This is a genomic window from Domibacillus robiginosus (assembly GCF_000966195.1).
GTDB classification, from domain to species: Bacteria; Bacillota; Bacilli; order Bacillales; family Domibacillaceae; genus Domibacillus; species Domibacillus robiginosus.
In genome coordinates this window covers 1-52,684 of record NZ_LAHL01000032.1, presented here as the reverse complement: position 1 = coordinate 52,684, position 52,684 = coordinate 1, and the positions used below count along the sequence as shown (strand labels likewise).

At 43.9% G+C, this 52,684-nt stretch carries 54 protein-coding genes; 38 read left to right on the top strand and 16 right to left on the bottom strand.

Going from position 1 to position 52,684, the window contains the following annotated elements:
* Window positions 1-12 precede the first annotated feature (12 nt).
* The 5 genes from VP97_RS15155 to VP97_RS15135 all read right to left on the bottom strand — a co-directional run bounded on the left by VP97_RS15155 (window position 13) and on the right by VP97_RS15135 (window position 3,011).
* Complete coding sequence (locus VP97_RS15155; protein WP_050182748.1) at window positions 13-960, bottom strand: peptidylprolyl isomerase; 948 nt, start codon at window positions 958-960, stop codon at window positions 13-15.
* A 107-nt stretch (window positions 961-1,067) separates the two neighbouring features.
* The gene (locus VP97_RS15150) at window positions 1,068-1,256 is read right to left on the bottom strand and encodes a hypothetical protein (RefSeq protein WP_050182747.1); all 189 of its coding nucleotides are present in this window, start codon (window positions 1,254-1,256) and stop codon (window positions 1,068-1,070) included.
* A 142-nt stretch (window positions 1,257-1,398) separates the two neighbouring features.
* Window positions 1,399-2,001 carry an HTH-type transcriptional regulator Hpr gene (locus VP97_RS15145; protein ID WP_281175106.1) on the bottom strand — a complete coding sequence of 201 codons (603 nt, stop codon included), beginning with the start codon at window positions 1,999-2,001 and terminating at the stop codon, window positions 1,399-1,401.
* 131 nt (window positions 2,002-2,132) lie between these two features.
* Window positions 2,133-2,504, bottom strand: a complete 372-nt coding sequence (locus VP97_RS15140; RefSeq protein WP_050182746.1) for a YtxH domain-containing protein — start codon at window positions 2,502-2,504, stop codon at window positions 2,133-2,135.
* A gap of 96 nt (window positions 2,505-2,600) precedes the next feature.
* Window positions 2,601-3,011: an HIT family protein gene (locus tag VP97_RS15135; RefSeq protein WP_050182745.1), complete on the bottom strand. Its 411-nt coding sequence runs from the start codon at window positions 3,009-3,011 to the stop codon at window positions 2,601-2,603.
* A 128-nt stretch (window positions 3,012-3,139) separates the two neighbouring features.
* Between VP97_RS15135 and VP97_RS15130 the strand changes: the two genes are divergently transcribed.
* The 3 genes from VP97_RS15130 to VP97_RS15120 all read left to right on the top strand — a co-directional run bounded on the left by VP97_RS15130 (window position 3,140) and on the right by VP97_RS15120 (window position 5,746).
* Entirely contained in the window at window positions 3,140-3,877 is a 738-nt protein-coding gene (locus VP97_RS15130) for an ABC transporter ATP-binding protein (RefSeq protein WP_050182753.1), read from the top strand.
* Window positions 3,874-5,082 (top strand): ABC transporter permease, encoded by a 1,209-nt coding sequence (locus VP97_RS15125; RefSeq protein WP_050182744.1) that lies wholly within the window; start codon window positions 3,874-3,876, stop codon window positions 5,080-5,082. Before VP97_RS15130 ends, VP97_RS15125 begins: the two co-directional genes overlap by 4 nt.
* Window positions 5,083-5,152: 70 nt before the next feature.
* Window positions 5,153-5,746, top strand: a complete 594-nt coding sequence (locus tag VP97_RS15120; protein ID WP_050182743.1) for a phosphatase PAP2 family protein — start codon at window positions 5,153-5,155, stop codon at window positions 5,744-5,746.
* 26 nt (window positions 5,747-5,772) lie between these two features.
* On the opposite strand, the gene VP97_RS15115 is transcribed toward VP97_RS15120, so the two are convergent.
* Window positions 5,773-6,282 (bottom strand): antibiotic biosynthesis monooxygenase family protein, encoded by a 510-nt coding sequence (locus VP97_RS15115; RefSeq protein ID WP_050182742.1) that lies wholly within the window; start codon window positions 6,280-6,282, stop codon window positions 5,773-5,775.
* Between the two features lie 177 nt (window positions 6,283-6,459).
* Here VP97_RS15115 and hemE point away from each other — a divergent pair, with 177 nt between their 5' ends.
* From hemE to VP97_RS15075, 8 genes are all read left to right on the top strand, one after another.
* On the top strand, window positions 6,460-7,491 hold the full coding sequence (hemE, locus tag VP97_RS15110; protein ID WP_050182741.1) for a uroporphyrinogen decarboxylase: 1,032 nt from the start codon (window positions 6,460-6,462) through the stop codon (window positions 7,489-7,491).
* 76 nt (window positions 7,492-7,567) lie between these two features.
* Window positions 7,568-8,509, top strand: coding sequence for a ferrochelatase (gene hemH, locus VP97_RS15105; protein WP_050182740.1), 942 nt, complete (start codon window positions 7,568-7,570; stop codon window positions 8,507-8,509).
* 121 nt (window positions 8,510-8,630) lie between these two features.
* On the top strand, window positions 8,631-9,203 hold the full coding sequence (locus tag VP97_RS15100) for a TetR/AcrR family transcriptional regulator (protein ID WP_050182739.1): 573 nt from the start codon (window positions 8,631-8,633) through the stop codon (window positions 9,201-9,203).
* A 62-nt stretch (window positions 9,204-9,265) separates the two neighbouring features.
* A complete protein-coding gene (locus tag VP97_RS15095) occupies window positions 9,266-11,548 on the top strand; it encodes a YhgE/Pip domain-containing protein (protein ID WP_050182738.1) in 2,283 nt (760 codons plus the stop codon).
* 92 nt (window positions 11,549-11,640) lie between these two features.
* Entirely contained in the window at window positions 11,641-12,585 is a 945-nt protein-coding gene (locus VP97_RS15090; RefSeq protein ID WP_050182737.1) for a YncE family protein, read from the top strand.
* A gap of 1 nt (window position 12,586) precedes the next feature.
* The gene (locus tag VP97_RS15085; protein ID WP_050182736.1) at window positions 12,587-13,264 is read left to right on the top strand and encodes a response regulator transcription factor; all 678 of its coding nucleotides are present in this window, start codon (window positions 12,587-12,589) and stop codon (window positions 13,262-13,264) included.
* Complete coding sequence (locus VP97_RS15080) at window positions 13,261-14,640, top strand: sensor histidine kinase (RefSeq protein WP_050182735.1); 1,380 nt, start codon at window positions 13,261-13,263, stop codon at window positions 14,638-14,640. The genes VP97_RS15085 and VP97_RS15080 overlap by 4 nt, the downstream gene beginning before the upstream one ends.
* Complete coding sequence (locus VP97_RS15075) at window positions 14,637-15,071, top strand: FixH family protein (protein WP_050182734.1); 435 nt, start codon at window positions 14,637-14,639, stop codon at window positions 15,069-15,071. Before VP97_RS15080 ends, VP97_RS15075 begins: the two co-directional genes overlap by 4 nt.
* Window positions 15,072-15,128: 57 nt before the next feature.
* Here the strand turns inward: VP97_RS15075 and yhfH are convergent, their stop codons facing one another.
* Complete coding sequence (gene yhfH / locus VP97_RS23365) at window positions 15,129-15,260, bottom strand: protein YhfH (RefSeq protein ID WP_082220381.1); 132 nt, start codon at window positions 15,258-15,260, stop codon at window positions 15,129-15,131.
* Window positions 15,261-15,405: 145 nt separating this feature from the next.
* On the opposite strand from yhfH, the gene VP97_RS15070 reads away from it, so the two are divergent.
* The 3 genes from VP97_RS15070 (at window position 15,406) to VP97_RS23920 (ending at window position 18,004) form a co-directional block, all read left to right on the top strand.
* Complete coding sequence (locus VP97_RS15070) at window positions 15,406-16,140, top strand: MBL fold metallo-hydrolase (RefSeq protein ID WP_050182733.1); 735 nt, start codon at window positions 15,406-15,408, stop codon at window positions 16,138-16,140.
* An 84-nt stretch (window positions 16,141-16,224) separates the two neighbouring features.
* Window positions 16,225-17,775, top strand: a complete 1,551-nt coding sequence (locus tag VP97_RS15065; RefSeq protein ID WP_050182732.1) for a fatty acid--CoA ligase family protein — start codon at window positions 16,225-16,227, stop codon at window positions 17,773-17,775.
* A gap of 88 nt (window positions 17,776-17,863) precedes the next feature.
* Entirely contained in the window at window positions 17,864-18,004 is a 141-nt protein-coding gene (locus tag VP97_RS23920) for a hypothetical protein (RefSeq protein ID WP_156153515.1), read from the top strand.
* A 346-nt stretch (window positions 18,005-18,350) separates the two neighbouring features.
* Here VP97_RS23920 and VP97_RS15055 read toward each other — a convergent pair whose 3' ends face one another.
* A complete protein-coding gene (locus VP97_RS15055) occupies window positions 18,351-18,584 on the bottom strand; it encodes an IDEAL domain-containing protein (protein WP_050182730.1) in 234 nt (77 codons plus the stop codon).
* A gap of 171 nt (window positions 18,585-18,755) precedes the next feature.
* Here VP97_RS15055 and VP97_RS15050 point away from each other — a divergent pair, with 171 nt between their 5' ends.
* The 8 genes from VP97_RS15050 (at window position 18,756) to VP97_RS15015 (ending at window position 31,619) form a co-directional block, all read left to right on the top strand.
* The gene (locus tag VP97_RS15050) at window positions 18,756-19,322 is read left to right on the top strand and encodes a competence protein ComK (protein ID WP_050182729.1); all 567 of its coding nucleotides are present in this window, start codon (window positions 18,756-18,758) and stop codon (window positions 19,320-19,322) included.
* A gap of 37 nt (window positions 19,323-19,359) precedes the next feature.
* Window positions 19,360-19,929, top strand: coding sequence for a TVP38/TMEM64 family protein (locus VP97_RS15045; protein WP_050182728.1), 570 nt, complete (start codon window positions 19,360-19,362; stop codon window positions 19,927-19,929).
* Between the two features lie 87 nt (window positions 19,930-20,016).
* Window positions 20,017-23,487 carry a helicase-exonuclease AddAB subunit AddB gene (gene addB / locus VP97_RS15040; protein ID WP_050182727.1) on the top strand — a complete coding sequence of 1,157 codons (3,471 nt, stop codon included), beginning with the start codon at window positions 20,017-20,019 and terminating at the stop codon, window positions 23,485-23,487.
* Window positions 23,474-27,145, top strand: coding sequence for a helicase-exonuclease AddAB subunit AddA (gene addA, locus VP97_RS15035; RefSeq protein WP_050182726.1), 3,672 nt, complete (start codon window positions 23,474-23,476; stop codon window positions 27,143-27,145). The genes addB and addA overlap by 14 nt, the downstream gene beginning before the upstream one ends.
* Window positions 27,146-27,202: 57 nt before the next feature.
* Entirely contained in the window at window positions 27,203-28,372 is a 1,170-nt protein-coding gene (locus tag VP97_RS15030; RefSeq protein WP_050182725.1) for a DUF418 domain-containing protein, read from the top strand.
* Between the two features lie 4 nt (window positions 28,373-28,376).
* Entirely contained in the window at window positions 28,377-29,234 is an 858-nt protein-coding gene (locus tag VP97_RS15025) for a fumarylacetoacetate hydrolase family protein (protein ID WP_050182752.1), read from the top strand.
* A gap of 38 nt (window positions 29,235-29,272) precedes the next feature.
* Window positions 29,273-29,620 (top strand): YisL family protein, encoded by a 348-nt coding sequence (locus VP97_RS15020; RefSeq protein ID WP_050182724.1) that lies wholly within the window; start codon window positions 29,273-29,275, stop codon window positions 29,618-29,620.
* Window positions 29,621-30,119: 499 nt separating this feature from the next.
* Window positions 30,120-31,619, top strand: a complete 1,500-nt coding sequence (locus VP97_RS15015) for an alpha-amylase family glycosyl hydrolase (protein WP_050182723.1) — start codon at window positions 30,120-30,122, stop codon at window positions 31,617-31,619.
* Between the two features lie 37 nt (window positions 31,620-31,656).
* On the opposite strand, the gene VP97_RS15010 is transcribed toward VP97_RS15015, so the two are convergent.
* Entirely contained in the window at window positions 31,657-32,475 is an 819-nt protein-coding gene (locus VP97_RS15010) for a Cof-type HAD-IIB family hydrolase (RefSeq protein ID WP_050182722.1), read from the bottom strand.
* 144 nt (window positions 32,476-32,619) lie between these two features.
* On the opposite strand from VP97_RS15010, the gene VP97_RS15005 reads away from it, so the two are divergent.
* Entirely contained in the window at window positions 32,620-32,928 is a 309-nt protein-coding gene (locus VP97_RS15005) for a metal-sulfur cluster assembly factor (protein ID WP_050182721.1), read from the top strand.
* Between the two features lie 31 nt (window positions 32,929-32,959).
* Here the strand turns inward: VP97_RS15005 and VP97_RS15000 are convergent, their stop codons facing one another.
* Window positions 32,960-33,652 carry a Crp/Fnr family transcriptional regulator gene (locus VP97_RS15000; protein ID WP_050182720.1) on the bottom strand — a complete coding sequence of 231 codons (693 nt, stop codon included), beginning with the start codon at window positions 33,650-33,652 and terminating at the stop codon, window positions 32,960-32,962.
* A gap of 235 nt (window positions 33,653-33,887) precedes the next feature.
* On the opposite strand from VP97_RS15000, the gene clpB reads away from it, so the two are divergent.
* Entirely contained in the window at window positions 33,888-36,470 is a 2,583-nt protein-coding gene (clpB, locus tag VP97_RS14995) for an ATP-dependent chaperone ClpB (protein ID WP_050182719.1), read from the top strand.
* A gap of 30 nt (window positions 36,471-36,500) precedes the next feature.
* Here the strand turns inward: clpB and VP97_RS14990 are convergent, their stop codons facing one another.
* Window positions 36,501-36,683, bottom strand: coding sequence for a ComZ family protein (locus VP97_RS14990; protein ID WP_050182718.1), 183 nt, complete (start codon window positions 36,681-36,683; stop codon window positions 36,501-36,503).
* A 157-nt stretch (window positions 36,684-36,840) separates the two neighbouring features.
* Between VP97_RS14990 and VP97_RS14985 the strand changes: the two genes are divergently transcribed.
* The 5 genes from VP97_RS14985 (at window position 36,841) to VP97_RS14965 (ending at window position 40,428) form a co-directional block, all read left to right on the top strand.
* Window positions 36,841-37,023: a YjzD family protein gene (locus VP97_RS14985; protein ID WP_050182717.1), complete on the top strand. Its 183-nt coding sequence runs from the start codon at window positions 36,841-36,843 to the stop codon at window positions 37,021-37,023.
* A gap of 135 nt (window positions 37,024-37,158) precedes the next feature.
* A complete protein-coding gene (locus tag VP97_RS14980; RefSeq protein ID WP_050182716.1) occupies window positions 37,159-38,091 on the top strand; it encodes a beta-ketoacyl-ACP synthase III in 933 nt (310 codons plus the stop codon).
* Between the two features lie 27 nt (window positions 38,092-38,118).
* The gene (fabF, locus tag VP97_RS14975; protein ID WP_050182715.1) at window positions 38,119-39,360 is read left to right on the top strand and encodes a beta-ketoacyl-ACP synthase II; all 1,242 of its coding nucleotides are present in this window, start codon (window positions 38,119-38,121) and stop codon (window positions 39,358-39,360) included.
* A 76-nt stretch (window positions 39,361-39,436) separates the two neighbouring features.
* Window positions 39,437-39,625 carry a YuzI family membrane protein gene (locus VP97_RS14970; RefSeq protein ID WP_050182714.1) on the top strand — a complete coding sequence of 63 codons (189 nt, stop codon included), beginning with the start codon at window positions 39,437-39,439 and terminating at the stop codon, window positions 39,623-39,625.
* A 56-nt stretch (window positions 39,626-39,681) separates the two neighbouring features.
* Entirely contained in the window at window positions 39,682-40,428 is a 747-nt protein-coding gene (locus tag VP97_RS14965; protein ID WP_050182713.1) for a DUF3603 family protein, read from the top strand.
* 32 nt (window positions 40,429-40,460) lie between these two features.
* Here VP97_RS14965 and trpS read toward each other — a convergent pair whose 3' ends face one another.
* On the bottom strand, window positions 40,461-41,453 hold the full coding sequence (gene trpS, locus VP97_RS14960; RefSeq protein WP_172656786.1) for a tryptophan--tRNA ligase: 993 nt from the start codon (window positions 41,451-41,453) through the stop codon (window positions 40,461-40,463).
* 391 nt (window positions 41,454-41,844) lie between these two features.
* Here trpS and VP97_RS14950 point away from each other — a divergent pair, with 391 nt between their 5' ends.
* The 5 genes from VP97_RS14950 (at window position 41,845) to pepF (ending at window position 47,031) form a co-directional block, all read left to right on the top strand.
* A complete protein-coding gene (locus tag VP97_RS14950; protein ID WP_050182711.1) occupies window positions 41,845-42,438 on the top strand; it encodes a GNAT family N-acetyltransferase in 594 nt (197 codons plus the stop codon).
* 230 nt (window positions 42,439-42,668) lie between these two features.
* Window positions 42,669-43,064 carry a transcriptional regulator SpxA gene (spxA, locus tag VP97_RS14945; protein ID WP_045850634.1) on the top strand — a complete coding sequence of 132 codons (396 nt, stop codon included), beginning with the start codon at window positions 42,669-42,671 and terminating at the stop codon, window positions 43,062-43,064.
* Window positions 43,065-43,279: 215 nt separating this feature from the next.
* Window positions 43,280-43,921: an adaptor protein MecA gene (gene mecA / locus VP97_RS14940; protein WP_050182710.1), complete on the top strand. Its 642-nt coding sequence runs from the start codon at window positions 43,280-43,282 to the stop codon at window positions 43,919-43,921.
* A 102-nt stretch (window positions 43,922-44,023) separates the two neighbouring features.
* Window positions 44,024-45,148 (top strand): competence protein CoiA, encoded by a 1,125-nt coding sequence (locus VP97_RS14935; RefSeq protein ID WP_050182709.1) that lies wholly within the window; start codon window positions 44,024-44,026, stop codon window positions 45,146-45,148.
* A 68-nt stretch (window positions 45,149-45,216) separates the two neighbouring features.
* On the top strand, window positions 45,217-47,031 hold the full coding sequence (gene pepF / locus VP97_RS14930) for an oligoendopeptidase F (protein WP_050182708.1): 1,815 nt from the start codon (window positions 45,217-45,219) through the stop codon (window positions 47,029-47,031).
* A gap of 246 nt (window positions 47,032-47,277) precedes the next feature.
* On the opposite strand, the gene VP97_RS14925 is transcribed toward pepF, so the two are convergent.
* The 4 genes from VP97_RS14925 to VP97_RS14910 form a co-directional block, all read right to left on the bottom strand.
* Complete coding sequence (locus tag VP97_RS14925; RefSeq protein WP_050182750.1) at window positions 47,278-48,102, bottom strand: ClpXP adapter SpxH family protein; 825 nt, start codon at window positions 48,100-48,102, stop codon at window positions 47,278-47,280.
* Window positions 48,103-48,107: 5 nt separating this feature from the next.
* Entirely contained in the window at window positions 48,108-48,506 is a 399-nt protein-coding gene (locus VP97_RS14920; RefSeq protein WP_050182707.1) for a globin domain-containing protein, read from the bottom strand.
* Window positions 48,507-48,626: 120 nt separating this feature from the next.
* Window positions 48,627-49,247: a lytic transglycosylase domain-containing protein gene (locus tag VP97_RS14915; protein ID WP_050182706.1), complete on the bottom strand. Its 621-nt coding sequence runs from the start codon at window positions 49,245-49,247 to the stop codon at window positions 48,627-48,629.
* A gap of 4 nt (window positions 49,248-49,251) precedes the next feature.
* Entirely contained in the window at window positions 49,252-49,824 is a 573-nt protein-coding gene (locus VP97_RS14910; RefSeq protein WP_050182749.1) for a CYTH domain-containing protein, read from the bottom strand.
* Between the two features lie 130 nt (window positions 49,825-49,954).
* On the opposite strand from VP97_RS14910, the gene VP97_RS14905 reads away from it, so the two are divergent.
* Genes VP97_RS14905 through VP97_RS14890 form a run of 4 tightly spaced genes read left to right on the top strand, consistent with a single transcriptional unit; the run spans window position 49,955 to window position 52,672 of the window.
* The gene (locus VP97_RS14905; protein WP_050182705.1) at window positions 49,955-50,335 is read left to right on the top strand and encodes a UPF0738 family protein; all 381 of its coding nucleotides are present in this window, start codon (window positions 49,955-49,957) and stop codon (window positions 50,333-50,335) included.
* A gap of 15 nt (window positions 50,336-50,350) precedes the next feature.
* Complete coding sequence (gene yjbM, locus VP97_RS14900; protein WP_050182704.1) at window positions 50,351-50,968, top strand: GTP diphosphokinase; 618 nt, start codon at window positions 50,351-50,353, stop codon at window positions 50,966-50,968.
* Window positions 50,969-50,994: 26 nt separating this feature from the next.
* Window positions 50,995-51,789, top strand: a complete 795-nt coding sequence (locus VP97_RS14895; protein WP_050182703.1) for an NAD kinase — start codon at window positions 50,995-50,997, stop codon at window positions 51,787-51,789.
* On the top strand, window positions 51,767-52,672 hold the full coding sequence (locus tag VP97_RS14890) for an RluA family pseudouridine synthase (RefSeq protein ID WP_050182702.1): 906 nt from the start codon (window positions 51,767-51,769) through the stop codon (window positions 52,670-52,672). The genes VP97_RS14895 and VP97_RS14890 overlap by 23 nt, the downstream gene beginning before the upstream one ends.
* The last annotated feature ends 12 nt before the right edge of the window (window positions 52,673-52,684 follow it).

The following is a 52,684-nucleotide window of genomic DNA, read 5'->3' as shown; positions in this document are numbered from 1 at the left end:
GGTGCTTTTTTATTATTTTGCTTCTTCTGTTGTGGCAGCATCGTCTTCTGTTGTTGTTTCTTCTTCAGTTGGAGTAGCTTCGTCTGTTGCTGGAGCAGTTTCTGTCTCAAATGCACCTTTAAAGTCTTCGTCTTTCACTTCTACATCCGCATCTTCCATAACCTTATCCAGTTTTTCTTGGAGTGCTGCAGAATCTACTTTAGACTTTTTCAGTTCTTCCGTCATTTGGCTCTTCATTTTTTCGAAAGAAGCTTTTTCTTTTTGATCGGTAATTTTAATGATATGGTAGCCGTAATCTGACTTGATCGGCTCGCTCACTTCATTTACTTTTAAGGTGCCCAGTGCTTTTGTAAACTCTGGTACAAATTGCGCGCGGCCGGCGTTGTCAATCCAGCCAAGGCTGCCGCCTTTTTCTTTAGAGCCAGGATCTGTTGAATATTCTTTCGCAAGCGCCGCAAAATCGCCGCCATCGGCTAATTTTTGTTTTACTTCTTTTGCTTTTGCTTCATCTTCTACAAGGATATGGCTGACGTTGATTTCCGGCTGCCATGAATCGTAATATTCTTTTACTTCTTCATCTGTTACTTTTACATCGGCAAGGGCCGCTTTTTCACGAAGAAGCTCAAGCTTCAAAAATTCTTTAAAACCGTCTTCATCTAAACCATATTGAGCCAAGAACATTTCATACTGGTCACCCAGCTGTTCTTTTGCTGTTTTCACTTCTTCATCAAGCTCTTCATCTGTTACTTCATATTTGTCAGAGAGAACTTTTTTCTGCATTAGCTCCTGCAGGGCCTGTTCCATTTGCGGGCCGTATTTGTCTTTCATTTCTGCGTAAAGTTCCATATCTGTTACGTCGCCTGCTTTTGATGTGGCGATAACGTTTCCTTCGCTGTTTCCACAGCCGGAAAGCGCCAGTACGCCTGCTGCAAGCGATAATGGCAATGCCCATTTCTTCATGCAAAAAACAACTCCCTAATGTTCATTTAATCTCTATTCCAAAAACAACTATAACACAGTTGATGGCTTGGGAAAAGAAAAGACCTGCCTTCTGAAAAAGAACAGGTCTATACGTACAATATTTCAATGTAAGAAGTAGAAAGCAAAATAACAATCAAAATATTTACAGTGCGGAATATTTTTTCATGCCGTTCTTCCGGAATTTCCTTTTGAATGCATAACAAGTTTGTCATTCGATTTATGTGATACAAAATAAAGACGGAGAAAAGAATAAAAGTAATAATTAATGCCGCCATATGATGCCCCCTCTGTTAGCTCTGTACCTTTAACTATATCAAAATGTCGAAAAAATTGAAAACAGAACCCACAGGAAATGGTTGCCCCCATCATACATAGCAGGGCGTCATATGTATAAAAAGCATCCGGCCAGCAGTCTGCTTACTCCGATGCCTGAGAACGTTCAGCCCGCTTTAATTCCCCGTTTTCTTCATCAAAGTCCCGTTCGATATTATGAATGGAGGTCTCAAAAATATTCATAAAATCATCCCCGTAAATGTTTCGGATAATAGCCATTAATTCAACCATATCTGGAAACTTTCCAAACAATTCACGCAGCGGCGCTGTACCGGAAAAAACAAGATTCGATTCAGGTTCATAGTGTTCCATTAAATTAAAAATTAACTGTTCACCAGCAGGTGTAATTTCGATGTACGTATTTCGTTTGTCATCTTCTTTTTTAGAAAATGTCAAAAGCCCGCGTTCTTCCAGTTTTTTCGAGAAGTTAAACGCTGTAGAAACGTGCATGACACCGAAATTAGCTACATCTGAAATGGAAGCTCCTTTTAAGTGATGGGCAATCCACAAAATATGGTGTTCATTAATGTTTAAATCATAGGGCTTGATCCACCGCTGCCAGTCTTTTTCAACTGCTTTCCATAAGGCTTTTGAAAGCTGTGCCATCCGCTGGCTGAATATAAATGCTTCTTTCATCGTATAATGATGGGTCGATGCGGAATCCGTTGTTTTATGAATGTTGTCCACCTCAAATCTATTATTTTATTGCTTTATATTATGCCAATAAAATAAAAAAATAGAAAGAGGGAATTTACAAAAATTTTCGAATAAGCTGAAAAATAGAAATACACGAAAAGGGAACCCCCTTTCGTGTACAATTATTTGCTTGATTCAGACGGCTGCGGCAAGGCTTCCTGCAAATCTTCAACAGTATGCTGAATGTTGGAAATTTCTTTTTGAAGTGTTTTTACATTTGGTTCAATGCTTTCTTTCCAAAGTGCCGCGTTTACTTTTAAGCTGTTTACTTTTTCCGGTACTTCCTGCTTTGCTGTTTCCACAAGTCGTTTAACAGATTCTTTAACCTGCCCGGCATTATCTTTAATTTCCATTGACGCCAGCTTAGCAGATACCTGCTTGTTTTTAAGGTTTTTCCGCGTTTCCTGTCCACTGGCCGGAGCATTTAATAGTGCAGCGGCCGCACCGCCAGCCAGACCAGCTGCGAACCCTATGAATAAAGCTTTTTTATTCATTTTTTCCACCTCTTTAGTCATGTTGTACACATTTACACATACATATATGAATTATCGTTCCCGGAAAAAGAATGGAACAAACATATGTATCGCTATTTATAGGTGAGCGTTGATCACAGAAGCAATTTCGGCTAATTCATGGCTGTCATTGTTTTCCTTGAACACAGGATGAAAGCCATCAGCCGTTCCGTAACGGGGAATAAGATGCATATGGTAATGAAAAACCGTCTGGCCAGCTGTTTCGCCGTTGTTGTTTAATAAATTTAATCCTTTAGGAGAGAAAGCAGCCTGGATCGCTTTGGCTACTTTTTGAACGGATTCGAAAAAAGGGCCGGCTGTTTCTGGACTAAGCTCGAAAAGGCTTTCCTCATGTTTTTTAGGGATGACCAGTGTATGGCCTTTTGTTACCTGGCTGATATCTAAAAAAGCATAGACATTTTCGTCTTCATACACTTTTGCAGATGGAATGTCTCCATTTATAATTTTACAAAATATGCAGTTATCCATGATTCAGCACTCCTTTTATGTATGGGTTAAAGAAAGTGTAGCATATATTCTAGATGCAGGGAACTATGTGCAAAAGGGATAATTTTGATATGATACGTGTAACAATGGAGGAGAAAGGGCGTTTTGTAATGTCATTATTATCTGTGGAAAACATTACCGGCGGCTATACACGAAAGCCGGTGCTGCACGATGTGTCATTTGAAGTCGGCAAAGGGGAGCTTGTCGGGCTGATCGGCTTAAACGGTGCTGGTAAAAGTACAGCTATTAAGCACATCATTGGATTGATGGAGGCAGCAAAAGGAAGCGTTACGATTAACGGACAGACGCTTGCAGAAAACCCATCCGAGTATCGGCGCCAGTTTTCATTTGTGCCGGAAACACCGGTATTATACGATGAGCTGACGCTTGAGGAGCATATGCGTTTAACAGCCACTGCTTATGGTTTGTCAGAAGCAGAGTATAAAAAACGCATCGGCCCGCTGTTAAAAGAATTTCGCCTTGATGCAAAGATGAAATGGTTTCCTGCTCACTTTTCAAAAGGGATGAAGCAAAAAGTTATGATTATGGGGGCATTTTTAACAGAACCTGCTCTTTACATTATTGATGAGCCGTTTGTAGGGCTTGATCCACTCGGTATCCGTTCACTGCTTGATTTAATGAATGAGATGAAAAGAAGCGGCGCCGGTATTTTAATGTCGACACACATTTTGGCGACAGCGGAACGGTACTGCGACAGATTTGTGATTTTGCATGAAGGGCGTGTACGGGCAAAAGGCACGATGGAAGAGCTCCGCCGTGATTTTGGCATGTCCAATGCTGCGCTTGATGATATTTATGTGGAACTGACGAAGGAAGCAGCGCTATGAAGTTTTCAGCCAACGATTTGTTTAGGGAGCGTGCGTCCGCTTATTATGCGGAACTTCGGAAGTACTCGCGTTACATGTTTAATGATCATTTGGCTTTTGTGCTCGTTTTCGCACTTGGTGCGCTTTTATACTATTATAGCGGCTGGATACGCACCATTGATGAAACGTTTCCGGCACCGCTGATTATGTCGCTTGTTCTCGGTGCCATTCTTGCCTGGAGCCCGGTTTATACGTATATAAGACAGCCTGATACCGTCTATCTGCTGCCACTTGAAAGTGAATTAAATACGTATTTTCAAAAAGCAGTGTGGACGAGCTTTGCCGCACAAAGTTATGTACTTGTGGCTCTTTTGGCTTTCGCTATGCCGATGTACGCAAAAGTAGAAGGGGCCGGTTATGGAAGCTTCTTCGCTTTTCTCGGTGCTATTTTAGCCGCAAAGCTCTGGAATTTATTTTGTCGTCTTCGTTCGTTAAACGTACCAGCAGGTGATGTGAGAATCGCGGATATAGCGATTCGCTTTTTGCTGAATATCGCTTTTTTATTTGCTGTTTTTTCAAATGAATATTTATGGGCCGGTGCTGCTGCTTTATTTGGACTGCTTTGGCTTTTTTATATGAGCCGCCTTGGAAACCGTCCTTTAAAGTGGGAGCTGCTGGCTGAGCTTGAAGAAAAAAGAATGGCTGCTTTTTATCGGCTTGCAAATATGTTTACCGATGTGCCGCATTTGCGCGGAAGCGCCAAGCGCCGCGCCTGGCTGGATGGCTTGCTGCCAGGGCCGGAAAAGGGCACATACACCTATCTGCTTTTTCGGACATTTGTACGCATGAATGAATACATTGGGCTGTTTGTTCGGCTGACCGTTATTGCTGCATTTATTATCAGCTTGAGCGGGCTGCTGCCTGTTCAATGTATTGCAGCACTTCTTTTTCTATACTTAACAGGTTTTCAGCTGCTGCCTATTGCAACGAGACACAGCTACCTTATTTGGCCAAAGCTTTATCCAGAGGGGGAAGATGGAAAACAAAAAGCGCTTCAGCTTTTATTGATGCGTATACTTCTTATTCAATCTTTTGTCTTCGGTGTTTGTGCACTGTCAGGCGGATGGATAGAAGCTGCGATTGTACTATCTGCATCAATCACTTTTACGCTTTTCTTTGTTTGGGTTTATGCACCGGCCCGATTAAAAAGAATGCTGCATATTTAAGGACTAATTTTAGATAGTAATAGGCCGATCATCATGCTACACTGTTGGAAAAAGCATAGAGGTGTGGAATTTGCTTTGGATCAGTTTGATTTGTTTTATTTTATTTGCTGTTTTACTGTTTAGTTATGATTCCGGCTGGGCGTCAAGTATTGATCAGGTAATGCTTGATGCTTTTGACACAAGTTCTTTTTTTACGCACTTTAGTGTACTGGGTTCTCAAACGGTTCTGGGCAGCGGGGCCGTTCTGCTTATTGTGTTTCTGTTTTGGAAGCGGAATATAGCCGGTATTACAGCTGTTTTGATGGGAGTAGGTGTTGGGAATTTACTAAACAAAGCATTAAAAGAGTGGGTGGCACGTGAGCGACCGCCATTTCCACACGGGGAAGACGGGTTTAGTTTTGTAAGCGGGCATGCCATGATTGGCCTCGTCTTTTATTTGCTGGTGGCTTATTTTCTATTCTTGCATGTGAAAAGAACTAAACTTTTTTATGCCGCGGCGCTGCTGCTTGCTCTTTTAGCAGGGACAAGCCGGATAGCAGGCCATGCTCATTACGCCACGGATGTAGTAGCCGGATGGCTGCTGGGCGGAGGGATTTTTCTGCTGCTTGTGTTTTTCTTAAACAGACGGTTTTATCACCAGCCCAAACAAAAAACAATCGTGTAAAGCCAGGGAGAAATACCCCCCTGGCTTTATTTTTCGTTTGGAATAGTAAAGGTTGTGACATAAGATTTTCCTGAAAAGATATGAGGCTTTTGATCAAGCCCTACTTCTGTTCCCCGCTTTTTATGCGCTTCATTGAACGCCTGGGAGGATTTCCAATTTTCAAATGCCGCTGGATTTTCCCACTGTGTAAAGATAACATATGTGTCTGTGTCAAGCGGGCGCAATACTCGGATGGAGAGGAAGCCTGGCTGATTTTCGATGGCACCGGCCCGGTTTTTAAAGCGGTGTTCAAACAAAGGACGGCCTTCATCAGTTACGGGAATATTATTAAGGACTGCATAACCGCGGTTTACCAGTGCTCCAGCACCATCTACCACTTCATAGCGGCGCGGAGTGGAAAAAACCGTTTTTCCGTCCGTTTCATGAACAAGAGCTGCCCCCCCGGTACCATCCATCAGTAACATGTTTTCACTACTGTGCTTTTTCTGTATTGTTTTCAAAAAATCGTATGTTCCGGTTGTGATAAATACCTTCATCTCCGATCACCTCTGATTTTAGTATATCCCTTTTTGTACCCTTATTTCCAATTTTCACACATTGTTTTGGCAAATTTGCGAACAGAACATCTCTTTAGTGAAAAGTCCCACACTGTAAGCTATAATAAACAATAGTAATTCTAATCTGTCATAGTTGAAAGGTGGCTCTCAATCCATATGAGGCATTTGAATGATACATTTTTAAAAGCGGCGCGGGGAGAAAAAACGGACTATACACCAGTCTGGTACATGCGCCAGGCGGGGCGTTCACAGCCGGAATACCGGAAGCTGAAGGAAAAATACTCACTATTTGAAATTACACACCAGCCGGAAATTTGTGCTTACGTAACACGTCTGCCGGTGGAACAATATAATGTCGATGCAGCAATTCTGTATAAGGACATTATGTCGCCGCTTCCGTCTATTGGGGTAGACGTAGATATTAAATCCGGCATCGGCCCTGTGATTTCAAATCCAATCCGCTCGCTGAATGACGTAGAAAAACTTGGCGAGATTGACCCCGAAAGCGACGTACCTTATGTGCTTGAGACCATCCGGCTGCTGACAGAAGAGCAGTTAAGCGTACCGTTAATTGGCTTTGCCGGTGCTCCTTTTACGTTGGCCAGCTATATGATTGAAGGCGGGCCATCCAAAAATTATAATAAAACGAAAGCATTTATGTATGCCGAGCCAAAAGCATGGTTTGCGCTTATGGACAAGCTGGCGAATATGACGATTACATATGTTCGTTCTCAAATAAAAGCAGGTGCTAAAGCGATACAGATTTTTGATTCATGGGTAGGTGCTTTGAACGTCGCTGATTATCGAATATTTATCAAGCCGGTAATGGAGCGGATTTTTGGCGAGCTTCGTTCAGAGGGAGTCCCACTCATTATGTTTGGAGTAGGAGCGAGTCATTTAGCAAAGGAATGGCATGACCTTCCACTTGATGTAGTCGGGCTGGACTGGCGCACCCAAATTACTGAAGCCCGGGAAATGGGCTTGACAAAAACGCTTCAAGGGAACCTGGATCCCGCTATTTTACTGGCTCCATGGGACGTAATTGAAGAGCGGACAAAAGCGATTTTAGATCAGGGACTGGCGTCGCCGGGCCATATCTTTAATCTTGGGCACGGTGTATTTCCGGAAGTAAATCCGGATACATTAAAACGTCTGACAGCATTCGTTCATGAATATACAGCACGATAAGCTTTTTATTTTAAGGAAGCTTCCTTACGTGCCATACTAACTGAGAAAGCAGTGAATCAAAAGAGGTGGGATCAGCATGACGAAAAAACAAATGGGCCTTCTTGTGATGGCGTACGGAACGCCTTACAAAGAAGAAGATATTGAACGATACTACACGCATATCCGACATGGCCGCAAGCCGTCGGAGGAAGCGCTAGAAGACTTACGAAGCCGCTATGAAGCAATTGGAGGCATTTCGCCGCTTGCTAAAATTACGGAAGAGCAGGCACAAGGGCTAACGGATTTCTTAAATAATATGCAGCAGGAAATTGAATTCAAGCTGTATATCGGCTTAAAGCATATCGAGCCGTTTATTGAAGATGCTGTGTATCAGATGAAGAAGGACGGTATTGAAGAAGCCGTTTCTATCGTATTGGCGCCGCACTTTTCTACATTCAGCGTAAAATCATACAATGGGCGAGCGGCTGAAGAGTCCGCGAAAATTGACGGACCAGCCATTACATCGATTGAAAGCTGGTATCAGGAGCCGAAATTTATTCAATACTGGGCGGACCAGATCGAAGCGACTCTTCAAACGATGAGCGAAGAAGAAAAGAAACACTTTGTACTGATTGTGTCGGCGCACAGCCTGCCGGAAAAAATTATTGCGGCAGGTGATCCTTATCCGCAGCAGCTGAAAGAAACAGCTGATTTAATTGCTGGTGCGGCAGGTGTTGAACAGTATGCGGTCGGATGGCAAAGTGCCGGCAATACACCGGAGCCATGGATTGGGCCGGACGTTCAAGATTTGACCCGTGATTTGTATGAGCAGGAAGGCTACAAAGCATTTATGTATGTACCGGCCGGCTTTGTCGCTGATCATCTTGAAGTTCTGTACGATAACGATTATGAATGCCGGGTTGTCACAGATGAGATTGGTGCTGGGTATTACCGTCCAGCGATGCCGAATGCCCGTGCGGAATTTATTGAAGCACTTGGTGAAGTTGTAATAAAGCACTTGAAAGCAGAAGGAAAATGATAAAGCTTATCCCGCCCCAAAAACGGCGGGATTTTTTATTGACAGGCAAAGAGTACAGGCATAAAATGAATATCAGAACTAATTGACTAAAATGTTATTTTGGTCAAAAAGAGGTGAGAGCATGGCGTCAGAACGGAAAAAGGACATTGTTGAAGCGGCTACAAAGTCATTTACATTTTTTGGCTATAAAGCAACTACAATGGATCAGATAGCGAAACTTGCCAACGTTGGCAAAGGTACTATTTATACATTTTTCAAAAATAAAGATGAACTGTTTGAAGACATTTGTATTACGTTGATCCAAGAAATGAAAAGAGCGGCCGAAGCGGTCATTGATCCGGCACAGTCTTTTCATGAAAATGTTCACCGGGCACTATTTGAAATGCTCGCGTTCCGAACAAAGCACCAGCTTGCTGTTAAATTATTTCAAGAAGAAAAGGAAATGGGTACACCAGCAGTTACACAGGCATTAAAAAAAATGGAGGATGCCATTGTTGCTTATATTGCTGTTCAAGCAAAGGAAGCAATGGATCGAAATGAAATTCAGCAGACAGACCCCCAAATTGCTGCTTTTGTAATGATGAAGCTTTATGTGACGCTGGTTGTAGACTGGGAACGGCGCGGACCCGCTCTTTCAAAAGAAGAAATCGCAAAATTGTTTGAGTTATATGTATTTAAAGGGCTGTCCCGTTAAGGGGCTTTCTTTTTTGAATAAAATGACTAAATGAACCATTTGGTCACTTCGGAGGTAATCTTATGTTTTGGAAAGAATTAAAAGAAATCAGCCGAAATCGAATGCTGAGAATTTCTCTTGCTGCCATTATGCTGATTCCGCTTTTGTACTCAGGTATTTTCTTGTGGGCGTTTTGGGACCCATATGGTCATTTGGATCAGCTGCCGGTTGCAGTCGTAAATAGGGATAAAGGGGCAGAATTTGAAGGGGAAAATCTTCATATAGGTGATGAGCTGCAAAGCGAGCTGGAAAAAAGCGATGATTTTGATTTTCATATTGTCACGAAAAAGGAAGCTAAGGATGGGTTAAAGCAGCAGGAATACTATATGATGATCGAAATACCTCCGGATTTTTCCAAAAACGCGACTACATTGATGGATGAAAAACCAGAAAAGCTTGAATTGATTTACACACCAAATGAAAGCTACAATTTTGTTTCATCGCAAATTGGGCAGTCCGCTGTAAAAGAAATCCGGGCCTCTGTTCAAAAAGATGTAACGAAAACGTATGCCAAGTCAATGTTTGATCAGGTCAAAAAAATGGGTGATGGTTATACAGAAGCCCAAAAAGGAGCCGGTGAGCTTGATGAAGGCGCATTGAAAATAACGAAGGGTACAGACGAACTGAAAAAAAACCTGGAGGCACTGGCAGACAGTTCAATTTCGTTTTCTTCTGGAATTGACAAAGCGAATGAAGGATCGAAGCAGGTAGCCAGCGGTGCGTCTTCACTTTCAAATGGTCTCGGCCAGCTTTCAGATGGGCAAAAGCAGCTTGCAAACGGGGGACAGGATTTGCAGGAAGGAATCAATCAAATTGCTGCAGGATCTGCTTCTCTTAAAGATGGTCTAGCGTCAGCTAACGCAAACATGCCAGAGCTGATAGACGGAACAGCAGCTGCTAAAAGCGGTGTAGATGGGTTTCGTGAACAAGTTCCTGCTTTAGCGGATGGAACAGCTTCTCTCGCTTCGGGAGCTGACGAGCTAAACGCGGGTATTGATGAGTTTGAAACGAAGCTGAAAAGCCAAATTAGCGCAGCTCAAAAAGCGCAAATGGACGAGCTGCTGCCGATGCTGGCGCAGGTCATGACGGAAGAACAGGTCGCTGCTATGCAGCAAAAGATGGCTGCGCAGCAGGACGAACTAAATAAAGGTATTTCAACAGGCTTTGATCAACTTCAAACTGGCAGCAGTCAGGTTGCCGCAGGAGCAAGGGAGTTAAACGAAACAATTTCAAACACAATGCCCGGAAAATTGGATGAATTATCAGCAGGTCTCGGAGAAATACAAAAAGGCCAGCAGCAGCTGCAAACGGGTCTTGGAAACCTCCAGTCTGGAGCAGGTAAAGTAACCGAAGGAGCCCAAAGTCTTCAATCAGGCAGCGAAACACTTGTGACAGGCTTGAGCACGCTCGCTGAAAAAACAACAGAAGCGAAATCAGGGGCCGATACGCTTGCCAGAGGAGCGAGTGATCTATCAAGTGGATTATTGGAGCTTGCCGGCGGCTCTCATCAATTATCGGAGGGAGCCGGCAAGCTTGCAAGCGGTTCTGCAGATTTGGCCAAAGGATCGGCTGAGCTGGAGCAGGGAACGAAAAAGCTGCAAACGGAACTATCAGAGGCAGCCGATAAAGCAGGAGACGTAAAAGCCGACGACGACACTTATACGATGATGGCAGAACCGGTTCAGGTGGCTAAAGAAACATTTCATAAAGTGCCAAACTACGGTACAGGCATGGCCCCTTATATGCTGTCACTTGGTTTGTTTGTCGGCGCGATTATGCTGACAATTGTTTTTCCGCTGAAAGAAACACCTGAACAGCCGAAAAGTGGCTTTTCCTGGTTTCGTGGCAAGCTCGGTATCTTCCTGCTTATTGGGACGCTCCAGGCATCGGCAGCTTCGATCTTTTTGCTAAACGTGCTCGACTTGCATGTGCAAAGTGTACCGCGCTTTGTGTTGCTTTCTTTTATCGTCAGCGCCGCCTTTATGACATTGATCCAAATGCTGGCTACGATTCTCGGGAATCCGGGCCGTTTTATAGCGGTGCTTATTTTAATCAGCCAGCTGACAGCGAGCGGCGGAACGTTCCCGCTTGAGCTCATTCCAAAAACGTTGCAGCATCTAACAGGCTTTTTGCCAATGGCTTATTCCATTAATGCGTTCCGAGCCGTTATCTCAAGCGGTGATTATGCATTTATGTGGCAAAATGCCGCTGTTTTAGCCGGGTTTGCTCTATTTAATATGACAGTGACTGCCTTGTTTTTCCGCGGACAGTTTAAAAAGCAATATGGACGGCTTACAGCAGCGTAAAGCTGCTTAAGCCGTTTTTTTTGAGTGTTTTTTCACACTTACTTCACACCGGTCCTCTATAATGAAAGGAAAAAGCAGAGGAGCGCATGCAAGTGAAGAAAATCATACTGTTGATGCTTTTGCTGCTTGCCGGCTGCAGTCGTGAATCGTTTGAACCGGTACAAACCAGTGAGTTTGCGGCTGTTTTAACCATTAAAGAACCAGGAATGACGTTTATTTCGCCAAATGGCGCGGTACTTGCCGAATGGGAGTTTGATGAACAATATACAGGCGGTCTTTTATTCAATAAAAAGCTCCTGATGTACAGGACAGATGGAACCCGTGCCGGACTGTATTCAGTTGAAACTGGTAAAAAGCTGAATGAATGGACCGTGCCAAAAGGCATAACAGGTGCAGTGTTTATTAATGAAACAAATGAAATAGCACTTTCTGTGAAAGAAGATGGCGCCGTACATTTTTTTGATCAAGAAGGCACGGAAATAAAAAAAACACGGACGGGCCGTTACCCGATGACCATGCTTGAACACGAGGAGAAATTGTATATCATTAACTACCAGGACACTGTATTATCAGAATTGGACATACACACATATCGAGTAAGCAGGGAATTCGCCATTCCAACGTCTTCTACTGGTTTGGCGGTGAATAAGCAAAAAAATGAATTATGGGTGGGCGGCCATGGCTATGGAGCAAAGGCTGGCGAAACGATTCATGTGTACTCACTTAAAACAGGTTCCCTAACAGCAACAGCGGATGCCCCCGTTATGCCTGTTGATTTTGCATCAAAAAGCGGGTTTATGTATGCAGTCAGCCACGGATCAAATAAGCTGTATGCCTTTGATCCAGAAAGAAAACGGGTAGCTGAAACGGATGCCCCGGCTAATCCGTTTGCTATTGCCGTGCTTGGAAAAACCGTTCTTTCGGCTGGCTACGACAGCGGAACCCTTTCTTTTTACGAAGAAAAAACACTTATAAAACGCAAGACAATTGATATCGGCAAAGGGCCATTTATGATTTTTGTAGAAGAAGGTGAATAAGATGACACATTTATTACTTGTGGATGATGAGCAGGACATGGTGGATCTCGTCACAATGTATTTGGAAAATGCCGGATATACAGTCAGCGCTGCTTTAAATGGAGATGAAGCGGAAAAAAAACTAAGGGAACTCGGGCCTGATCTTATCCTGCTTGATATTATGATGCCGGGACGTGACGGCTTTACTGTTTGTGAATCGATTCGTTCCTACAGTGATGTTCCGATTATTTTTTTAACGGCACGCGGAGAGGAATGGGATAAGGTACGTGCGTTCTCGCTTGGAGGAGATGATTATATTGTCAAGCCTTTTTCTCCAGGGGAAATGACCGCACGGATTCAAGCCGTGCTTCGGCGGTTCGGTTCATCGACGGAGAAACGGGAGACTATTCGGTATCAAACCCTTTCGATTGACATTCATTCCCGTACAGTAAAGGTGGATGGAACAGTCGTTGGGCTGACAATGAAAGAATTTGATTTGCTTGTTTTTCTGGCAAAGAAACGCGGCCGGATTTTCTCGCGGGAGGAATTGCTTGAAACGGTTTGGGGAGCACAATACAGTGGCGGCACACGCACAGTGGATACTCACATTAAAACATTGCGAATGAAATTAAAGCATGAAGGGGCTTCGATTGAAACGGTATGGGGAATTGGCTATAAGTTTGTGGATGGCTCTGTATGACATTTGGAAAAAAGCTGTGGATGACACTGTTTGTTTTTATTCTTATTGCTGTTGGCGCTGCATTTGGCCTTGCTTATATGCTGTATGAAAAGCTGTATGTAGAAAGCGTGAAATCCGAGCTGGCAGCTGCTGCAGAAAATTTGTCCTATGACTATGAGGGCGGGGAGCTAAGTGCGGATTTTATAAAGCAGGTGGGCTGGTTCAGCGAAAAATCACCCTTTGATGCTTTTGCAGTTCATAATCCAAGAGAGCTTGCTGCCTGTATTCCATATGAAGCAGATTATGAAACCCTTATTGGGCCGGAAGAACGGTCCCGGCTGCTTGAAAATAAAATGATTGAAGAAACAGGCTATTCAGAGAGGTTTGACCGGCAAATTATTTCGGTTATTTATCCTCTTTTAGATGACAAGCAGCTAAAAGGGATTTTGTATCTGTATATACCTCTTGAACGGATTGATGAGCTTGCTTCCAGCTTGATCATGTTTTGGGCGGCAGGAGCAGCTTTATTAATGGGGCTTCTTTTATATGGAGGCATGAAATGGACAAATTATGTGATCAAGCCGCTTGAAAATATGAAAAGGGCAGCAGTTCGTTTATCGAATGGGGACTACACAGCACGTGTGCCCGCTGAATCAAAGGATGAATTCGGCCAGCTTGCGCACACCTTTAATGAAATGGCCGAGTCTATTCAAAGAGAGGCTGAACAGCGGAAAACATTTTTAGCAACTGTCTCGCACGAGCTTCGTACGCCGCTTAGCTATATAAAAGGCTACAGTGAAGCGATGGTTAACGGTATTGGCCGTGCTGAGCAGCAGCTCGGCATTATTCATCGTGAAGCAGCACGTATGGAGCGTCTCGTAAACGACCTGCTCGAATTAATCCGACTCGATTCGAATAAGATGAATATAGAAAAAACAATCCTTCCGCTTGCTGATCTTGTGTACCGGACTGTTGATACATTTCGGTTGAAACATGAGCGTTTTTCACTCGATATAGACGAAGAAATCATTGTAAAAGGTGATGAAGGCCGCCTGGTTCAGGTAATGACCAACATTATTGACAATGCAGTGCGATATTCACAAAAAAATAAGCCTATTTACATTACGCTCAAACAGGAAAACAACGAAGTAAAGTGGATTGTCCGGGATATAGGGGCCGGTATGCCGGAAGAAGAAATTCCGAAGGTGACGAACCAGTTTTACCGGATTAACAAAGCGCGTACGCGCGAAGACGGCGGTTCAGGTTTAGGTTTATCGATTGTAAAGCAGATTGTTGAACGTCATGAGGGCGAGCTTGATATACAAAGCGAAGCAGACGTGGGAACAACCGTCATGGTCATTCTGCCTGCGCTACAAGATGAAGGAGTGGAAACATGAATTGGAAAGCAGCAGCAACGATTGTGTTTGGGCTAATACTGGCCGCCTGTGCGCCTGAAAAAGAAGTTCCATCTTCACCTCCTGAGCCGGTTGAAGCTGTGCTTGATGTACCGGACGGTGCGGATGTAGGAAAAGAAGTGATCATTTCTACAACCGTTACACAGGATGGAAAGCCGGTTGATCATGCTGATGAAGTAAAATATGAAATATGGAAAGATGGGTACAAGGAAACAAGCGAAATGCTCGATGCGGTCCCTAAAAACGATGGCATTTATACGGTATCCAAAACGTTTAATGAAAAAGCGGTGTACCATATACAGGTTCACGTAACAGCAAGGGGAATGCATACAATGCCGAAATCATCTCTTTCTGTTGGAAATACTGCACCTTCTAACTTGGAAGAGGAAGAAATTCATCATGAAAGCGAATAAATTGTCAAAAACCCCCTGCCGGCTTAGGCAGGGGGTTTTTTTGCAGAAACGACAGAGTTACAAATCTTTCGATGCACAAGTTGAGCATGTGTTACTGTAGCAGTCATGCTGCTCTTCGATATGTGAACCGCAGCTTGCGCATTGTTTTGGTGGAAGATTTTTGAAAAAGTCAATGATGTTTGTGATCATGTTTACCTCTCCTTTGTTATATAACTGATTGATTTGTTATTAGTAGTGTATTATAACAGAACTAAAACGTCAACCGTTTTCTGAAAATTTATTTTATTTTTTTGTAATAAGGGAATACAATGAAAAAAGAAAGGAGCATACATACATGAATGTAACTGTACTGGGCTGCTGGGGCGGCTTTCCGAAAGCGAATGAAGCCAGCAGCGGATATTTAATAGAACATGATGGGTTTAAACTGCTTGTAGACTGCGGCAGCGCTGTTTTATCGAAACTGCAAAATCATTTAAAGCCGGCAGATCTGAATGCCGTTATTCTGTCCCATTATCATGCGGATCATGTAGCGGATATTGGTGTATTGCAGCATGCGCTTTTAATTGATTCTTTCACAAGTAAAACGAGGGAAGAGCCTCTGACTATTTACGGCCATAATGAAGCAGACGGATTCCAAATCCTAACGTACAAAAACATAACAAAGGGCATTGCTTATGATCCCGCCGACACACTTCAAGTCGGGCCTTTTTCGATTTCGTTTTTTAAAACAAATCATCCGGCACCCTGCTATGCTATGAAAATTACGGACGGGACGGACACTGTTGTGTATACAGCGGACACAGCTTTTCAAAAAGAGCTGGCTTCTTTTGCGAAAGGTGCAGATGTACTGCTGGCTGAAAGCAATTTGTATAAAGGAATGGATGGCTCATCGGCCGGGCATATGACAGCGCAGCAAGCCGGTATACTTGCCAGGGAAGCTGGAATAAAAACGCTTGTCTTAACACACCTTCCGCATTTTGGGGAACTTGAGCAGCTTGTACAGGAAGCAGGAGAGGAATTTGAAGGCACCATTTTGCTGGCAAAAGAGAACCTGGAAATCGGCCTGTAAAAAGCCGCGCTTGCGGCTTTTTTCCCATTTTATATAATAAAAAGAAATGAACTCGCTATTTTTCTTTACAGGGAGGATAAAATTGTGAATATATCACTGGCACTTGAACAAATCGCTGCTGCCCATCCGGATAAAAATGCTTATACGTTTCTTCAAACGTCTGCTACATATAGCGACTTAAATGAGGCTGCCACAAGATTTGCGGCCGGTCTGCAATCGCTTGGTTTTCAAAAGGGAGACCATGTTGCCCTATTGCTCGGAAACTCACCGCAGTTTATCATTTCGCTGTACGGTGCCCTGCGCGCAGGTCTTACTGTTATTCCAATCAATCCAGCTTATACACAAAGTGAATGGCTTTATATTTTGAAAAACGGCAGGGCCAGGGCGGTAGTCATGACAAATCAGCTGCTTCCTGTTATGGAAAATGTGTCTGCTGATCTTTCTTTTGTCAGCCATTTTATTGTTTGCTCACCAGGAGGGGAACCACTGATTGAATCAAATGAAGCGCCAGCTATTCACATCGAAATGAAACCGTTTTCTGATTTGATCGCCTGCAAAAATAAGCTGCAGTGGCCCAACCTGGAAGAAGAAGATACAGCTGTGATTTTGTATACCTCTGGTACAACCGGCCGGTCGAAAGGTGCCATGCTTACACATAAAAATATTTATTCAAATGCACGTGATGTCGCCCAATACTTAAGGATAACAAAAGCAGATACCGTGATTACGGTTCTGCCGATGTTTCACGTATTTTGCTTAACTGTTATGCTGAATGCGCCAATTGTCTGTGGAGCTGAAATGATTATTCTGCCGGCTTTTAGCCCGAAAGAAGTGTTTGAAGCGGCGAAAAAACATAAAGCAACCGTGTTTGCAGGAGTGCCGACGATGTACGCTTTTTTACTTCAGCATTCAATTGTGCATCCAGCGGATTTTTCTTCTGTCCGTCTTTGCATTTCCGGCGGTGCGTCTATGCCTGTTTCCTTGTTGAGAGAGTTTGAAGAAAAATTTCATATTCGTGTTTCGGAAGGATACGGTTTGTCAGAAGCCAGTCCGGTTACCTGCTTTAATCCACTGGATCGGCCACGTAAAGCTGGTTCGGTTGGCTGTTCCATTCCAAATGTTGAAAATAAAATTGTCAATGAACTTGGAGAAGAAATAGAGATTGGACAGGTAGGAGAACTAATTGTAAGAGGACCGAATGTGATGAAAGGGTATTATAAAATGCCTGAAGAAACAGCAGCAGCTCTTCGTGACGGCTGGCTGTATACGGGAGACCTGGCCCGCCAGGATGATGAAGGGTATTTTTATATTGTAGACCGGAAAAAAGACCTTATTATTGTTGGTGGATATAATGTATATCCGCGCGAAGTAGAAGAAGTGTTATACGAGCATCCAGATATTATAGAGGCGGCTGTGGTGGGAGCACCAGACTCCTACTATGGCGAAGAGGTTCTCGCTTTTATTGTACGAAAAGGAGACTCGCTGACAGAAGAAAAGGTGCGAAGATATTGTGAAGAAAAGCTTGTTTCCTATAAAGTACCAAAATCCATTGAGTTTTTACAGGAGCTGCCCAAAAATACAACGGGCAAAATTTTAAGAAGATCTCTTAAAAAACAAATTGATAAACAAAAGTAAACTATACGCTCGCACATCGCCATCGTTTTTTTATGAATATCCTAATGGGAGATAGTGTGCCGCTGATCGTTCTAGGAAGTGCGGTATCATGATCACAAAAGCCAGGTGGCCTGCGCTTCATGCGGCAGTACTAACTTATGCGTTTACCTGTTTCCATTCTCCATTCAAGCGGCTGGTCATTACTGCTTCAACGTGGATCACGACAACGGGTACTAAGGCAGCTGCTTAAGTAAAAAGAGGCAGGACCAAAGACGAGCATAACAATTGAGGCTGCAGCAGCGGAAATGATGACTGTCATGCATGCTTCTGTTTGTTTTTATTTAAGAGTAAGGAGGTAGCGGGACACTTCGAAAACATTCTGTATAAAACCTTTTATGAAAACTTGATTTTTGCTTTAATGAAAACAGCAGCTGCCAATATGATTGTTTCTTTAAATTATTTGGGATTTTACCGGCGTTATCGTTTGTTTAATACAAGAGGGGGTACGCGCTCAAAAGCGCCCGTATCCAGCAGGATACGGGTCTTTTTTTGATATGGGATATTGGTCTCTTGGGGAAACCGGTGTGAAGGGAGCTTTAAGATGCGTGATACGTTTTCTCCAAACGATTTAATTCATCGGATAGAGCAATAAAAGCAGAGCGGTCACCTTGATCAAGTGAAAGATCGATTTTTTCCATTAACACTGCTTTTTCTTTTTTGTATAGAATATCGCTTAAAAAGCTGTCAATAAATTCACTAATTACTGTTTTTTCCTTTTCGCGGGGCATCGGGGACTTCATCATTTCGGCAAAATAATTGTTGTTTTCCATTTTTAATCACCTCTGATACCTTTTTTTTATTATATGGGATTCCAAACAACTAATCAACAGAAAGTTTTAAATTTTTAGAAAATTATTTCGCGTGGCAAATGGGACAAATTTACTGCTGAATGCTAGAATAAAATAGTTCGAATAATGAAAAGAAACGGGTGAATCGATCAAGTGAACAACCAGCCGAATCAAGTAAACAGCGAATATGTTATCAATGAACGTACTCTTTCCCTGGAACCGATCCGTTTTGGAGAATATACAAAAGTGTATGAAAAAAACAGTGAACCGGTTATGATAAAGAAAACGCCGCTGAAAATTATTCGGCAAAGCTGCATTCGATACCTTTCAACTTATGACGGCCGGAGAGAAGCTTCTACCAAAGTTCTTGGTATCAATCGAAAAGTTCCGGTTAATGTGGATCATTGGAAAGGTACTTATCTATTCCCGACGATTTCTCATTTAAAACCTGAATGCACATGGATTACACTTTCTCATTTAAAATTCTTAGAAAAAATCGATAAAAAACAAACAAAAGTAACATTTACAGATGATCAGTTTATTACAGTTCCAGTTTCGCCTCTGGCTGTTCATAACCAGATTATGATGACAAAGGCGCTTTATGAAAGAGCCAACGCCGCCACAGCATCTATACAAACAGAAAAAGTAACACGCCCTCAGCACGTTGTTGGCGTAAAAGAAAATGTTATTTCGTTTTTCTATACCCGAAACAGGGAATGAAGAGAAACAAGGATAGATCACGAAAGGGAACAAGTCAATGAATTTTTCAATAGATCAGATTATGGAATGGATTCAGCGGTACGAGTCATTCGGACCGCTTCCGGGCTTTCTTCTGCCCCTTCTTGAGGCGTTTCTGCCCTTTTTGCCGCTTTTTGCTTTTGTGTTAGCAAATGTAAATGCATTTGGGCTCTGGCTCGGTTTTTTAATTTCATGGGGAGGGGCCGTCACAGGGTCTTTCCTTGTTTTTTTGCTTGTAAGAAGGTTTGGACAGCAGCGTATTTTACGTTTTCTGCAGCAAAACAAGCAGGTAGGACAAATGATGAATTGGATGGACCGCCACGGCTTTGCACCTATTTTTTTAATGCTTTGCTTCCCCTTTACACCATCTGCGATTGTAAACATCGTGGCTGGTCTGTCCCATATTAGTGTCGTTCAATATTTATTCGCCGTTATGGCAGGGAAGACTGTGATGATCTTTACAATCAGTTATGTCGGTCATGATCTTTTTGCCCTTATTCACCAGCCGGGAAGGACAGCAGTGATCATCGCGGCAATTGCGCTTTTATGGGCGGCAGGAAAGCAATTAGAAAAGCGTCTTCAAAAATAAAACGGTGTGTGGGCCGTTTTTATTTTCGGTTTTTGACCGAACGTATGATCTTTGTTATACTGAAAGGAAGTAAAAGGGGGAATCCGGATGGCTTTACAATTTATTATCGGACGTTCCGGTTCGGGAAAAACAGAACATATTATCAGTGAAATCAAAGAACGCCTCATCCGGCATCCAGAAGGAAAGCCGATTATTTATATTGTGCCGGAGCAAATGTCATTTCTGTCAGAGTACCGTTTGGCAGCTGACCAGGAAATCGGCGGCATTATCCGGGCACAAGTATACAGCCTGACACGGCTTGCCTGGCGTGTCCTGCAGCAGGAAGGCGGCATGAGCAGGCAGCATATTACACCGGCCGGCCGCAATATTTTAATCCGTAAAATTATTGAAGAACACCGTCAGGATTTGGCTGTTTTTGCGAAGGCGGCTGATAAAACGGGTTTTGTCAGTACAGTCGAGCAGATGCTCACAGAATTTCGCCAATACTTAATTGCGCCGGGTGAAATGGAAGAACACCGCAAGCATGTTCCGGCTGCTCTTGCAGATAAACTGAGTGACCTCCAAATGATTTATACGTCTTATGACCGTGCGCTTGCCGGCAAATATATAGATTCTGAGGATTATTTAAGGCTCCTTGCCCAGATGGCCGCTTCCTCTTCATATGTACGGGAAGCTGATATATATATAGACGGATTTCATAGCTTTACACCTCAGGAATATGACGTGATAAGAGTTTTGATGAAAACAGCCAATGAAGTCACGATTGCCCTAACAACGGACCGCCCTTTCCGGGACGAGGTGCCCGAGGATACGCATTTGTTCCGCCAGCCGGGACGTGCGTATCATGACTTGTATCGGGTTGCTGCGGAAGAGGAAATCGATATAAAGAAGGATTTGATCCTGTACGGCCATAAACGCCAGAAAGAGCCTTCTCTTATTCACCTTGAAACGCAGTTTGATAAACGTCCGGCAAAACCTCAGGAAAACAGTAGCGGTATAACTTTGTGGCAGGCGGCAAGCAGACGGGCTGAAGTGGAAGCAGCAGCACGTGAAATTCGTCGCCTTTCCCGTGAAGACGGGCTGCGTTACAAGCAAATGGCGCTGCTTGTACGAAACGGGGAAGATTACCGTTCTATCATTGAAACTGTTTTTGATGACTACAGCATTCCATTTTTTATCGATCAAAAAAGACCAATGCTCAATCATCCGCTTGTAGAGCTGATCCGCTCTTCGTTGGAAGTGATTGGTGGGAAATGGCGCTATGAAGCGGTTTTTCGTGCAGTCAAAACAGATATGCTGTTTTCCTTTGATCAGCCTCGTGAACATGTGCGCCGCGAGATGGACCTGCTTGAAAATTATGTTCTTGCTCACGGAATTTATGGTGAGCGCTGGACAAACGGGGAGCGGTGGACATACCGGCGTTATATGGGGCTGGAATTTACTGCGGTAGCACAAACCGATGAAGAAAGGTCATTTGAAGAACGGTTAAATGAAATGAAAGAGTTTATTGCTGCGCCGCTTTTTAGACTGGAAAAACGAATGAAACGGGCTAAAAATGCAATGGATTGCTGCCGTGCCCTTTATCAATTTATTGAAGAGCTCAATGTTCCACAAAAAATAGAAAAGCTGTCTATCGAAGCAGAAGAACGCGGCGAGCTGGCTGAGGCAGCACAGCATAATCAAGCATGGGATGCGGTAATTGGCATGCTTGATGAATATGCGGAGGTAGCTGGCAATGAGGAAATGGACGCGAAAAAATTTGCTGCGGTACTGGATGCTGGTCTTGAGGCACTTGAATTTTCTATTGTGCCGCCGGCAGCTGATCAAGTAATTGTGGCCAATCCTGACAAGTCCAGGCTTGCTGATATTCATACCGCTTTTATTGTTGGCATGAATGATGGTGTGTATCCGGCCCGGCAGATGGAAGGCGGTATTTTAGATGATGAGGAAAGAGAAGCGCTTCTTTCTTCCGGTATGCATGTAGCACCAGGCAGCAAAACGAGGCTGCTTGATGAGGAGCTGATCACTTATCGAGCTTGTACCGTCCCATCGCATCGCTTATATGTTTCGTGGCCCATAGCTGATGCAGAAGGAAAGTCTCTTCAGCCTTCGCCTTATTTAAAAAGGATGCAGGAATGGTTCAAACAAATAGAGGAAGCAGTTATTGCGAATGACCCGGCTGATTTACCGGCTTCGGAGCAGCTGGCTTATATTTGCCATCCGGAACCGACGCTCTCTTATTTAACCTCCCAGCTTCAAATGAAAAAACGAGGATATCCGGTTTATCCATTTTGGTGGGATGTTTATAACCTTTATCTTGAAAGCAGCCGGAAAAAAGCAGGCTTTGTTCTTGACAGCCTGGCTTATGAAAATAAAACAATACCGCTGCAGGACAAAACAAGCCTTGACCTGTATGGAACTGATATGATTGCCAGTGTATCGAGAATGGAAACCTTCCATTCCTGCCCGTTCAGCCATTTTGCCCGTCACGGCTTGAAGCTGCGTGACCGGCTTGTGTATCGTCTTGAAGCACCGGATATTGGGGATCTTTTTCACGGCGCACTCAAATGGATTGCGGAAGAGGTTGAGAAAAGAGGAATGAAATGGCCAGAACTTACACCGGAACAATGCCGTTCCTTTGCAAGAACAGCCGTAGAAGAACTGGCTCCAAAGCTTCAAAATCGTATTTTAATGAGTTCTCACCGGCACCTTTATATTCAAAACAAGCTGGAACAAATTATTGCCCGTGCTTCAACGGTTTTAAGCGAGCAAGCAAAAGTAAGCGGCTTTTCTCCTCTCGGTATTGAGCTGGCGTTTGGTCCCCGTTCGGAATTACCGCCGCTCATTTTTGAATTAAAAAATGGAGCACGTATGTCACTGGCCGGCCGAATTGACCGGGTTGACCGCGCACATGGAACGAACGACACTTATTTGCGTGTAATTGACTACAAATCAGGCAGCCGGGACGTAGACATGACAGAAATTTACTACGGGTTTGCGATGCAGATGCTGACTTATCTCGATATTGTTGTCACACATTCACCAATGTTAACCGGTACTCAGGCAAGGCCTGGAGGTGTATTGTACTTTCATGTCCATAATCCATTTTTAAATACGAAAAAATTTATGACAATTGATGAAATCGAGAAGGAGCTGATGAAAAGCTTCCGTATGAAAGGGCTTGTGCTCGAGGAAGACGAGGCGATTCATTTGATGGACCAGCAGCTTGAAGCAGGAGACTCACTCGTTATTCCAGCCGGCTTTAAAAAAGACGGTACGCTGTCGGCCCGTTCAAAAACAGCGGATGACAGTGAATTTAAGGCGATGAGAAGCCACGTTCGCGGCTTGTATGAAAAAGCAGGCAACGCAATTGTTTCCGGACGTGTAGATATCACGCCGTACCGTTACAACAAAAAAACGCCATGTACATTTTGCTCCTACCAGCAGGTATGCCAGTTTGACGATACACTTGATGAAAATAACTACCGGATCATCCGGCCAAAGAAAAATGAAGAAATTATTGACATGATGAAGGAGGAGAACGATGAGCAGCTATAACGTTCCCCAAAAACCGGACGGAGCCCGCTGGACAGATGACCAGTGGAAAGCGATTTACGCAGAAGGAAGCGATATCCTGGTCGCTGCGGCAGCTGGTTCTGGCAAAACTGCTGTACTGGTTGAGCGTATTATTCAAAAAATGATTCGGGAAGAAGCACCGGTAGATGTAGATGAACTGCTGGTTGTAACGTTTACCAATGCAGCAGCAGCCGAAATGCGCCAGCGAATTGGCGAAGCGCTTGAACGGGAAATTGAGAAAAATCCTGCCTCGAGTCGTCTGCGCCGCCAGCTTCGTTTATTAAATAAAGCGTCTATCTCCACTCTTCATTCTTTTTGTTTGGAGGTCATTCGGAAATATTATTATGTAATTGATATCGATCCTGGTTTCCGTATTGCCGATGATACCGAAGCCATTCTTATTCGGGATGAGGTGCTTGAAGACCTGCTTGAAGAAGAATACGCCAATCCGGATAACGGCTCTTTTTACACATTAGTTGATACATTTTCCGGAGACCGAAGTGACGCAGATCTTCAGCAAGCGGTTATTCAATTATTTAATTTTGCTCGTTCCCATCCGGATCCGGACCGATGGCTGAGTGAATTGCCTTCTTTGTATGAAGCAGCAGAATCAATCGACGAGCTTCCCTTTATCGAACCGTTAAAAAAAGATATTCGTTTTCAGCTGCAAAATGCACAGGCATTGCTCCAGGAAGGGTTAGAGATGACCGATCTGCCGGGCGGTCCAACACCGCGTATAGAAAATTTTACTGCAGATCACGCAATGGTAACAGCGCTGCTTGGATGCGAAACGTGGGAGGAATGGTATAGCGCGTTTCAGTCTGTGAAATTCCCAACCTTAAAAGCGTGCAAAGGCGATGCATATGACGAAGAGCTGAAAGAACGCTCAAAGCAGGTTCGAGACAGCGCCAAAAAACTGGTGACCGAATTGAAAGATACCTTTTTTACCCGGAAGCCTGAAAATTGGCTGAAGGACCTGACGGAAATGAAGCCGATCGTTCAACGATTGTCAGAGCTTGTTCTCGCTTTTTCAGCGAGGTATGCAGAAGTTAAGCGGGAAAAAGGCCTGACCGATTTTAGTGATCTTGAGCATTATGCACTGGCTATTTTAACCGACGCCGGCCAGCCCTCCAAAGCAGCCCAAGCGTATCGACGCCGTTTTAAAGAAGTGCTCGTAGATGAATATCAGGATGTAAATATGGTTCAGGAAACGATCGTCCGCCTTGTCTCCTATGACAATGAACAATCAGGTAATCTATTTATGGTAGGCGATGTAAAGCAGTCTATTTATCGTTTTCGTCTGGCAGAGCCGGGGCTTTTCCTTGGCAAGTACAATCGTTTTCATTCAGAAGGCATAGATGCTGGCTTGAAAATTAATCTGTCCCGTAATTTCCGAAGCCGCCAGGAAGTGCTTGACGGCACCAATTATATCTTTGAGCAAATTATGGGGACAGAAGTCGGAGAAATTGAGTACGGTGAAGAAGAAGCACTCCGTTTAGGAGCATCTTATCCAGAAGCGGTTTACCCGATTGAAGTAGCCGTAATTGACAGTGACGCTCCTGAAGCAGCAGAAGGTGATGAAATAGATCGTGAGGATGCAGAGCAATCTCAGCTGGAGTCCCGTTTAATCGCTTCGAAAATCAAGGAGCTGATCGAATCAGGCCATCCAATTTGGGATCCGAAAACAGGTACAATGCGTCCAGTGCAATATCGGGATATCGTTATTTTGATGCGCTCTCTTACGTGGGTACCGGAAATGATGGAAGAGTTTAAGCATGCTGGTATTCCTGTTTATGCCAATACATCGGGCGGCTATTTCCGGGCAACTGAAATCTCTGTGATGCTGTCATTGCTTCATGTAATCGATAACCCGTTTCAGGATATTCCGCTGGCAGCGGTACTTCGTTCTCCCATTGTCCGTTGTACAGAGGATGAAATGGCCACAATCCGGGTCGCTTCCCAAAAAGGAAGCTATTTTGAAGCACTGCTTGCTTTTATGGAAAAGGATCAAAACCATGCGTCTTTAAAGGAAAAGGTCGCTCCGTTTCTGGAAAAACTTGAAACATGGCGATCTATTGGGCGCAGCGGTGCCTTGTCTGATTTAATCTGGGCTTTATACCGCGATACACAGTTTTACGCTTTTGCGGGTGGGATGCCGGGTGGAAAGCAGCGACAGGCTAACTTGCGTGCCCTCTATGACCGGGCGAGACAATATGAGGAAACATCGTTTCGCGGATTATTCCGCTTTTTGCGTTTTATCGAACGGATGCGTGAGCGGGGAGATGATTTGGGGACAGCGCGCGCTTTGTCCGAGCAGGAAGATGTAGTCCGGATCATGACGATTCATGCAAGTAAGGGCCTTGAGTTTCCCGTTGTCTTTACAGCAGCGGCAGGCCGCCGTTTTAACATGATGGACTTAAATGGACGTGTGCTGTTTGATAAGGATTATGGTATCGCTGTAAAATATATGAATCCTGAAAAAAGAATTGCCTGGCCGTCTCTTGTGCAGCTTGCTTTTCAGCGCAAAAAGAAATTAGAGCTTCTTGCAGAAGAAATGCGTGTCTTGTATGTAGCGATGACCCGGGCAAAAGAGCGGCTGGTTGTTACAGCTTCTGTGAAAAAATTAGAGAAAAAAATGGAAGCATGGACCCTTGCAGGAGAGCACCCGTCACGGTTGCTCAGGGATGCAGTGCGTGCTTCGGCAGGCTCTTATGTGGACTGGATCGGCCCAGCCCTTATGCGGCATCAGGATGTAGGGAAGGGCCATTCATTTTTTGCAGATCATCCGTCACGCTTTCAACTGGACATTACAGCAGCAGAAAGCTTGATTGCTTTCCAGGCAGAAAACGAAGAGAAGGAAGAGTCCTGGCTGGATTTACTGAAGGAACGAAAAGAGTATCCGGAGCAATCGCCTGAAAAAGAAGAAATTAGGAAGCGGATGACATGGAAGTATGAATTTCCTGAGGCGGTTCGGCTCCGTTCCAAACAGTCCGTGTCCGATCTTAAAAGGTCGAATGATATTTACAGTGAAGGGGCGTCTAATGAAGCGGCACGTTCATATCGTCGACCTATCTTCCGCCGCCCTCGATTTGTACAGGAAAAGCAGCTTTCACCTGCAGAAATCGGTACTGCGGTTCATACGGTTATGCAGCATATTGACTTAAAGCATGCCCCGTCCGAGGTGTCAGTAGAACGGCTTTTAGATGAATTGATTGGAAAAGAGCTGCTTACGATTGAACAAGCTGAAGCTGTTGATGCCGGAGCAGTCGTTGCCTTTTTTGCCACTGAGCCGGGCCGAATGCTTTTGGCCGCCGATCATGTACAGCGTGAACTGCCTTTTAATATGGGCATGCCTGCACGTGAAGCAGGGATGGGCGAATCCGATGAAGTGATTTTGGTTCAAGGAGTCATTGACTGTTTGTTTGAGTACAGAGGCCGCCTGTATTTACTCGATTATAAAACTGACCGAATCACAGATCGTTTCGCCGGAGGCTTCGAGGAAGCAAAGCCGGTGCTCACTAAGCGGTACAAAGTACAAATTGAGCTTTATGCCAAAGCGGTTGAGCGAATTTGGAAGCGCCAGATTGATGGGAAATTTGTTTTTTTCCTAGACGGCGCTCATGTAGTAGAATATACGTAATTTGTTCCTTTTCTGTTATGATAAGTAAGTAATCATAACAGAAAAGGACGTGGTTGGTTGCAATATGCGGAGCAGAAGGGAACTAATCGAGTTGCTTCCATCGATATACTAAGAGGCATTTCCCTTTTTGGTATTTTTCTTGTGAATATGCTGTCGTTTCATTCTCCTTATTTTTATTACAATCCGTATGAATGGTGGGAAGCACCTCAGGATAAACTGGCGTTTTCCTGGATTGACGTGCTTGTACAGGCAAGCTTTTACCCAATTTTTGCGGCTATGTTTGGATTCGGCGCGGCTATGCAGCGTGAAAAAGCGCTCGAAAAAACGGGGACATTTGCTTGGACAGGCGTGCGGCGCTTTCTGTTTTTGCTTGTTTTAGGCATCAGTCATGCCATTTTGATCTGGCCGGGCGACATTTTATTTAATTATGCTGTGTGTGGCTTTCTGCTCCTGTTTTTTCTTCGTTTGTCGGGAAAAACCTTACTGAGAGCCGGTCTGCTCCTGCTGTTTGTACCAGCTGTTTTGTTTAGCTCTCTGCTTTTTTTATCAAGTTTATCGGATCCGTATAATGCCTCCTTTTGGACAGACATTACGTCGGTTTCAAATTCAATTGCGGCTTATGGAAGCGGATCTTATGCAGAAGTAACAGAACAGCGGATTTATGATTGGACAAACAATAATATAGTTGAAGGTGCTTTTTTATTTCAGCTTATAACCATTTTTCCGTTTTTATTAATTGGTGCAGGGGCATATAAGCTGCATATGATTCAAGCCTGGTCAGCTCACCCTAAGAAAACGCTGCGGCTTTTTGCTTTTCTTTTTGGAGCAGGTCTCCTGCTTAAAGGCGTACCGCATATACTTGGGCCAAGCCATATAGCGTATATGTATGTGCAGGATTCTCTTGGAGGACCGGTGCTTGCGGCTTCTTACGCTGTGCTCGTTGTTTATCTATGCACGCGTACTCGGCCGTTGAAACTGCTTATGCCTTTTGCGCAGGCTGGGAAAATGTCGCTGACCAATTATTTAATGCAGTCTATTATTGGCTCGCTTTTGTTTTATGCTTATGGACTCGGTTTTTATGGACAAGTGACAGTCACAACTGGCATTTTGCTTTGTGTAACCATTTTCACTGTACAGGTGATCGTTTCCGGTTTATGGATAAACAGGTTCCAACGTGGGCCGATGGAAGCTCTATGGAGATTTTTTACTTATGGAAAAAGGGGATGAGAACATGAAGTGGATGAGCTTTAAACAGGATGGAAAAGAGAAATATGGTTTTTATGAAGAAGAAAAGCAAGAGGTAGGCATTGTTTCTGATATGGAAGGCGCACCAGCGACGCTTGCTGCTGCTATTGAAGAACAGGAGTTTTTAGCTTCTATTTCTCGTGATACAAAATCAGTGCCGTACATAAAAGAGACATCTATCGAATGGCTGGCTCCGATTCCACGCCCGCTGAAAAATGTAATGTGTGTGGGCAAAAATTATCGAGATCATGCGATTGAAATGGGAGGAGAAGTGAGCGTACCGGAACACCCTATGATTTTTACAAAAGCGCCGACCACTGTCAGTGCACACAAAGCATCTATTCCCGCTTATGAATCTTTAACCGATTCACTCGATTATGAAGGCGAGCTGGCTGTAATTATCGGCAAAAAGGGAAAAGAAATTACCCGCGAAGATGCACTTGATTATGTTTTTGGCTACACTGTACTAAATGATATTACCGCACGGGATTTACAAAGCCGCCATAAACAGTTTTTTATTGGAAAAAGCCTGGATGGCAGCTGTCCAATGGGGCCCTGGATTGTTTCAAAAGATGAGGTGGCAGATCCTCACAATCTAGCGATTCAAACAACTGTAAATGGGGAAATAAGACAGCAGTCTGATACATCTCATTTTATTTTTCCAATTGATGAAGTGATTCATGTTTTATCAAAAGGGATGACACTTGAACCTGGTGATATTATTGCAACCGGAACACCCGCGGGAGTAGGGTTTGCAATGGATCCGAAAGGGACGCTGCAAAAAGGAGACACGGTTGAAATTACGGTTGAAGGGGTTGGAACCTTGTCGAATACCGTACAGTAATAGTATGGTAAAATAAGAAAGAAAAAGGAGGAGGATTTATGGACTTTTTAACACAGTCTACCCATGTGCATATTACAACGTGGGTGATTGCGCTCATCTTGTTTTTGGTTGCACTAAGAAAGCCATCAACCGGTGTACATATGGGGCTGCGCCTGTTTTATGTTTTCATTTTAATTACAGGTTTTGCGCTGTTTACCACGTTTGACAGCTTAAGTCCAATGTGGTATGGCATTAAAATGCTTTTAGGAATCATTACAATTGGACTGATGGAAATGACCCTTGTACGGAAGAAAAAGGGCAAAAGCAACGGCGGTGTTTTGGCCGGGGCATTTATTGTGCTTATCTTAACCGTGATCCTGGGCTTTGCTCTTCCAGGCATTATTTGATCGAGGCTTAACCAAAGAGCTGCGTGCGAAAAAACGCAGCTTTTTTCTTATAATGGAAAAAGGAGGCTCTTAAATGTTTCCCGTTTTTTTATGGATTCTTGTTTTTGTTTCATTTTTCGTGACTGTTCAACTCGTTTCATTTTATTTAAAAAGGGCTGAGTCACTGGAAACGAGTGAGGTGGTTCTAATAAAAGAAAAAGAGGATTCATCCTCCAGATAACCGTCATTCCAGTAAAGGGAAGGCGGTTATTGTTTTATATACCTACAATGGCTGCGACGTGATCGAACCATCCTGGAGGGATTACAGGAAAACCAGTAGGATGCAAAGGAAAACGGAGTTCCCCTCCATAAAAAGAAAGAAATCCCAGCGCTTATTTCGTAAGTAATTTGATTGGAACCGTGGCATTTTTTTGAACAATTTCCGCTTTCATTGACGACATGTAGGAAAAAGCGTACTCTAAATGAGAATGGAACACTTTGGCGCAGGGGGAAACAAGCTGTGAGAAAACGATTTCTTTCGCTTATTATCATCCCGTTTCTTTTGTTATCGGGAGGCACGGCTTCGGCAGAAGAAAAAGAGGAAAATTGGCAGGATGAAACAATGTATTTTTTAATGACGGACCGGTTTATGAACGGGGATCGTTCAAACGATCAACAAACGAATAATAATGATCCGTCCGCTTACCAGGGCGGTGACTTTAAAGGGATTCAAAACAAGCTTGATTATGTAAAAGAGCTCGGCAGTACGTCTATTGTTATTTCGCCTGTGTTTGAAAATGAAGCAGGTGCCTATCATGGTTATCACATCACAGACTATACAAAACTAAACCCTCAATTTGGCACTGAGCAGCAATTAAAAGCGTTGGTTGACAGTGCACACAAAAAAGGAATACGTGTGTTAGTAGACTTTCCGGCTACACGGGTAAGTACAGAGCATGTATGGCTGAAGGAAGCGGATAAAGCCGACTGGTTTACGAACGTGTCGGTTCCACAAAAGCCGGGTTGGCTTGGTAACATGGCACTATTAAACACGGAAAACTCTGAAGTCCAATCGGCTCTCGTAAAAGCCGCGGTAAATCTTGCGGAAAGAACAGGAATTGATGGATATTTTTTCAGCAGCGCTTCAGCGGCAAAGCCGGATTTCTGGTCCGCTTTTCATGAGGCGATGCCCGAAATGCATCTTATTGGAGAAATGACAGAAGTGCCCTTACAAACAGCCGCTGTTTACGAGCAAGCCGGGCTTGACGCGGTGACGTCTTCCTGGATTCAGGAGCCGCTGCGTAATCAATTTGCGACAGTAGACCGTCCGTCAGACGCCGTGCAAAAATGGCTTCTCGAAGAAAAAAGAGAGCTCAAGCATCCTTTGGAAACGGTTCATTTAACAGATTCGGCTTTGACAGACCGTTTTACGCTCGACATGGCAAATGAAAATATGTTTCCGGGCGCGCGCTGGCGGATGGCACTTACATATCTCTACACGGCTCCTGGAACGCCGGCTGTTTTTTACGGATCAGAAATTGCGCAAAACGGAGAAAGTGGTCCGGACGCACACGGATTGATGAATTTCCGGACGGATCAGGAGCTAGTTGATTACATTAAGCAGATAGCAGCCCTGCGTCAAGAACTGCCGGCGCTTAGACGCGGTTCTTATGAGTCGATTTATGAGCAAAACGGCTTGTCTGTGTTTAAGCGTCAATACAAAGATGAAACGATCGTAGTAGCCATTAACAATACAGGTGAAACACAAAGTATCGCAATCCCCGCTTCTAAGCTGGATGAAGACAAAGAGCTGCGCGGCCTGCTTGCTGGTGACATGTCACGTGCAGCAGATGGAGAATTTACTATTATCCTTGACCGTGAAGAAGCGGAAATTTATGCGCTGGCAGAGAAAACAGGTGTCAATTATGCGTTTATTGCAGCTATGGCAGCTGTTTGGGTTGTTTTTGTTTTGTTTCTTTATGTTGTATGGAAGCGTGGCAAAAGGGCGGCACAATCGTAAAAAAAGACTTCTCAGCGAATGGGCTGAGAAGTCTTTTTTAAGCCAATGTTTTTAATGATAATCGTTCCTCTAAGAAAACGGCAATACCGTCCTCTTCATTTGAAACGGTGATGTCGTTAGCGATCGATTTCAGGGCATCAATACCGTTGCCCATCGCAACGCCTGTGCCGGCATAATCAATCATTTCAAGATCATTATCTTCGTCCCCAAATGCGATAATCCGGTCTGGCGGAATGCCGATCCAGTCCGAGACTCTTTTTAAGCCCACCGCTTTGCTTAAGCCGCTTTTGACAATTTCAATTACGTGCCATGGAGCGGCCCAGCGGCGATGGTCAATTACTTCTGCGTGTACGTCACTTAAATGGCGTCGAATGGCCGGCACCTGTTCCTCCGTTGCATGAATGAGCATGCTTGTTGGATGATCCGTCAGCTTTTCGCGCAGGTCACCTGTTGTCACAACAGGATTGCCCATATTAAATACGTCAATAAGCTTTTCATCATGATAGTGGAAATAAACGTTATCAAGCACTTCGGCAATAATATTGTGGAAATCAAAATCATGGCATGCTTCAACAACATCAATGGCTGTTTTCAATTCCATCGGCTCATGAAAGAATCCCCATTTTTGATTGCCGGGATGATGAACAAAGGCACCGTTGAAATTTACAATCGGTGTTTTTAATCCGAGCTCCGCATAGTAAGGAGCGCTTGAGCGGAACGGGCGGCCCGTGGCAATCATTACTTCATGCCCGTGCTCCATTGCTTGTTGGAGAGTACGTTTTGTGCGGGGAGAAATGGTTTTTTGATCGGTTAATAATGTACCATCGAGGTCTAACACGATTAAATGCTTTTCCATACAGGCGAGTCACTCCTTTGTCAGTTCTTTTTTTAGTGTAGAGGGTTGAGGTGCCGTTTGTAAAGAAACAGGCTTTTTGCTCATCATTCGAAGAAATGTCTGTTATGATAAAGCTATACGTGTAAATTGAAAGGAGTGCTTTAAATGGATCAGGATTTAAAAGAAAATATTATGGGTGCGCTTGAGCAGGTTGTGGATCCGGAGCTGGGTATTGATATTGTCAATCTTGGGCTTGTGTACGACGTGGATATGGATGATGCCGGAAAAACAACTGTTACCATGACATTAACGTCTATGGGATGTCCGCTTGCCGGCGTAATCGTTGATCAGGTAAAAGCAGCGCTTTCCGATATTCCAGAAGTCACAGAAGTGGAAACAAATATTGTCTGGACACCGGTTTGGTCGCGCGACATGATGTCACGCTACGCAAAAATTGCGTTAGGCATTCAGTAAAAAAGAAGGTTCCTTTACGGAACCTTCTTTTTTAGTCGATCTGACAAATATCAATCGGACAATTTTCACAATGAATTTCCCGTTTTAAATAATCAATATCACAGAGTGTAATTTGATTGCGACGCATTTTGATAATACCTTCTTTTTTTAACTGAGCAAGAAGACGGTTAACAACTTCCCGGGAGGTTCCACACAAATTGGCCATCTCCTGATTGGTCAAAGATATATTGAGAAAAAGGCCTTCTTCCGTCTGTTTGCCGAATGTATTACCCATCCGGATCAAAGTGGAATAAACAACGCCCTTTTTTCCATTTAAAACAAGATCACGCAGCTTTGACTGGGTTCGCACATGATCAGCTTGTGTATAGCGGAGCCAGCTTATCATCCATTCGGGCGTTGAAGACAAAAGCTTTTCTAAAGCCCGGCGTGAGACAGTCCACGCTTCTCCATATTCCAGCGCCTTTGCATTCATTATATAAACGGTGTCCTCTTCAAACAGGGTCATTTCAATAAGCATGTTCTTCTTTTTGGATACGCGGATTGTCAGCTCGCGGCCGTCCGGCCCAATCTTGCCCACCTGCACTTTGCCGGATCGAATCCAAAAAATATCATTGGCGGGTTCGCCTTCTTGAAAAAGATAGGCTCCTTTTTGAAAGGAACAAACATGCCGCTCTTTTGTAAACAGCTCTTCAAGTGCTTGTGTGAGAGCGGGTTCAAACGCCATGACAGTCACCTCTTTTTCTCCTGTTTTAACGAGAAAAAAGAATGTTACAACGTTTCTGTACTGCGCTGCCGCTGTTGAAGAAGTGAAAAGCAGCGCCCAACAATAAACATAGTTGACGGCTTCTTTTTGCTTGTCAGTGAATCAATAAATTTCACGGCGTTTTCTTTGCTTAAACCGAGGGGATATTTTAAAATAGAACAAAAGGTCAAAAAAGGTCAAGGAGGTTTTTTGACAAATGAATATGGAGCAAATGACATATACAATGCAGGAAGCGCTGGCGGCCGCCCAGCAGAGCGCGGTGGAACGAAACCATTCAGATGTTGACACCGTACATATGATGATAGCACTGCTTTCAAAAGAAGCCGGCTTGTTCAGCCGGATTTTTGAACGTGCCGGTCTTTCGAAAGCGTCCTTTCTTAAATTCGTACAAAGTGAAATACAGTCGAGGCCTGCTGTAACTGGAAATGTGCAGCACGGTGCTTACTTATCAGGCGGACTGAATACGTGGTTTCAAAAAGCTGCCGAGGTTCAAAAGCAATGGGAAGACGCTTACCTATCAGTTGAGCATATGGCCGCTGCGATCTTTTCAGCGGGTGCGAAAACAGCTGATTTCATGAAAAGAGAAAACATTTCGGAACACACTGTTTTGGAAGCCATTCATGATATAAGGGGGAATGAAAAAGTGACAACACAAAATCCAGAATCAGGCTATGAGGCATTGGAGAAATATGGACGTGACCTGGTCGAAGAAGTCCGAGCAGGAAAAATCGACCCGGTAATCGGCCGTGATGAAGAAATTCGCCACGTAATCCGTATTCTATCGCGAAAAACAAAAAACAATCCTGTATTAATCGGCGAGCCAGGCACGGGTAAAACAGCCATTGTCGAAGGGCTTGCCTGGAGAATTGTTCGAAAAGATGTGCCCGATGGTTTAAAAGACAAAACGATTTTTTCACTCGATATGAGTTCGCTTATTGCCGGTGCAAAATTTCGCGGGGAATTTGAAGAGCGGCTAAAAGCGGTCTTGAATGAAGTGAAAAAAAGTGAAGGGCGCATTCTACTATTTATCGACGAAATTCATACCATTGTCGGTGCGGGTAAAACAGAAGGATCGATGGATGCCGGTAATATGCTGAAGCCGATGCTGGCACGGGGGGAGCTGCATTGTATCGGTGCCACAACACTAGACGAGCATCGCCAATATATTGAGAAAGATCCTGCTTTGGAGCGTCGTTTTCAGCCGGTTCTCGTATCTGAGCCGAATATTGAAGATGCCATTTCCATTTTGCGCGGTTTAAAAGAGCGCTTTGAAATTCATCATGGCGTAAATATTCATGACCGGGCGCTCGTAGCAGCAGCGACTCTGTCCAACCGCTATATTACCGACCGGTTTTTACCAGATAAAGCCATTGATCTTGTAGATGAAGCATGTGCCATGATCCGAACTGAGATTGACTCAATGCCGTCCGAGCTGGATGCGGTGATGCGCCGGGTTATGCAGCTTGAAATTGAAGAAGCCGCTCTCCGGAGAGAAAAAGACCGTGAAAGTGCGGCACGTCTCGAGCAAATCCAACGGGAGCTGGCGGATTTAAAAGAGCAGGCAGATGCGATGAAAGCCCGATGGATGAGTGAAAAAGAAGCTATTATGAGCGTGAAAGACAAGCGGGAAGAACTGGATCGGCTTCGCCGTGAGCTGGAGGACGCGGAAAGCAGATACGATTTAAACCGTGCTGCCGAATTACGCCATGGTCAAATTCCAGCATTGGAAAAGGAACTCTCTGCTCTTGAATCAGCCGCTTCATCAGAGAAAGACGACCGTCTGCTTCGGGAGGAAGTAACAGAAGAAGAAATTGCTTCTATTGTTGCCCGTTGGACCGGTATTCCGGTAACAAAACTTGTGGAAGGAGAGCGTGAGAAGCTGCTCCGTCTTGAAGAAATTTTACACGAGCGGGTCATCGGACAGGATGAAGCAGTATCTCTTGTAAGCGATGCTGTACTGCGGGCCCGGGCAGGTATTAAAGATCCAAATCGGCCGATCGGATCATTTTTATTTTTGGGTCCGACTGGTGTTGGGAAAACTGAGCTTGCCAAAACGCTCGCCGACGTTTTATTTGACAGTGAAGACCAGATGATCCGTCTTGATATGTCTGAATATATGGAGAAGCATTCAGTATCCAGGCTGGTCGGCGCACCTCCAGGATATGTCGGCTATGAAGAAGGAGGACAGCTTACAGAAGCTATCCGCCGCCGTCCTTATTCTGTCGTGCTGCTGGATGAAGTAGAAAAAGCACATCCGGACGTATTCAATATATTGCTGCAAATGCTTGATGACGGCCGGATTACTGATTCCCAGGGCCGTATGATTGACTGTAAAAATACAGTTGTCATTATGACATCTAATATCGGCTCTTCTTTTCTGCTTGAAGCAGGTGGAGAAGAAGAAATACCAGAAGAAGCGAAAAACAGTGTTATGACACAGCTGCGAGGCCACTTCCGGCCGGAATTTTTAAACCGGGTAGATGACATCGTTCTCTTTAAGCCGCTCACGCGTGAAAACTTAAAAGGTATTGCCGGCAAAGTGCTTGAAGGCTTATCGGAACGCTTGCTTGAACGCGGTGTTACGCTTCGGGTAACAGAGGAGGCAAAAGAGAAAATTGCCGAGGAAGGGTATGATCCTGTTTTTGGTGCCCGTCCGCTCAAACGGTTCGTTCAGCGTAATATTGAAACACAGGCGGCCCGGGCTATTATTGCAGGTGCGATTTTGCCAGGAGCTGAAGCAACTATTGACGTGGAAAATGGTGAACTAGTTGTAAAATAAAAAGGCGTCTCCCTCCAGGGGAGCGCCTTTTTATTCTTCAAGCAATGCTTCTTTTTTGCCCAGGTCGTAGGCTTCCTGCATGACTTTCATAAACAAGCCGAAAAACGGCTCCGCCATTGCGGGTGAAAATTCAAGGCCGGCTTCCTGCATTTTTTGCTGCGCTTCCGGCAAGTATTTCATGGCAATTTGCATAAATTCCATATTTTTTTCCATGAGAGGGTCTCCTTTTTGGCTTCAGCCAGTGCTTTCCTTTATTTTAGTCAATCTGCAAAAATCGTCAAGAAAAAGAAACACTTTTTACGCGCGCAAGCTGATAAATATGCTACTATTAAGAACAGAGTACATAAAAAGAATTAAAGGAGGTCCCTGCATGCAGTATCTAATGACGTTTTTCTGGACATTTCTTTTGTCTGAAATGACAGTATATGTTGTTTCATCCATGAATGGTGCAGTATTTCATTTTGAAACAGGTGTTTTTCTTGCCATTGTCCTGACTATTCTGCTTGTTGTTATTACCACGCTGATTCCAAATGATCCAATTGAAAAGCACTAAAATGAAAGCGGGTTCCCACTAGGTGGAATTCGCTTTTCCTATTTAGACATTGCATTTAAAGACGTTTTTCAGTAAAATTAGTACCAAGTCATAATAATTGCTATCACAAAATGTGGTTGAAGGAAGGTGCGTTTTTTGAACGCTGGAATATGGGGAATGGGACGTTACATTCCGGATCAAGTAATTACAAACTTTGATCTTGAAAAAAGAATGGATACCTCTGACGAATGGATCCGCACCCGCACAGGCATCGAGGAACGCCGCATTGCAGAAGATGAAATCGGTACTGTTCATATGGCCGCAAAAGCAGCCGAAAAAGCCATTCAGCATGCAGGAATCAATCCAGAAGAAATTGATTTAATTATTACAGCAACCGTTACACCGGATCACAGCTTTCCATCGGTTTCGTGTGAAATTCAGCATGAAATCGGAGCAGTCAATGCAGCCGCCATGGATATTAGTGCTGCGTGTGCCGGGTTTATGTATGGTATCGTTACGGGAAAACAGTTTATCGAAACAGGTGCATATAAACATGTGCTTGTGATTGGTGCAGAAAAGCTATCGAATCTGATTGACTGGGAAGACCGAAATACTGCTGTTCTGTTTGGAGACGGAGCAGGAGCTGCTGTTCTTGGACCGGTGGCAGAAGGACGCGGAATTTTATCTTTTGAGCTTGGAGCTGACGGGCGCGGCGGCAAGCATTTGTATGAAGACAAGTATGTGAAAATGAATGGTCGTGAAGTGTTTAAATTTGCCGTTCGCCAAATGGGAGAATCTTCTATCAGTGTAATTGAAAAAGCGGGTCTCCAAAAAGAGGACATTGATTTTCTTATGCCGCACCAGGCTAATATACGTATTATGGAATCGGCACGAGAGCGACTTGGCCTGTCTCCAGAAAAAATGTCTGTAACTGTTAACCAGTTTGGCAATACCTCATCCGCATCTATTCCGCTGACCATGGTGGAAGAACTTGAGAATGGGCGGATAAAAGAAGATGATGTAATTGTAATGGTCGGCTTCGGGGGAGGCTTAACATGGGGCGCTATCGCAATGAGATGGGGACGTTAACAGTAATTTAACAAAGAGGTGAAAAATGTGGAAAAACGTAGAGTAGTGATTACCGGTCTAGGCATTGTTTCACCGGTTGGCAATACAGTAGAAGAAGCATGGAGCAATATCGTCGCAGGGAAAAGCGGCATTGGGCCAATGACCCGCTTGAATGCAGATGATTATCCAGCAAAAGTAGCGGCTGAAATCCATAATTTTGAGCCGGAGCAATTTATAGAAAAAAAAGAAGCACGTAAAATGGACCGCTTTACACAATTTGCCGTTGCAGCGGCTAAAATGGCTGTAGCGGATGCGAAGCTTGAAATTACAGAAGAAAACGCGCCGCGCATCGGTGTCTGGGTCGGTTCAGGCATCGGCGGCATGGAAACATTTGAAACACAGTATAAAACATTTTTAGAACGCGGCTACCGCCGGGTCAGCCCGTTTTTCGTGCCAATGATGATCCCTGATATGGCTGCAGGACAGGTATCTATTTACCTTGGAGCAAAAGGTGTAAACTCATGTACAGTAACTGCTTGTGCAACAGGAACAAACTCTATCGGTGATGCGTTTAAAGTTATTCAGCGCGGCGATGCCGATGCAATGATTTCAGGCGGGACAGAAGCGCCGATTACCCAGATGTCGGTTGCAGGGTTCTGCGCGAACACGGCACTTTCAACAAATCCCGACCCGGCTACAGCAAGCCGCCCATTTGATTCAGAACGCGATGGGTTTGTTATCGGAGAAGGAGCCGGTATTGTTGTTCTAGAAGAATTGGAGCATGCAAAAGCACGTGGCGCTCACATTTATGCCGAGATTGTCGGCTACGGCTCAACGGGTGATGCTCATCATATTACCGCACCGGCACCAGAAGGAGAAGGCGGCTCCCGGGCCATGAAAATGGCAATTGAGGATGCGGGTCTGGCTCCATCTGATATCGATTATATTAACGCCCACGGAACAAGCACGCCTTATAATGATAAATTTGAAACGGCAGCGATTAAAACGGTCTTTGGTGATCATGCCAAAGAGTTGGCCGTTTCTTCAACAAAATCAATGACGGGCCATCTGCTTGGTGCGGCTGGCGGTGTTGAAGCCATTTTTACTGCACTTGCCATTCAGGAAAACACGCTTCCGCCAACAATCAATTTGCAAAATCCCGATCCAGAATGCGACCTTGATTACGTGCCAAATGAAGCACGCAAAAGTGAAGTTCGCGCAGCGATGAGCAACTCGCTTGGATTTGGCGGTCACAATGCGACGATTGTGCTGAAACAATACAACGATTAAAAAAACAGGCCTCGGCCTGTTTTTTTTTTGCTTCCTTTGCATATACATGAAGGACAAGCTGTGGGGGCGTGATAGAATGAGGTTCATTCTTTTTTTAACCGGCTTTGGCCTGGCAGTAGCAGGCGGAATTAGCTTTATTATGTATCTTAATTTACTTGCGGCAGGTATGACATGGTCTGAATATATGCTCTTTACGATACGACGCCCGGAATGTTATTTATTTTTCCTGGGCTGGCTGCTCATGTTTTTTGGTTTTATTGAATAAAGTAACAAAAACGTGTCGATAATGAACCCATAAAACGGTAATCAAGGAGGAATTTGATGCTGTACCTTCATGACGTGTGGGTGAACTGGTTCGAGGGAGAAGAAAATGGATGCAATGTATGCCCGTATCACGAATGGCGAAAAGACGACGGGATGATGCTGCTTGATCAAGTACCTGTTTTGATTTTGCGTAAAAATGCGATGGATTTTTTTGAAAAAACTTTATGTGAATTACCAGAAGAACTACTGAAAAAAGTGGAAAGCAAAGCGTTTATCCGCAAAGGAAGCAAGCGTGAAATGATGGAGTACTGCTTTATCGTTTCAGATGGAGACCGGACGATGGCGGTTGATACAAACGGTTATCGGGTACCAATTAAAAAAAGCCGGATTATGCCGCAGCATGAATTAATTGTTCGGGAAATGGCGGACTGCCATCCGGCAGAACCTTTTTATTTCCCGGACATGGTTGAAAAAGAATATAGTCTCGCAGAACCGGCACCAGAGTGGATGGCGGGATTAACAAGAAAAGAAAGACAGTTAAAAACACTTTTGTTAATGGCGATTGATCAGCTGATTGAATCAGACCATGAGCCGGCACTCAAGTATTGGCTGACAGAATGGAAGCCGGAAAAGTATGAAATTATCCGGCAAATGGACTGGGAATCTGCTGTGAATATGTTCAGTGAAACCATTGTGATCGGCTGGACTCATGCGCATGAGCAATTATGTGCCCAGATGATTAAAGGGCGCCCATTCTTCGAGAAAATGTACGAGCAGGAAATGAAAGTCGTAATAACTAAATAAAAAAACGTTCCGGCATAAACCGGAACGTTTTTTTATTTGCGCTTGCGGCCGAGGCCCATCGCATTTTCCATTTTTTGAAGCATTCTTCCAGCTTTAAGACGTGCTCGTTCTGCACCTTCATCTAAAATCTGGTCAAGTTCATCCGACTCAATTAACGCATAGTAACGTTCTTGGATAGGAGCCAGGTGCTTTACTACTACATCGGCTGTCGCCTGTTTAAAGTCTCCGTAGCCTTTTCCGCTAAACTGTTGTTCAAGGTCGGCAATAGAAATTCCCTCAAGAGCTGAATAGATAGACAGGAGGTTTGAAACACCCGGCTTGTTTGCTTTGTCGTATTTCACTACACCATCTGAATCGGTAACAGCACTTTTAATTTTTTTCTCAATTTGCTTTGGATCATCCAAAAGTGTAATAAACGCTTTTTGATTCGAATCCGATTTGCTCATTTTTTTCGTTGGTTCCTGTAAAGACATGACTCGCGCACCCTCTTTCGGGATACGCACTTCAGGAATTGTAAAAATATTGTTGTATTTTCGGTTGAACCGCTCTGCCAGATCACGCGTGAGCTCAAGATGCTGCTTTTGATCTTCTCCAACAGGCACCAGGTCGGTTCCGTAAAGCAAAATGTCAGCTGCCATTAATGGAGGATATGTCAAAAGACCGGCAGATACGGCTTCTTTACCCGCTGATTTGTCTTTAAATTGTGTCATGCGTTCCAGCTCTCCAATATAAGCCACACATTGGAGCATCCAGCCTGCCTGTGCATGAGCTGGTACTTCTGACTGAATAAACAGCGTAGCTTTAGAAGGATCCAGACCGATGGCTACGTAAAGCGCTGCCAGACTGCGGATATTTTTGCGCAGTGCAAGCCGGTCCTGTTGAACAGTAATGGCATGCTCATCTACAATGCAGAAAAAACAGTCATAGTCTTCTTGCAGTTCAACAAACTGCCGCATTGCACCAATATAATTACCTAATGTAACCGATCCACTTGGCTGAATACCGGAAAAAATTGTTTTCATCATTAGTCCAATTCACTTCGTTTCATCTTAATATGTGTTCCATTATAAATAAAACAAACTGAATATTCAAGATGACAGGAAGTAAGAAAAGATCAGAGTGAGCAGGGCAGCGGCAACGCCTATGGTCAGGAAGGGGCGGTCCAATCAGTGGGTTTCCGTGTGTTATATTCCTGATGAAGTTCAGCGGTGTCATCTAAGTGATCGAATTGTGCTTTATAAGCGCCTTCTTTTGAAAACTTATAGCCTTTCCGAGTGGCATCAATGTGGGGATAAATTCCGAAAATTATCAGGCGGTCCGTTAAAGCGGCCGCTTTTTTTATTATTTGTTTAATGATGCGAAATGTGTCTATATTATATAAGAAGTACAAAATACAGGTCAGCAAAGGAGACATGCATGAACTGGTACGAAAAATTAAATCAATATTTTCCGATTGAAGAAATGAAGGCCAAAGAACAGATGGATGTGCTGCTCGCTGAACGCAGTGATATTTACCATAAAGATGAGGGCCCCAACCACGTGCTTATTTACGTAGAGTTTGATGGGTTTGTTTTTGTCGACTATCTTTTCGTGTCTAAAGATGCCCGAGGACAAGGACTGGGCAAGAAACTGATTGACAAATTAAAGTCGAAAAACAAACCGGTTATCCTTGAGGTGGAACCGGTCCAATATGATGACACCGATACAGAAAAACGGCTTCGCTTTTATGCACGCGAAGAATTTCAGCATGCTACAAAAATTGGCTATCGCCGCCGTTCGCTTGCAACCGGCAAAGAAACAGTAATGGAAATTCTTTATTGGAGTCCGAGCGGTGCGGATGAAGAAACGATTTATGAAGCAATGGTTCAAACATACCGCGATATTCATAAATATAAAGATAAAGAAATTTACGGTGCTCCTTTTGCGCCTGTAAATGAGACGCTTTCTTTTAAAGAGGAACAGAAGCGAGAAAATATTCTTGAACCTTTTGAATCTCCCCAAAAAGTTTAAAAAGGTCCAGCTTTGACGTTTAGCTGACACATTCACCGGGTACAATATGGTTGTAAGGAAAATATAATTTTTTTACAATTGAAAATGATATTCAATTGGCTGTCATTTCATGGTATAATACATATGTAGCCGGTTGTTGAGGAGTTTCACTTATCTTGAAATCTCCATGAACGTTCAATTCCTCAAATTGACAGGTATTATATATTTTATTTAAGGAGTGTGAATGAGGAATGGTTACACTATACACATCACCAAGCTGCACCTCATGCCGGAAAGCAAAAGCATGGTTAGAGGAACACGAAATTCCTTACGTGGAACGCAATATTTTCTCAGAGCCTTTAAGCATTGATGAGATCAAAGAAATTTTGCGTATGACGGAGGACGGAACGGATGAAATCATTTCAACACGTTCGAAAATTTTCCAAAAATTGAATGTTGATCTTGAAACACTTCCACTTCAAGATTTGTTCGAATTAATTCGTCAAAACCCGGGCTTACTTCGTCGTCCAATTATTATGGATGAAAAGCGTCTGCAGGTTGGTTATAATGAAGATGAGATTCGCCGTTTCCTACCACGGAAAGTTCGTACTTTCCAGCTGCTTGAAGCACAGCGTATGGTTAACTAATTGACAAAGAAAAATTCCTGCCCGATATGCAGGAATTTTTTTATTTTTTTATCCGTTTTCGCTTGAAGAACATAGAAAATTCAGTTAGAATGTGCAGACACCTAAGTCTTTCTGTTTTCATTTACACCTTGTTTATCATACAATAGAAGGAAGGGATGGGGACTATATTTTCCACAGCCCTGTGAACCCTCTAAATGGAAGGGAGAGACCGCATAATGGAAATTGAACGCATTAATGATAATACGGTGAAGTTTTTCATATCATACGTTGATATAGAAGAACGGGGCTTTGATCGCGAGGAAATCTGGTATAACCGGGAACGCAGCGAAGAACTGTTCTGGGATATGATGGAGGAAGTCCATGATGAAGAAGATTTTACAGTGGATGGACCTCTTTGGATACAGGTACATGCTTTAGATAAAGGGTTGGAGATTTTAGTTACTCAGGCCAACCTGACAAAAGATGGACAGCGCTTGGAATTGCCATTTTCGAGCGATAAAATGGATGTGAACGGGCAAATTGAAGATTTGCTTGACGAGCATTTTGATCGTTCGGAAGAAGATGATGCACCGCTTGACTTTGTTCTTGCCTTCCGCGATTTTGAAGATGTAATTGCGTTAAGCAGGCGAGGCGGTCTCGACTATTTAACCACTTCCTTGTATGCGCATGAAAATCGTTACTATTTGTTTGTTGAGTTTGCCGATGATCGGTTCCAGGAAGAAGAAATCGACGATGCGCTCAGCATGCTGCTTGAATATACACACGAATCTCGCATGACGATCCACACACTTCAGGAATATGGAAAATGTATCATGCCTGAAAATGTGTTCGAGACCGTCCGCCAATACTTTTCATAATCGGCATCCTCTTGACCTGTCAAGAGGGTGTTTTTTTTTTGTAAAAAAAAGGAGGACTCGATTCGTATGTCGAATGGTATGGTATAGAAAGGAGCAGATAAAATGCTTTCAGCAGTAAATGCGCTTGGAGAGCCTGTTGTGCTGGCGGGTCCAGAAGCGAAGTTGTTAGCCAGCCAGTTAAAAGAAAAACCTCATTACTGTCCACAATGCGGCAGTCCTGTCATCATTAAAGCAGGAGACATCAACATCCCTCATTTTTCCCACATTTCCCACTCTTTATGCAATTCTTTTTCAGAATCTGAATCTCCAAGGCACTTAACAGGAAAATCCGATTTATTTCATTGGATTACGCAAACAACAGACGCTCAATTAGAAGCGCGCCTGCCAGATGGTTCACAGCGCCCAGACATTTTAGCGGGGAATATAGCAGTTGAATTTCAGTGCTCTACTATTTCTGCTCCACTGTTTAAAGAGCGTACAGAAAAGTATACAGCACGCGGTCTGATTCCCTTTTGGATCTACGGCGGCAAGCCATTGGAACGAAAAGGATCTTATATTAAGTTGACGCCCTTTCAGCGATTATTTTTGCGTTTCCATCCTCAGCTTGGTTTTTACTTTTTATCCTATTGTCCGGAACAAAAGGGATTTACTATTTACGAAAAAATTGTACCCATAACTGTAACACTGTGCTTCTCAAAACAACGGTTTATTCCTTTAGAAAGGATGACTTTTCCTCCGTCTGCGTCTGCTGGTGAAAAAATTAGTTTTAAGCTGACATTGTTTTTTGACCAGAAGCAAAAATGGATAACCCAGTCTCTGCAATTCGGAAAGGGTCGCCAGCATCCTTTTTTCCAAGCTGTTTACGCAGCCGGACGTAATCCATATTTATTACCAGAACAAATCGGGCTGCCCGTTCAAAGCAGCATAGCGATTCGTAATCATCCAATCGAATGGCAATTTTATTTGCTGCTGGATCTGCCAAGACGTCCGCCGGAAGAAACCATCAGGCGTCGAATCGAGCTAGGTCACTTGAAAGAGCAGCCGCTGCCGCTTGCTCGTGAAAAAACACCAGAAAGGGCTGCATTGGAGTACATAGCGCTGCTTAAGAGAATAGGAAAGCAGCTCAGCCTTAGCCCGGACAGCCCTTCACTAGGCGTAAAATTAAAAAAAGAAACCTTATTTACAGAAGCATTCGGGGAGATTGTCGCTGATAAGCTGATTTTTTGAGGTGAAAAACAAAGGAATATATAATTAGGAAGGAGAATGGTTATATACATAAAAGGAGGTTTTTGAAGATGGCAGAAAATGCAGTAAAACAGCTTCCGGCTCGCTCCGAGGTACCGGAAGAGCTAAAATGGCGTCTTGAAGATATTTTTGCAACAGACGAAGAGTGGGAAGAGGAATTCAAAGCGCTACAGGCGCTAGCAGGAGAAGCGTCTTCATACAAAGGAACACTCGGTGAAAGTGCAGAGCAGATGCATGCTTTTTTCTCCTGGCAGGATGTACTGCTTGAGAGAATGGGCCGCTTATATACGTATGCACATATGCGTTATGACGAAGACACACAAAATGCTCACTATCAGGGTATGAATGACCGGGCAAAAATGCTATACACACAAATTGCCGGAGCGCTTTCATTTGCTGATCCAGAAATTTTATCTATTGAAGAAAAAAAGGTCAATGAGTTTGTTGCCTCTTATGAACCGCTTCAGCTATATAAAAAAGTGCTCGATGACTTGAACAAACAGCGTCCGCACGTTTTGTCCGCAGCAGAAGAAAATCTGCTGGCACAGGCGTCGGATGTACTGGGCTCGTCGAGTACCACCTTTGGTATGCTAAACAATGCGGACCTTGAATTTCCAGTCATCCAGGATGAAAATGGAGAAAGCGTACAAATTACACATGGTAATTATGTTCGATTTTTAGAGTCGTCTGATCGACGCGTTCGTGAAGACGCATTCAAAGCCGTATATGCAACCTACGGGAAATTTAAAAATACATTTGCTTCGACACTATCTGGCCAGGTGAAACGCGATAACTTTTCTGCTGGCGTACGTCATTATAAAAGTGCGCGTGAGGCAGCTCTTTCACGTAATCATATTCCGGAAGCCGTATATGACAATTTAGTTTCTACAATCAATCAAAATTTGCCGCTACTTCACCGTTATGTAGCGCTGCGTAAGCGAGTACTTGGTCTTGATGAATTGCATATGTATGATTTGTACACACCGCTTGTAGCGGAAGGCAAGTTTGACGTAACGTATGATGAAGCGAAAGAATGGCTTCAAAAAGGTTTACAGCCGCTTGGAAAAGAGTACAACGATATTTTAACAAAAGGGCTGGAAAGCCGCTGGGTCGATGTAGTTGAAAATAAAGGCAAGAGAAGTGGTGCTTATTCTTCAGGTGCTTATGGCACGAATCCATATGTGCTAATGAACTGGCAGGATAATGTGAACAACCTGTTTACGCTGGCACACGAATTTGGTCATAGTATTCACAGCTATTATACGCGCGAAAATCAGCCATATATTTACGGGGATTATTCTATTTTCGTAGCAGAAGTAGCCTCTACATGTAATGAGTCGATTTTAAACGATTATCTGCTGAAAACAACAGATGATGAGAAAAAACGTATTTACCTGCTGAATCATTTTCTGGAAACATTCCGCGGGACTGTTTTCCGTCAGACGATGTTTGCAGAATTTGAACATCTGGTGCATGAAAAAGCGCAAAAAGGAGAAGCTTTGACCGCGGAAGGTTTGAGCGAAGCGTATTACGAACTAAATAAAAAATATTTCGGAGACGACATGGTGATTGACGAAGAAATTGCGCTTGAATGGGCACGTATTCCACATTTCTATTATAATTATTATGTCTATCAGTATGCGACTGGCTTAAGCGCAGCAATCGCTTTGTCTTCACAAATTTTAAAAGACGGCGAGCCGGCTGCCCAGCGGTACATTAATGAGTTCCTAAAAGCAGGAAGCTCTGCCGATCCAATTGAAGTATTGAAGCGTGCAGGTGTGGATATGACGGAAGCTGCGCCTATTGAAGCAGCCTGCCGCGTATTCGAAGAAACACTGGATGAAATGGAAAAATTGCTGGGTTGATTTGTAAGTTAACGCTGTCAAATCCATTATTATGTCGATTTTGTGAACTGAAGAGTCATGTCTTGCAAAAAATGTGCCATACATGATACGATGAGGTCGTGAAGTTGATCACAAACAAACATATACCCCTTTGTTTGACCGTGAAAAATTTCTCCCATCCCCTTTGTTCGTAGGAAAAAGCTCCGCTTCGGCGGAGCTTTTTCTGTTTAAAGACAATAAAAACGCCAGCATTGGATGCTGGCGTTTTTATTGAGTATATTCCCAGAAAGCGCCACACTTTGTGTTGATTTTCCGGACTTTACGCTGCAGGAGCAGCTTTTTCATTTCGCATTCTGTTTGCGTGTCTGTCCAATCATAAACCCCTCTTATCTCACTCGTCGCCGCTATACGAAAATACTGCATGAACTCTTCAAGCGAAGGCGGAGCAAGAGGCTCCGGAATTTCTTCTAAAATTTCCTGCAAAATCTGAACATAAATATCGTATGAATAAAGTCCAGAAATTTTAATGCCTTCATCTTCAATGCGTTCATTAAAAAATACAATTGTCGGCGCCTCGTCTACATCCATCTCACAAGTAATGGCCAAATCACATTGAAAAGCCTTGGTTGCACCGGCTGAATAAATATCATTTAAAAACTCTTTTTTATCAAGTCCTGCTTCTTCAGCACACCGGGTGAGTACAGCTAGATCGGCTATGTTTTCTTTGTCTAAAAACAATTGTTCTTGAATTTTCCGAAGAAACTTACTGCCAGCCCGCTTTCCCTGCAGCTCAGCTGCTTTGATCGCAATAGATGCTAGAAAAGGAGATTCCACCGTTTCTTCCATCCAAATGGATTCCTCACAGGCGAGACCGCTTCCGCCCCGCTCCACTGCAAGAAGGGGCTTACTCGTATTCAAAGCAGTCAGCTTGCCGGTTAACACTTGTTTTAACTTAAAATAATGGCCATATTCTATCTGCAGCTTTCGAATAAGTGGATCGAGTGCCCAGCATTCTGAACATAAAGGATCAATAAATACATAGAGTTCAAGAGGCTTTTGCCGGGCAGAGCAAATCCGTTCAGGCAGTTGCATCGAATTCACAAAGCATCACCCTTATCATTCGGCTGGTTCACCATATGAAAAGCCGTTTGTTTAAGTCGTTCAAAAAAGAAAGCACGCAATTCACCGGTTAATTGCACATCATCCATTGCCGCTTTCATGCATTCAAGCCAGGCTTCTGCGCGCACTGGCGTAATAGGAAACGGTAAATGGCGTGCCCGGAGCATCGGGTGCCCGTGTTCATCTGTATAAAGGCTTGGTCCACCTAGAAATTGAGTTAAAAACTGCTTCTGCTTTCGGGCAGTTTCCGTTAAATCATCGGGAAAAATCGGCGCAAGATCCGGATGCTGCGAAACGCGGCTGTAAAAAACGTCCACCAGTTCTGAAAGCTGTTTCCCACCAATGATGTCGTATGGAACATTGGATTGCTCGGCCATAAACGTGACTCCTTTTTCCTCTTAATGTATCTTCATTTTAACAAGGCTTTCGACATAAAACAAATGATAGGATTGAGGAGATAACTCCAAAACATTCCTTTTCTTTAAAAAAAACCGGCTCTACGCATTGTAGTAGCCGGTTACTTTTTTTACATAGTTTTGTGTTTCGCTAAATGGCGGGATTCCGCCGTGTTTTTTTACATTGCCCGGCCCTGCATTATATGCAGCAAGCGCCAGTGAAATGTCTCCATCAAACATATCAAGCATCTGGCGCAGGTATTTTGTTCCGCCAAATACATTCTGTTCTGGATCTTTTGAGTTTTGAACACCAAGGTAGCTTGCGGTGCCTGGCATTAATTGCATAAGACCTGTTGCTCCTACATAGCTGACCGCATTTGGATTAAAATTTGACTCCTGTTTAATAACAGATTGAATTAGTTTTTTTGGTACATTATACTTTTCGGCTGCCCGGGTGATGATATCATCAAAATTTGTTTTCGGTGCAGTCATTACATCTGCACCGGCTTTTGTGACAAGGGCTGGCTGCGTTGCAGAAGCAGCCCGTACAGTATCGGCTGTTCCTGCTTGAATAATGTCAAGTCCCTGTGCCAGTGCCTGCTGTAAAATAGAGCCAAATACAGCGCTTGTCCCAGCCGCGGAGGAGAATGGAGAAGTGTTTCCGGTTCCGGCGGCTTTAGCGACAGTTGTATTGATCATCGTGTTGAAAAAGTTTGTATCCACGTTGTTAGTTTCCCCCATGTTGTGTAAGTGCATGATAAAAACGGCGGATTTTATTTTCAGCCGGTTTGTAGTCGATGCCATATTTCGTCAAAAGCTGATGAAACACATCTTCTCCTGAAGCATCCTTTGCTTCGTATTCAATCTCGTAATCTTCTTGCCCGAGATAAGTGCTATGATCAAAAACGAGCAGGCCATCCTTATAGGTCATTTCTGCCCGTGTTGTCGAAAGTGTGCCAAAATGAACAAAGCGGGCAGAGCCAGCACGCTCAGCAGCCCGGTTGATGACTTTATTATGTGGAAGGCTGCCAGATAAGGCGTCCTTTACTTCGTCTTGTGACAATGAAACGGTTGATTCCAAAAGTCCAGTTTCAGCTGGCTCCTTCAGCGTCATTTCTGCCCGTCCGCCTTTTTCACGAATGCGAAGTGCGGAGCCAGCTTCTTTAAGCAAAAAATCGATTGTATCAAAATAGTGATTGGACTGATGCCGAAACGGTTCCGGATTAAAAGCGGCGACAAGATCATCAAACTGAGCCTTCGTAACTACACATTTAAATTCAATTTCAATTTCTTCGTTCATCGTGTCCGCCTCATTTTCCATAATGTTCTTCTTTTATTGTATCCTGTTCGAACGGTGTTTGAAAGAGCAAAATGTGGTAAAATGTTTACGAAGTTTTGAATGAACGGTTGTTCTAAAGGAGAAGTGAAAAATGAGAACGAAATGGCATTTTACAAAAACAGAATGGGTCGGCGAAACACTTCGTCTTGTATCAGAAGAAGACGTAGAGATAACACACCTGAAGCCGGTCCATCAGGTGATTACGGATTCAGACGCTGCGGCTTTTGTGTATTTGGCGGAAGCAGAGCCGGGCTATGTATATTTATATGTGCATGAAAGTACATGGAAAGAAGTGAAGCGGGCTCTTGACAGTCGTTATCCGATTGAAGCAGCTGGAACAGATGGTACGTTTTTACTTGAATCGTTTTATGAAGAAATGAACGACCTGCTCGTCAATATTGAAGGAAATAGCAACTACGGTGAAGAGATGGTAGAGAAAGTGGAACGTGTTTTTTTCGCCGAACAGCGCTGATGGAGGGCACCATGTATGGACAACTGGGATGAGTTTTTAGCACCTTACAAGCAGGCAGTAGAAGAGTTGAAAGTGAAGCTGAGGGGCATCCGTAAGCAGTTTGTAATTGAAGATGATCGTTCCCCAATTGAATTTGTAACAGGGCGGGTTAAGCCAGTTCCGAGTATTTTAGACAAAATGGAAACAAAGCGAATTCCGATAGAGCGTATTCAGCAGGATATGCAGGACATTGCCGGATTACGTATGATGTGCCAGTTTGTAGATGATATCAAAAACGTCGTCACCATTTTGCGAAAACGGAAAGACTTTAAAATTATCGAAGAAAAAGATTATATTTCTCATAAAAAGCCAAGCGGCTATCGGTCTTATCATGTGGTGATTGAATATCCCGTTCAAACCATTCATGGAGAGCGAAAGCTGCTTGCTGAAATTCAAATCCGGACGCTGGCCATGAACTTTTGGGCAACAATCGAGCATTCACTGAATTACAAATACAACGGCGATTTTCCAGAAGAAATTCAAACAAGACTGCAGCGTGCGGCAGAGGCTGCTTTCCGTCTGGATGAGGAAATGTCCTTGATCCGAGAAGAAATTCAAGAAGCACAGCTGTTTTTCACAAAGAAAAAAGAATAACTACTAATCGGCAGGGGTGAGGCAGAATGAAGTTTGCGATTACATCAAAAGGGGACGCCAAGTCCAATGCACTAATGCATAAGATCCGCAATTACTTGACGGATTTTAAATTAACGTATGACGAAAACGAGCCGGATATCGTGATTTCGGTTGGAGGGGACGGAACACTTCTTTACGCTTTCCACCGATATAGCGGACGTCTCGATAAAACGGCATTTGTTGGTGTGCATACTGGACATCTTGGTTTTTATGCAGACTGGACACCGGATGAAATTGAAAAGCTGGTAATTGCTATCGCACGGACACCGTACCAGATTATTGAATATCCGCTTCTTGAAGCCATCATTCGTTACCAGGATGGCGGTAAAGAAACACGTTATCTCGCGTTGAACGAATCGACTGTAAAAAGCGTAGATGGAACACTTGTGATGGATGTAGAAATTCGTGGCGAGCAGTTTGAAAGGTTTCGTGGTGACGGGCTGTGCGTATCAACACCATCTGGCAGTACTGCCTATAACAAAGCGCTTGGCGGGGCTATTTTGCATCCGTCAATTCGTGCGCTGCAGCTTGCAGAAATGGCGTCGATTAATAACCGTGTATTCCGGACTGTCGGCTCGCCACTTATTTTACCGGCCCATCACACATGTATTTTAAAACCAGTTAACCGGCCTGATTTTCTTGTCACAATCGATCATTTAACCATCCTGCATAAAGACGTCAAGTCAATTCAATACCGGGTTGCTACTGAAAAAATCCGCTTTGCCCGTTTTCGTCCGTTCCCATTTTGGAAAAGGGTGCATGATTCCTTTGTCAGCAGTTAAAGGGACTCCGTTTGAACTGAACTGGATAGCGGATGAAGGTGGAATGCTGCTCCGTACCTTTTTGGCACAAAAAGCGATTTCAAAACGTGCTTTAACGGATATTAAATTTGCAGGCGGGCTGATCCAGGTAAACGGCCGCGAAGTAAATGTACGCCATGTGCTCGCTGCAGGAGATAAAGTCCGAGTGGTGTTTCCGCCCGAGGTGCCATCAGATGGAATAGAAGCGGAGCCGATTGATCTGCCGATTTTGTTTGAAGACAGCCTGCTGATCGCTGTAGCCAAACCAGCAGGCATGAATACAATTCCATCACGTGAGCACCCGTCTGGTTCTCTTGCCTCCGGTCTGCTCTGGGTGTACAAAGAGCAGGGCCTGCAGGCAACAGTGCATATTGTCACCCGTCTGGACCGGGATACATCCGGTATTGTACTGGCAGCGAAGAATCGGTACGTGCATCACCTGATGTCTGAAATGCAAAAGCAAAAAAAGGTGTTCCGTCAATACGAAGCACTGGCAGAAGGCACGTTTACGGAAGTATCCGGTTTTGTTGAAGCGCCTATCGGACGCAGGGACGACAGTATTATTGAACGAATGGTACGCGAAGATGGTCAATACGCTCGCACTGGTTATCGGCTTATCCATCAGTACACCGAATTTGCTCATGTGGCTGTTAAACCGGAAACTGGGCGTACCCACCAAATTCGTGTTCACCTGGCTCATCTTGGTCATCCGCTTGCAGGTGATGATTTATATGGCGGCAGCAGGAACCGTATAAAAAGACAGGCACTTCATTGTGGCTTGCTGTCGTTTCGCCATCCTGTAACGGAAATGCCGATTCGCCTTACAATGCCCATGCCGATGGATATGAGAAATATACTTTCATAAAAATACCCGGAT

Coding starts and splice junctions, on each gene's coding strand:
- VP97_RS15085 (WP_050182736.1), top strand. CDS start 12,587: ATGACACATTTATTACTTGTGGATGATGAGCAGGACATGGTGGATCTC.
- VP97_RS14965 (WP_050182713.1), top strand. CDS start 39,682: ATGCTGTACCTTCATGACGTGTGGGTGAACTGGTTCGAGGGAGAAGAA.
- VP97_RS14910 (WP_050182749.1), bottom strand. CDS start 49,824: ATGAACGAAGAAATTGAAATTGAATTTAAATGTGTAGTTACGAAGGCT.
- addA (WP_050182726.1), top strand. CDS start 23,474: ATGAGCAGCTATAACGTTCCCCAAAAACCGGACGGAGCCCGCTGGACA.
- addB (WP_050182727.1), top strand. CDS start 20,017: ATGGCTTTACAATTTATTATCGGACGTTCCGGTTCGGGAAAAACAGAA.
- VP97_RS15005 (WP_050182721.1), top strand. CDS start 32,620: ATGGATCAGGATTTAAAAGAAAATATTATGGGTGCGCTTGAGCAGGTT.
- hemH (WP_050182740.1), top strand. CDS start 7,568: ATGACGAAAAAACAAATGGGCCTTCTTGTGATGGCGTACGGAACGCCT.
- VP97_RS15135 (WP_050182745.1), bottom strand. CDS start 3,011: ATGGATAACTGCATATTTTGTAAAATTATAAATGGAGACATTCCATCT.
- VP97_RS15095 (WP_050182738.1), top strand. CDS start 9,266: ATGTTTTGGAAAGAATTAAAAGAAATCAGCCGAAATCGAATGCTGAGA.
- VP97_RS14950 (WP_050182711.1), top strand. CDS start 41,845: ATGAACTGGTACGAAAAATTAAATCAATATTTTCCGATTGAAGAAATG.
- VP97_RS14905 (WP_050182705.1), top strand. CDS start 49,955: ATGAGAACGAAATGGCATTTTACAAAAACAGAATGGGTCGGCGAAACA.
- VP97_RS15010 (WP_050182722.1), bottom strand. CDS start 32,475: ATGGAAAAGCATTTAATCGTGTTAGACCTCGATGGTACATTATTAACC.
- VP97_RS15130 (WP_050182753.1), top strand. CDS start 3,140: ATGTCATTATTATCTGTGGAAAACATTACCGGCGGCTATACACGAAAG.
- VP97_RS15070 (WP_050182733.1), top strand. CDS start 15,406: ATGAATGTAACTGTACTGGGCTGCTGGGGCGGCTTTCCGAAAGCGAAT.
- VP97_RS15140 (WP_050182746.1), bottom strand. CDS start 2,504: ATGAATAAAAAAGCTTTATTCATAGGGTTCGCAGCTGGTCTGGCTGGC.
- VP97_RS15075 (WP_050182734.1), top strand. CDS start 14,637: ATGAATTGGAAAGCAGCAGCAACGATTGTGTTTGGGCTAATACTGGCC.
- VP97_RS14935 (WP_050182709.1), top strand. CDS start 44,024: ATGCTTTCAGCAGTAAATGCGCTTGGAGAGCCTGTTGTGCTGGCGGGT.
- VP97_RS14970 (WP_050182714.1), top strand. CDS start 39,437: ATGAGGTTCATTCTTTTTTTAACCGGCTTTGGCCTGGCAGTAGCAGGC.
- VP97_RS15125 (WP_050182744.1), top strand. CDS start 3,874: ATGAAGTTTTCAGCCAACGATTTGTTTAGGGAGCGTGCGTCCGCTTAT.
- clpB (WP_050182719.1), top strand. CDS start 33,888: ATGAATATGGAGCAAATGACATATACAATGCAGGAAGCGCTGGCGGCC.
- hemE (WP_050182741.1), top strand. CDS start 6,460: ATGAGGCATTTGAATGATACATTTTTAAAAGCGGCGCGGGGAGAAAAA.
- VP97_RS23920 (WP_156153515.1), top strand. CDS start 17,864: ATGATCACAAAAGCCAGGTGGCCTGCGCTTCATGCGGCAGTACTAACT.
- VP97_RS15025 (WP_050182752.1), top strand. CDS start 28,377: ATGAAGTGGATGAGCTTTAAACAGGATGGAAAAGAGAAATATGGTTTT.
- VP97_RS15000 (WP_050182720.1), bottom strand. CDS start 33,652: ATGGCGTTTGAACCCGCTCTCACACAAGCACTTGAAGAGCTGTTTACA.
- yhfH (WP_082220381.1), bottom strand. CDS start 15,260: ATGATCACAAACATCATTGACTTTTTCAAAAATCTTCCACCAAAACAA.
- VP97_RS15150 (WP_050182747.1), bottom strand. CDS start 1,256: ATGGCGGCATTAATTATTACTTTTATTCTTTTCTCCGTCTTTATTTTG.
- VP97_RS14920 (WP_050182707.1), bottom strand. CDS start 48,506: ATGGCCGAGCAATCCAATGTTCCATACGACATCATTGGTGGGAAACAG.
- trpS (WP_172656786.1), bottom strand. CDS start 41,453: ATGATGAAAACAATTTTTTCCGGTATTCAGCCAAGTGGATCGGTTACA.
- mecA (WP_050182710.1), top strand. CDS start 43,280: ATGGAAATTGAACGCATTAATGATAATACGGTGAAGTTTTTCATATCA.
- yjbM (WP_050182704.1), top strand. CDS start 50,351: ATGGACAACTGGGATGAGTTTTTAGCACCTTACAAGCAGGCAGTAGAA.
- VP97_RS15115 (WP_050182742.1), bottom strand. CDS start 6,282: ATGAAGGTATTTATCACAACCGGAACATACGATTTTTTGAAAACAATA.
- spxA (WP_045850634.1), top strand. CDS start 42,669: ATGGTTACACTATACACATCACCAAGCTGCACCTCATGCCGGAAAGCA.
- VP97_RS14925 (WP_050182750.1), bottom strand. CDS start 48,102: ATGCAACTGCCTGAACGGATTTGCTCTGCCCGGCAAAAGCCTCTTGAA.
- VP97_RS15155 (WP_050182748.1), bottom strand. CDS start 960: ATGAAGAAATGGGCATTGCCATTATCGCTTGCAGCAGGCGTACTGGCG.
- VP97_RS15080 (WP_050182735.1), top strand. CDS start 13,261: ATGACATTTGGAAAAAAGCTGTGGATGACACTGTTTGTTTTTATTCTT.
- VP97_RS14890 (WP_050182702.1), top strand. CDS start 51,767: ATGATTCCTTTGTCAGCAGTTAAAGGGACTCCGTTTGAACTGAACTGG.
- VP97_RS15020 (WP_050182724.1), top strand. CDS start 29,273: ATGGACTTTTTAACACAGTCTACCCATGTGCATATTACAACGTGGGTG.
- VP97_RS15055 (WP_050182730.1), bottom strand. CDS start 18,584: ATGGAAAACAACAATTATTTTGCCGAAATGATGAAGTCCCCGATGCCC.
- VP97_RS14985 (WP_050182717.1), top strand. CDS start 36,841: ATGCAGTATCTAATGACGTTTTTCTGGACATTTCTTTTGTCTGAAATG.
- VP97_RS15100 (WP_050182739.1), top strand. CDS start 8,631: ATGGCGTCAGAACGGAAAAAGGACATTGTTGAAGCGGCTACAAAGTCA.
- pepF (WP_050182708.1), top strand. CDS start 45,217: ATGGCAGAAAATGCAGTAAAACAGCTTCCGGCTCGCTCCGAGGTACCG.
- VP97_RS14895 (WP_050182703.1), top strand. CDS start 50,995: ATGAAGTTTGCGATTACATCAAAAGGGGACGCCAAGTCCAATGCACTA.
- VP97_RS14990 (WP_050182718.1), bottom strand. CDS start 36,683: ATGGAAAAAAATATGGAATTTATGCAAATTGCCATGAAATACTTGCCG.
- VP97_RS15045 (WP_050182728.1), top strand. CDS start 19,360: ATGAATTTTTCAATAGATCAGATTATGGAATGGATTCAGCGGTACGAG.